The organism is Polaromonas sp. P4_H1, assembly GCF_056400945.1.
Genome location: NZ_JBFUKG010000018.1, coordinates 55,958 through 111,747, shown reverse-complemented (window position 1 = coordinate 111,747; position 55,790 = coordinate 55,958). Strand labels below are relative to the sequence as shown.

Sequence of the window (55,790 nt, the reverse complement as noted above, 5' to 3'; positions counted from 1 at the left end):
GTTCAAACTCATGCCGCAAGAGCTCGAGCTGCTGACGGGCGCGCCGGTGGTCGATGTCGCGGTCGACCTGGACGAAGAAACGATGGCCCGCCAGAACGCCATTGATTTGGTGACCGAGCGTGCGCGCACGGTCAGCGCAGCCGGCGATGTGGTTCCTTCACCCTGCATCTCTGTTTGCCGCATCAATGCGGACACCGGTTGGTGCGAAGGCTGTTTTCGCACGCTCGGCGAGATTTCGGCCTGGGGCCGCTCCGGCCCCGAGGCCCAGCGCGCCCTCTGGCAGACCATAGGGCAGCGCATCACGGGGCTGCAGCGCTGAACGAAGAACGCTTGTCGCCGTCATTTCACCGCAGCAACCGAAGCGCAGCATTGCCCGGCGCAACGCAAACGCAAACGCAAACGCAAGAGACACAAGAGGGACGACCATGAAGCACATCACGTTTTATCTGGACTTTCTCTCGCCCTATGCATACCTGGCGTTTGAACACCTGCCCGAAGCCTTGAAGGGCGTGAGCTACAGCGTCAGCTACACACCCGTGCTTTTTGCCGGCATGCTCAAGCAGCATGGCCAACTGGGCCCGGCGGAGATCGCCCCGAAGCGCGAGTGGACGTACCGGCATGTGCTGTGGATGGCCCACAACCGGGGCATTCCCATGCAGATGCCGGCCAACCATCCGTTCAACCCCTTGCCCCTGTTGCGGCTCGCCCTGGCCTGCGCGCCCGAAGCAGAGCCGGGCGCGCCCAATCGCTATGTGTGTGAAACCGTTTTTCGCCACATCTGGCGTGGTGGCGCTGACGCCGCTGATGCGCAGCGCCTTGCATCCCTCGTGCAGCAACTGGCCCCGCGGCGCGACATGCAGGGCGAAGAGGTCAAGGCGCAACTGAAAACCAATACCGACGACGCGATTGCGCAAGGCGTTTTCGGCGTGCCTGCTTTCAGGGTCGATGACAAACTGTTCTGGGGCCTGGACTCGCTGCCGATGCTGCGGGACTGCCTGCTGGATGAGCCGTGGTTTGCCGGGCCCGACTGGACCGCCGTCAGCCAGCTGCCTTCAGGGGTGACGCGCCGCCGCTAAGCGTTTTCCCTAGGGCTATTCGCATGCTGAAAATTCCTTCAAGGGTTTCCCCTTGACTTGTCAGCCCCGTATAAGTTTGGTGCAAGCTCCTGTTAGTTTCACGTCAGAGCTAGGTCAGGGACACCCAAAATAATGAGCACAGCTTCCACTTCGGAAGCACTACTATTTTGGAGACAACCATCATGTCAACAGCAGTCGACAACCGACCCATGACAGCTGAGCAGAAGAAAGTGATCTTCGCCTCATCGCTGGGCACCGTATTCGAGTGGTATGACTTTTACCTCTACGGTTCACTCGCAGCCATTATTGCCAAGCAGTTCTTCAGCGGACTGGACGCCGGTTCGGCGTTTATTTTCGCACTGCTGGCTTTTGCCGCCGGTTTCATCGTGCGTCCTTTCGGCGCGCTGGTGTTCGGACGCCTGGGTGACATGATTGGCCGCAAGTACACCTTCCTGATCACCATCGTGATCATGGGCTTGTCGACCTTCATCGTGGGCTTGCTGCCCAGCTATGCCTCCATCGGCGTTGCCGCTCCGGTGATCCTGATCGCACTGCGCATGTTGCAGGGCCTGGCACTCGGTGGCGAGTACGGTGGCGCAGCGGTGTATGTGGCCGAGCATGCGCCGGCACACAAGCGCGGTGCTTACACCTCGTGGATTCAGACCACGGCAACGCTGGGTCTCTTCCTGTCGCTGATGGTGATCCTGGGCACGCGCACCGCCATTGGCGAGGCTGCCTTTGCCGACTGGGGCTGGCGTGTTCCCTTCATCGTCTCGATCCTGTTGCTGGCCGTGTCTGTGTACATCCGCCTGTCCATGAACGAGTCGCCTGCTTTCCAGAAAATGAAGGCAGAGGGCAAGACCTCCAAGGCGCCGCTGTCCGAATCTTTCGGCCAGTGGAAAAACCTGAAGATCGTGATCCTGGCGCTGATCGGTCTGACCGCCGGCCAGGCTGTGGTGTGGTATTCCGGCCAGTTCTACGCGCTGTTCTTCCTGACCCAGGCGCTCAAGGTTGACGGTCCTACCGCCAACATTCTGGTGGCTTATTCGCTGATCCTGGGCACGCCATTTTTCGTCGTGTTCGGCGCCCTGTCCGACAAGATTGGCCGCAAGCCCATCATCATGGCAGGCTGCCTGCTCGCCGTGGTGACCTACTTCCCGGTGTTCGGTGCGCTGACGAAAGCCGCCAACCCCGACCTGGCTGCAGCGCAAGCCAAGAACAAGGTGGTGGTGACGGCTGATCCAAAAGAGTGCTCATTCCAGTTCAACCCGACCGGCACGGCCAAGTTCACCAGCTCCTGCGACATTGCCAAGCAGGTGCTGGCCGGTGCATCGGTGAGCTACGACAACGTTGAAGCGCCTGCAGGTACGGTGGCCACCATCAAGATTGGCGAGACCGCCATTTCCAGCTACGCCGCCAAGGGCCTGAGCGCTGACGATGCCAAGAAGAAGGATGCTGAATTCAAGAAGGCGGTTGCGGATGACCTGAAGGCTGCCGGCTACCCCAGCAAGGCAGACCCCGCCAAGGTGGACAAGGTCATGGTCACGGCCATCCTGTTCTATCTGGTGGTGCTGGTGACCATGGTGTACGGACCGATTGCCGCCATGCTGGTGGAGCTGTTCCCCACCCGTATTCGCTACACGTCCATGAGCCTGCCTTATCACATCGGCAATGGCTGGTTTGGCGGCTTGCTGCCGACCACCGCCTTCGCCATCGTGGCCCAGACCGGCAACATGTACAACGGCCTGTGGTACCCGATCATCATTGCCGGCGCTACCTTTGTGATTGGCACCCTGTTCATCAGGGAAACCAAGAACGTTGACATCTACGCCAACGACTGACCGGTCTCGAGGCAGCGCGAGGGCCCCTGGCCGCCCGTGCTGACCGAAACGATCCCTTGAAACTCAAGGGCCCTCGTCATCATCTGCCGAGGGCTTTTTTTTTGGAGAAAGAAGATGTGGAAAATTGTGGTCGGATTTATCGTGTTTGCATTGCTCGCCCTGTTCCTGCTGAACAAGGGCGGCGATATAGACATCAGTGGTGAAAAGCATGGCGCTGCGCCAGCTTTCGCGCCGGTCTTCATGGCGGCTGGCGAAGGCGCCCGGTTTGCCGCCTGAAGCCCGGTGCGCACTCGCGGGCAGGGTGCCAGGAGCGACGGGCATGTGGAGGGGCATGTGGAATATGGTGGGGATGCCTGCATGATGATTTGACCTGCTCATTTGAACTGCTCAATGGCCCGCAAATCGGTTAAATTCCACTCACGAATGGCGAAACAGCCAGGCACAACCAGCGCTTCCAGCAACCGGCACCGCGCGGTGTCGGGCAGGGAGCGCATCCAGTGGAGACAAGCTGATGATTTACACAAAGACCGAGTTGGGTCAGTCTGCCCTGCAGAACCGTTCGCTTACGCTCCTCCCCCGGCAGCGCTCGGCATTCATCATGTTCGATGGCAAGCGCAGTACCGAAGAGGTTCTCAAGGCAACGGCCGGTCTGGGTGTGACGCTCGAGGATGTCAATCAGCTGGTGGCACTGGGGCTGCTGGCGGCCACTGCGGCCGCACCGTCTGCCGTGGTGGAACCACAGGGCGCGGTGTCTCCCGCCGCCTCGCAAAATCCGGACGGAACACCGACGCAGAGCGCGCAGGAGCACTATTCAAGGGCCTATCCGGTGGCCACGCGGCTCACTGCAGGCCTGGGCTTGCGGGGCTTCCGGCTCAACCTGGCAGTAGAGGCTGCTGGCGACCTGGAGAAGCTGAAGGAACTGGCACCCAGGATCCAGGAAGCCGTGGGCGCCGAGAAATTCAGAGAGCTCGAGCGTGCCCTGTATGGCTGAGGCTGTGAGGGCGGGGTGCACGGCCGGCGTTGGCGCGTGATACGGCGCCGTCTCGGCCGCAAATAAAGAGAAAAAAAGAGAGAAAGAAAAGAGAAGAAAAAGAGAAGAAAAAGAGAAAGAGGGAGGTCTTCCCTTCAGCGCTTGAATTTCCCGTCGGTCCCGATGATGGACAGGTCGGCGAAATCAAGCCCGGTGTGGTCTTCCGTGCTGTAGTTCACTTCCAGCCCGCCAATGTCCAGTTTGCGAAGACCTTCCAGGGCCGCCTGGATTTTTTCGCGGGTGGGTTTGGCACCGGCCCGGCGCAGGCCTTCCACCAGCACCTTGGCCGCGGCAAAGCCCTCCAGCATGGCGGGCGTGACTTCGCTCTGCCCCTTGGCCTTGGCCATCTCCTGGGCTTCCCTGACCATGGGGTAGGCAATGGAGCGCTCGTAGGGAAAGACCTGCGTGACGATCACGCCCCGCGCGTTCTCGCCCAGGCTCTTCACAAAACCGCTGGAGGCATTGTTGGACAGCGTCACAATCTGTGCCGCAGAGCCCGCCGCGCGGAAGGCCTTGACGCCATCAACCACCGCCTGGCCGGAGGCCACCATCATGACGGCCTGCGCATTGGACTGAAAAACCTTGGGAGCAATCGGTGCGAAGTCGGGCTTGGCGCGGTTGAATTTTTCCAGCACGACGGGCTGCAGCTTGGCCGTCGTCAGGCCTTTTTGCGCGCCGGCCACGCCGTCGGCGCCGAAGCTGTCGTCCGCGTACACAATGCCGATCCGCGTGATGCCCATGGAATGCAGGTGGGTGATGGCCTTTTCAGCTTCGCGCTGGTAGGTGGCGCGCACATTGAAGACGTGCTTTTTGACGGGCTGGTGCAGCACCATGGCGCCGGTGGACGGGCCGATCAGCGGCACGCCATTTTTTTCAAGGATGGGAATGATGCCTTCCGTGTGGGGTGTACCGCGCGTCAGGAACATCGCCACCACGTTCTGCTCTTCAATCAGCTGGCGTGCATTCTCGGCCGCCAGCTTGGGGTCGAACTTGTCGTCGAGCGAGACCAGCTCAATCTTCTGGCCGTTGACGCCGCCCTTGGCGTTGATGGCGTCAATGTAAAGCTTGGCGCCTTCTGTGGTTTCCTTGACACCCGCGCCCACCGCGCCGGTAAATCCGGCGGTCTGTCCGATCAGGATTTGCGCCTGGCTGGCGTGGCTCAAGGCCATCAGCACAATGGCGCCGCACCACAAATTCAGTTTTTTCATGTTTTGCTCCTGGTGGCGTTCAGTTTACGCATCCCCGCTGAATAAGGAAGTGGGGAAATCACGAACAGGAACCACGAGCAGGAAATCATGGGCAGGCGCACCAGCGCGGCGAGGCCGAAGCGGGGCAGGCGTAATGCTTTAACCCTACGCGCCGCACCCGCGGAAGCTCTGTCTAGAATGTTTGACCTCTTCAGGAAAGACCCAGCAATGTCTCAGGGAACCATCCGCATTCGCGGCGCGCGCCAGCACAACCTCAAAAACCTCGATCTGGATATCCGTACCGGGGAGTTGACGGTGGTCACCGGCCCCAGCGGCTCGGGAAAGTCCTCGCTGGTGTTTGACACCCTGTTCGCCGAAGGCCAGCGCCGCTATGTCGAGACGTTCTCGGCCTACGCCCGGCAGTTTCTGGACCGCATGGACAAGCCCGCCGTCGACAAGGTGGAGGGCGTGCCGCCGGCCATTGCAATCGACCAGAGCAACCCGGTGCGCAGTTCACGCTCCACCGTGGGCACCATGACCGAGCTCAATGACCACCTTAAGCTGTTGTACGCCCGCTCCGCCCAATTGTTTGACAAACAGACGGCGCAGCTGGTGCGCCATGATTCGCCGGAATCGATTTACGCGGAGCTGATGGCGCGCACGGCAGTTCTGGAGCAAGCCCAACTTTCGGCAGCGCCACCCCAACGAGAATTAGCCTCTCTTCATGATGAAAGGGGCAGCGCTGCACCGGCGGTGCGCGAAGCGGCAAGCGTGGGGGTCCAATTCTCCGCAGGGCCGCCCCAAGGAGAATTAGCCCCTCTTCATGATGAAAGGGGCAGCGCAACGCCGGAGGCACGCGAAGCGACAAGCGTGGGGGTCCGTCTCGTGATGACCTTCCCGGTCGAATTGCCCGGCAACACCAGCGCGGAAGAGGTGACGCAATGGCTGTCCGCCAGCGGCTTCACGCGGGTGCATGCCGAGCGGCAGATCAGCACGCCGGCGGGCCCGCACAAGCTGCTCGACGTGGTGGCTGACCGTTTTCGCATCCAGACCACCGAAAAAGTCCGGGCGATTGAAGCCATCGAGATGGCGCTGAAGCGCGGCGGCGGCCGGCTCAATGTGTATGTGATGGGCTCGGGCCCCGCATCGTCCTCTTCCGCCACGCCCGAAGAGATGTGGCGCTTTTCCACGGGCCTGCACTGCCCCGACAGCGACACGCGCTACACCGACCCGACACCGTCGCTGTTTTCCTTCAATTCGGCCATGGGCGCCTGCGAGACCTGCCGCGGCTTTGGCCGGGTCATCGGCGTCGACTACGGGCTGGTGATACCCAACGACAAACTCACGCTGCGCGCCGGCGCCATCAAGGTCATGCAGACGCCGGCGTGGCAGGAAGCGCAGGACGATTTGATGCGCCACGCCGAAACGGCCGGCATTCCGCGTGACACGCCCTGGTACAAGCTCACACCCGAGCAACAGGCCTGGGTGATCAACGGCTCGCCGAGCTGGAACGGCAAATGGAACCAGCACTGGTTCGGCATCAAGCGTTTCTTTGCCTACCTGGAAAGCAAGGCCTACAAAATGCACATCCGTGTGCTGCTGTCCAAGTACCGCAGCTACACCCAGTGCGACACCTGCGGCGGCGCGCGCCTCAAGCTGGAATCCCTGCTCTGGCGGCTTGGCTCCAAAGAGGCTGCCGATGCGGTGCTGCCGCCTGGCCAGCGCTTCATGCCGGTGGGCGTGCAGTGGAGCCGCCAGCAGCTCGAAGCCTTGCCGGGCCTGTGCCTGCATGATTTGATGCGCCTGCCGATTGACAGGTTAAAAACCTTTTTTGAGGGCATCGGACTGACTCCCTCCCCTGCAGGGGAAGGCGCCGGGCACGGCGAAGCTCAAGCGCTCAAACTGCTGTTCGAGGAAATCCAGACCCGCGTGAAATACCTGTGCGATGTTGGCATTGGCTACCTCACGCTGGACCGGCAAAGCCGCACGCTGTCGGGTGGCGAGGTGCAGCGCATCAACCTCACCACCGCGCTGGGCACCTCGCTGGTCAACACGCTCTTTGTGCTCGATGAGCCGTCCATCGGCCTGCATCCGCGCGACATGAACCGCATCACCCAGGCCATGCACCGGCTGCGCGATGCCGGCAACACGCTGGTGGTGGTGGAGCATGATCCCGCCGTGATGCTGGCGGCCGACCGCATGATCGACATGGGACCCGGTCCGGGCGAGAAGGGCGGGCAGATCGTGTTTGACGGCACGCCGGAGGACCTCCGGCACGCGGACACGCTGACCGGCGCCTACCTGGGCTCGCGCAAGCGGGTGGGCCTGGGGCTCAAGCGCGCGGTGAGCGACAACACGCCGCGCCTTATCCTCGAAGGCGCCCGCGACCACAACCTGAAAAACCTGACGGTGGAGTTTCCGCTGCAGCGCCTGGTGTGCGTCACCGGTGTCAGCGGCTCCGGCAAGTCCACGCTGATGCAGGACATCCTCGCGCCCGCCTTGCTGCGCCAGTTCGGCAAGGCCACGGAAACACCGGGCCTGCATGACCGGCTCATGGGTGCCGACCACCTGACCGACGTGGTGTTTGTCGACCAGTCGCCCATCGGCAAGACGGCGCGCTCCAACCCCGCGAGCTATGTGGGCGCGTGGGATGCCGTGCGCGAACTGTTCGCCCAGTCGCCGCTGGCCAGGCAGCGCAGTTACACCGCCACCAAATTCAGTTTCAATAACGGCGACGGGCGCTGCCCGACCTGCGGCGGCTCGGGCTTCGAGCATGTGGAGATGCAGTTTTTGAGTGACGTATACCTGCGTTGCCCCGACTGCGACGGCAAGCGCTACCGGCCGGAAATCCTGGAGGTGACGATTGAGCGCAAGGCCATCGGCCAGCTCAAGCCGGTGCTGATGAATGTGTCCGATGTGCTGGAGCTGACGGTCAGCGAAGCCGTGCAGCTGTTCGCGCAGGACCGCGAAGTGCTGCGCGCGCTGCAGCCCATTGTGGATGTGGGCCTGGAGTATGTGAAGCTGGGCCAGCCCGTGCCCACGCTGTCGGGCGGCGAGGCGCAGCGCCTCAAGCTGGCCGGCTTTCTGGCCGAAGCCTCGAGGACGGCCAGCAAGAGCAGCGCGAGCAAGCAGGCGCTGGCGCTCAAGCACCCGGGCCGCGGCACGCTGTTTCTGTTTGACGAGCCGACCACCGGACTGCACTTTGACGACATTGCCAAACTCATGCGCGCGCTGCGCAAGCTGATGGATGCGGGCCATTCGCTGATCGTCATTGAACACAACCTGGATGTGATCCGCTCGGCCGACTGGCTGATCGACCTGGGACCCGAGGGCGGCGAGGGGGGCGGCCTGCTGGTGGCCCAGGGTACGCCCGAAGAGGTGCGCCAGCACCCGACCTCGCACACCGCCAAGGCGCTGCGCGAGTACGAGTTGGCCATGGGCCAGGTGCATGGCGTGGAAGAGGCCCGGCCCAAGGCCTGGACCACCCGGCCGGCTTTTTTCAATCTGATCCAGATCGTTAACGCCAAGGAAAACAACCTCAAGAGCCTGTCGGTCGACATTCCGCGCGGCAAGTTCAACGTGGTCACCGGCGTGTCCGGCTCGGGCAAGTCCACGCTGGCCTTTGACATCCTGTTCAACGAAGGGCAGCGGCGCTACCTCGAGTCGCTCAATGCCTATGCGCGCAGCATCGTGCAGCCGGCCGGGCGGCCTGAAGTCGATGCGGTGTACGGCATTCCGCCCACCGTGGCCATCGAGCAGCGCCTGTCGCGCGGCGGGCGCAAGTCCACCGTGGGTACCACCACCGAAGTCTGGCATTTCCTGCGCCTGCTGTATGTGAAGCTCGGGGTGCAGCACTGCACCAAGGACGGTGCGGCGGTGATGCCGCAGAGCCCGGAGAGCATCGCCGCCCAGCTGCTCAAGACCTACCGCGGCCAGCACATCGGCCTGCTGGCGCCGCTGGTGATTGCGCGCAAGGGCGTCTACACCGAGTTGGCCGACTGGGCCCGGCCGCGCGGTTATACGCATTTGCGCATCGACGGCGAGTTTTTGCCGACCACCGGCTTTCCGCGCATTGACCGCTTCAAGGAGCACACGGTCGAGCTGCCGGTGGCGGACATCCACGTCACGCCGGAGAACGAAGCCGCGCTGCGGGCTGCGCTGGCCACTGCACTGGAGCATGGCAAGGGCGTGGTGCATGTGCTGGCCCCGCTGGACGGCCTGCGCGGCGCGATGATGGCGGGCGCCTCCACCAAGGGCTTGGGCCGGCTGGAGGCCTTCTCCACCAAGCGCGCCTGCCCGGTCTGCTCGACGTCTTACCCCGAACTCGATCCGCGGCTCTTCAGCTACAACAGCAAGCACGGCTGGTGCCCCGACTGCGTGGGGACGGGCGTCAAGCTCAGCAAGGAGCAGCGCAAGGTGTTTGACGACTCGGTGCGCGATGACGACAACAAGGGCCGCGAGCAGACTTTTGGCGAGCCGGAGGTGGACGACGTGGTCGATGCCGCTTGTCCCACCTGCGAAGGCACGCGCCTGAACAAACAGGCGCGCGCGGTGAAGTTTGCCGGTGTCGGCATTGCGGACATCGCCGGCCTGTCGGTGACGGATGTTCGCCGCTGGGTTGAAAAACTGGCGCTGGCAGGCCGCGAGGCCGGCATTGCCCGCGACCTGGTGCCCGAAATCAAAAGCCGGCTGGAGTTTCTCGAGGACGTGGGCCTGGGCTACCTCACGCTGGATCGCGGCGCGCCCACACTGTCGGGCGGCGAAGCCCAGCGCATCCGGCTGGCGGCGCAGCTGGGGTCCAATCTGCAGGGCGTTTGTTACGTGCTCGACGAGCCCACCATCGGCCTGCATCCGCGCGACAACCAGATTCTGCTCAGCGCGCTGGGCAAGCTCAGCGACCGCGGCAACACGCTGGTGGTGGTGGAGCACGACGAGGACACGATACGCCGCGCCGACAACATCATCGACATCGGGCCCGGCGCCGGCAAGCGCGGCGGCACGCTGGTCGCGCAGGGCACGGCGGCGCAGCTGTCGGCCGTGCCGGAGTCGCTGACCGGCCGCTACCTGGCACACCCGTTGATCCATCCGCTGCATGCGCGCCGCGAAACGGAGAAGCCCCTCACCCCAGCCCTCTCCCCAGAGGGGCGAGGGAGCGAAACGGGCTTGCTCCCTCTCCCGCTGGAGGAGGGTAAAGGCGGGGGTGAGGGCTCCCCTGCCAAGCCCCTGAGCAAACAAAAGCAGGCCGCGCTGAAAGCCGCAGCATTGAAAGCGGCCGCAGCAAGCGCCAGTGCACTGCACAACGCAGCACCCGTTGCTGCGAGCAAGTTCACCTCCTGGCTCACCGTGGTCAATGCCGACCTGCACAACCTCAAGAATGTGTCGGTCACCGTGCCGCTGTACCGGCTGGTGGCGGTCACCGGCGTCTCGGGCTCCGGCAAGTCCACGCTGGCGCGCGACGTGCTGCTGACCAATGTGCACGCGGGCGTGATGCTGCGCTCCACCAAGGCCGGGCGCGATGCCGACGACAAGGGCAAGACGCCTGACTGGGCGGGCTGCGAGCGCATCGAAGGCTATGCGGCGGTGGACCGCGTGCTCGAAGTCGACCAGACGCCGATCGGCAAGACGCCGCGCTCCTGCCCGGCCACCTACATCGGTTTCTGGGACACGATTCGCAAGCTGTTTGCCGACACGCTGGAAGCGCGGGCGCGCGGCTATGGGGCCGGTCGCTTCAGCTTCAACACCGGCGAGGGGCGCTGCCCGACCTGCGAAGGTGCGGGTGTGCGCACCATCGGCATGAGCTTTCTGCCCGACGTGAAGGTGCTCTGCGAAACCTGCCACGGCGCGCGCTTCAACCCCGAGACGCAGGCCGTGACCTGGCGTGGCAAAAGCATAGGCGACGTGCTGAAAATGGAAGTGGACGAGGCGGTGGCGTTTTTTGCCTCCATGCCCAGCATCGCGCACCCGCTGCAGTTGCTCAAGGACGTGGGCCTGGGCTACCTCACGCTGGGCCAGCCTTCGCCGACGCTGTCGGGCGGCGAGGCGCAGCGCATCAAGCTGGTGACGGAGCTGAGCAAGGTGCGCGACGACATCACGCGGCGCGGCCAGAAGGCGCCGCACACGCTGTACGTGCTGGACGAGCCCACGGTGGGTCTGCACATGGCCGACGTCGAAAAGCTGATTCACGTGCTGCACCGCCTGGTGAACGGCGGCCACAGTGTGGTGGTGATCGAGCACGACCTGGATGTGGTGGCCGAAGCCGACTGGGTGATTGACCTGGGTCCCGACGGCGGTGATGCGGGCGGGCAGGTCGTCGCATCGGCGCCGCCAGAGGCTGTTGTGAAGCTGGGCACGCACACCGGAAATGCGTTGCAAAGTGTGCTGGAAAGATAGCTCACCCCGTCGGACGCTCACTTCGTGTAGCACCTTCCCCCTTCCAGGGGCGGCGCCTGCGGCCTGGCAAAGCCAGTTCCGCGGCCCCTGCTGGTGGGGGGCGGATGCTATGCGTGGATGATTGCTATTTAATTGATAGCTGCTTGCGCTCGTCGGCATTGGTGTGTAGCCCTGTTTGACATCTGAAAAGTGCCTTTTCCCGGCGCTTTCGGGCCCTGCAACGCAGGTGACAGTCCTTCAGGTGTTGCCCTGATGTGTTCAAAGTCGGCGTCACGCATGATGGTGGCAACATCACCGCTTCAGGAGACACGCCCAATGCAACGCCGCCCCTTTCTGTACACCGCCGCCTTGACCCTGTTCGCCGCGGTCATGCCGGCACAGGCGCAGACCTTTCCGGTCCGGCCCATCAAGCTGATCGTCGCTTTCCCGGCCGGCGGGCCGACCGACATCACCATGCGCTCGCTGGCCGACAACGCCTCAAAAATCCTGGGTCAGGCGGTGATCGTGGAGAACAAGCCCGGTGCCGGCGGAACCCTGCCGGCCCAGCAGTTGCAAACCTCGGCGCCCGACGGCTACACGCTGGCGCAGATTCCGCTGGGCGTGTTCCGCCTCGGCTACACCACCAAGATCAACTGGGATCCGGTCAAGGACCTCAGCTACGTCATCAATGTGACCGGCTACGCCTTCGGCATCGTGGTGCCGGCAGACAGCCCCTTCAAGACCTGGGCCGACTTTGTCGCCTACGCCAAGGCCAACCCCGGCAAGCTGACCTACGGCTCCACCGGCACGCTGACCAGCCCGCACCTGACGACCGAGTTGATCGCGCAAAAGGCCGGCATCGAGTTGCAGCACGTGCCCTATAAAGGCAGTGCGGATTTGATGCTGGCCCTGGTGAGTGGTCAATTGATGGCCGGCGCCGACAGTACCGGCTTTGCGCCGCAGGTCGAGGCCGGCAAGCTGCGCGTGCTCAACACCTGGGGAGAGAAGCGCCTCGACAAATTCCCCAATGCGCCCACGCTGAAGGAGCTGGGCTACGACATCGTGCAGAACTCGCCCTTCGGCATAGGCGCGCCCAAGGGCACGCCGCCCGAGGTGGTCAAGCGCCTGCACGACGCGTTCAAGAAGGCGATGGAGGAACCCAGCTACGTCGCCGCCCTGGGCCGCTACGACATGCTGCCCAACTACATGAGCTCGGCCGACTACACGAAGTTCGCGCAGGACACGGTCGGCCGGGAGAAGGTCTTGATCGACAAGCTCGGGTTGGCCAAGCCCAACTGAACTGGCGCACACCCCTATCGGGACTCACTGCGTGTCGTCCCTGGGACGGTGCCGGTGGCCCGGTCTGATCCAGTGGAGGCCGCGGAACCGGCTTTGCCGGGCCGCAAGCCTCGTCCCCTGCAAGGGGAAAAGAGGCTACACGAAGTGAGCCTCGATAGGGGTGTGCCTAATCCACAAGCGCAAACAGTTCGTCGGCCAGCTGGTCGGCCAACGCCGGCTCGACGCCGGAGCCAAAGATCAGCCGGTAAATGATGGGGGCCATCATGTGGTCCAGCACCTGCTGCACGCTGGGTGTGGCGTCGCCGCGCGCCTGGGCCCGGTTCACCAGCACGGTGGCTTCGGCGCGGCGGTTTTTCAGGCAGTTGGTCTCTTCCGATCCGGCCAGCGCGGCCGCCGCCTTCAGCATCGAGGTGTTGCCGGGCTTGTTGAGGTGGGTGATCAGCCCCCGGGCCCAGGCCGCGAGTTCGGCTTTCAGGTTGCCCGTCTCGGGCAGCGGGCGGTTCGGGTCCAGCCGCTCGGTCGCGGTTTCGCCCAGCAGGCCGTTCACGTCGCCCCAGCGCCGGTAAATGCTGGAGGCGCTGACGCCGGCGCGCTCGGCCACCGCGGGCACGGTGACTTTGTCGCGGCCTTCCTGGGCAATCAGTTCTTCCAGCGCTTTTCGCACCACGGACTGCACCTGCGCGCTGCGGCCGCCGGGGCGTTTGATCTGGGGCGTCGTGGGGGTGTTCATGCGCTGATTCTAGCTTAAAGCAACGATATTTGCGTTAATTTAAAACTGGGCGTAAAATTCACAAACGCAAATAAATTCGCTTTAAGAAAGTCGAGTGTTCCCCATGACCGCACCTGCCGCCCCCTCTTTGCAACCCGCTTCATCCTCCACCGCCGCTCGCTGGCAACTGCCGCCAGCAGCCGCCTTCCCGCTGCTGGCGATCCTGCTGTTCGCGTTTTTCGTGGCGGGCAGCGCGCCTTCGCCGCTGTTTGTCGTGTTCCAGCAGCAGTGGGGCTTTTCGCCGGCGCTGCTGACGGTGGCATTCGCGATTTATGCGATTGCGCTGCTGGCCTCGCTGCTGGTGGCCGGATCGCTGTCCGACCACATAGGCCGGCGCCCCGTGGTGTTTGCCGCCTTGCTGCTGCAGGCCGGCGCGATGCTGACCTTTTTGCTGGCCGAGGGCATAGGCGGCATCATCGCCGCGCGCGTCGTCCAGGGCATTGCGACCGGCATGGTCAGCGGCGCGCTGACGGCGGCGGTGGTGGAAGCGGCCCCGGCTGCGCAAAAACGCCTGGGCGCGATGATAGGCAGCGTCTCGCCGCTGGCGGGACTGGCCGTGGGCGCCTTGCTGACAGGCATCGCCGTCAAGCTCGCGCTGCATCCGGTGCCGCTGGTGTTCGGCGTGCTGGCCGCCATCTGCGTGACGGGTGCGGTGGCCACGCTGTTCCTCCCTGAAAGCGTCACGCCGCGCCCCGGCGCGCTGGCCTCGCTGGTGCCGCGCATTTCGGTGCCGGTGGCGGCGCGTGCTGAATTTGTGCGCGGGGTGCCGACGATGCTGGCGGTATGGTCGCTCGCGGGCCTGTACCTGTCGCTGGTGCCTTCCGTGCTGCAGCAAATCTTCGGCATCCACAACGGCATCGTCAACGGCCTGGCCATTGCGACATTCTTCGGCCTGGGCGCCGCTTCACCCACGCTGTTGAGGCGCCTGGCTCCCACGCGCATGAGCGCCGTCGGCATGAGCTGGCTCGCTCTGGGCGCCGGCCTGGTGGCCGTCTCGCTGGCCGTCCATTCGGTGGGCCTGTTTTTTGTGGGAACGGCGCTGGCTGGTTTCGGCGGCGGCTCGGCTTTTTCCGCGCAGGTGCAGACGCTGGCGCCGCTGGCGCAGCCGCAGCAGCGGGCAGAATTGTTTGCCGCGCTCTATGCCACCAGCTACCTCGCCTTTAGCGTGCCGGCCATGCTCGCCGGCCGGCTGATCGCGCCGCTGGGCCTGCCGGCCACGGTGGAGGGCTATGCCGCGCTGGTGCTGGCGGTGGCAGCTCTCGGCGCCTGGCTGCGATGGGGCTCAGTGCGCCGCGCGGCCGTCCTGCGTTAATCCAGCAGGGGCCGCGGAACTGGCTTTGCCAGGCCGCAGGCGCCGTCCCCTGGAAGGGGAAAAGGCGCGACACGAAGTGCGCGTCCGATAGGGGTGATGTTTCTTCCGTCCCCTGGAAGGGGAGGGGACGCTACACGAAGTGAGCGTCAGCAGGGGTGAGCAAAATCTTTACCACCTCGGCAAAGCCCGCGCCGCGCTCGCCCCGCGTCACATAGCGCGGCAGGTGCGCCAGCTGCGGCACAAAGCGCGCGATGTTGGCCACGCCCACGCTGTTGGCGAAAGTCTTGAACATCAGCTGGTCGTTGGTCGAATCGCCCACATAGACCCATTGACCCATCTCGGCGTCCAGGTCGCGCTGCCAGAGTTTACGAACAATCCAGCGCGCGCCTTCGAGCTTGTTGTGGCCGCCGTACCAGCCGTTGATGTGGATGCTGCTCACGGTGGCGTGCATGCCTTCGCTCTTCATCAGCGCCACCACGGCGGCGATCTGCGCGTCGCTGAGCTGCGCGAACTCGCTGTGGTCGATGGCAATGTCGGTTTCGCGGCCTGGCGAGTCGGTGGCGCGGTGGATGCCGGGCAGTTCCCGCTCAATGCGCGCCAGCACGGCCTGCATGCGGCTGAAGTTGGCTGCACGCGTGGCCGCATTCTGCTGGTAGATTTTTGAGAGCGGCCGCGGCGCGGCGTTTTGGGAATCCGGCAGCAGCGCCACTGCACCGTTTTCCGCCACGATGGCATCGACCGGCCAGCTTGCCGCGAAAGGCTCGCTCCAGCCCACGGGCCGTCCGGTGATCGCCACCACCTTGAACCCGGCGGCTTTCAATTCAGCCAAGCCCTCCAGCGCATCAAGGGTAATCGCGCCTTCGGTGGTCAGGGTGTCGTCGATGTCGGTGAAAAAGCCGGAGATCCGGCGGCGCTCGTCTGCGGGCCAGTTGTCGAGTTCTTGCATCGTGAAATTTTCGCATGCCGATTCCAGGCGCTGGTGCGGTGCGGCCGGCTTCGGTACAATGGCGGATTCCTGAGGAGCGTTGCAACCCACACCACGTGGACCAGGCTCAGGACTTCATTGCAACCACGCTCACCCGCAAGTGCTCTCTCAAGCCGGGTGAATGACTGAATTCCCCCACTGCTTCGAAAGCGCCTTGCCCGTGGCGATTTTGCCCAGTTGACGTTTGAATTTGGAGAACCGTATGAGCGCTGTCCTGAAACCTTCCACCGACTACACCATTGCCGATATCTCGCTTGCCGCCTGGGGCCGCAAGGAACTGAATATCGCGCAGACCGAAATGCCCGGCCTGATGGCCATCCGCGAAGAATTCGCCAAAGCCCAGCCTTTGAAGGGCGCGCGCATCACCGGTTCGCTGCACATGACCATCCAGACCGGCGTGCTGATCGAAACGCTGCAGGCTCTGGGCGCCGAAGTGCGCTGGGCTTCGTGCAACATCTTCTCGACGCAAGACCACGCCGCCGCCGCGATTGCCGCCGCCGGCACGCCGGTGTTCGCCATCAAGGGCGAAACCCTGGCCGACTACTGGGACTACACCCACAAGATCTTCGAATTCAACGGCGCCAAGGGCACGCCTGAAGAAGGCCCGAACATGATCCTGGACGACGGCGGCGACGCCACGCTCCTGATGCACCTGGGCACCAAGGCCGAAAAAGACGCCAGCCTGATCTCCAAGCCCACGAGCGAAGAAGAAATCTGCCTGTTCAACTCGATCAAGGCCAAGCTCGCGCAAGACCCGACCTGGTACAGCCGCCGCCTGAAAAACATCATCGGCGTGACCGAAGAAACCACCACCGGCGTGCTGCGCCTCAATGAAATGTCTGCCAAGGGCACGCTGGCCCTGCGCGCCATCAATGTCAACGATTCGGTCACCAAGTCCAAGTTCGACAACCTCTACGGTTGCCGCGAGTCGCTGGTCGACGCCATCAAGCGCGCCACCGACGTGATGGTGGCCGGCAAGGTGGCTTGCGTGGCCGGTTACGGCGACGTGGGCAAGGGCTCGGCCCAGGCCCTGCGTGCCCTGAGCGCCCAGGTCTGGGTGACCGAGATCGATCCCATCAACGCCCTGCAGGCCGCGATGGAAGGCTACAAGGTCGTGACCATGGAATACGCCGCCGACAAGGCCGACATTTTTGTGTCCGCCACCGGCAACAAGAACGTCATCACCTACGACCACATGGCCAAGATGAAAGACCAGGCCATCGTTTGCAACATCGGCCATTTCGACAACGAAATCGACGTCGCCTCGCTGGAGAAATGCACCTGGGAAGAGATCAAGCCGCAAGTCGACCACGTGATCTTCCCCGACGGCAAGCGCATCATCCTGCTCGCCAAGGGCCGCCTGGTGAACCTGGGCTGCGGCACCGGCCACCCCAGCTTCGTGATGTCGTCCAGCTTCGCCAACCAGACGATTGCGCAGATCGAGCTGTTCACCAAGCAGGCCGACTACGAAGTGGGCAAGGTCTATGTGCTGCCCAAGCACCTCGATGAAAAGGTCGCGCGCCTGCACCTGAAGAAAGTCGGCGCGATGCTGACCGAGTTGAGCGACGAGCAGGCGGCTTACATCGGCGTGTCGAAGGCCGGCCCGTACAAGGCCAACACCTACCGTTATTAAGCGACAGCATTACTCCCTCTCCCCCTGGGAGAGGGCAGGGGTGAGGGCTGGCGGCGCCAGTCGTCAAGAGAGTCTTTTTAAGGCCGCCGGCCCTCACCCCAACCCTCTCCCAAAGGGAGAGGGGGCAAGACAGGGCCCCTCTGGGCAAGACAAGGCCTCCGCCTGAATGTTTTCGGGCGTGGGGTTCATTCCATGGAGCTACATGCGCGCTGACTTATTCCTCGTCGAACACGGCTTTGCCACCACCCGCTCCCAGGCCCAGCGCCTGATTGCTTCGGGCGTGCAGTGGCGCGCGGAAGAAGATGGCGCGTGGAAAAAGGTTGCCAAAAACGGCGATGAAGTGCCAGACGGCGCCGAGCTGCAGGTGCTCGACAACACCGAGGCCAAATACATCTCGCGCGGCGGCCTGAAGCTTGAAGGGGCGCTGAAAAGCACCGGTGTTGATGTCACCGGCCTGCGCTGCCTGGACATCGGCCAGTCGACCGGCGGCTTTACCGACTGCCTGCTGCAGCACGGTGCGGCGCAGGTGGTGGGCGTGGACGTGGGCCATGGCCAGTTGCATGCCAGCATGCGCGCTGACCCGCGGGTCGTCTGCATCGAAGGCGTCAATGCCCGGTCCATGACGGCGATGGACCTGATCGCTGGTCCTGCCCATGAAGCGGAGGCTGATGAGGGCGAATGGGATGGTGATGAAGCGGGGCTGGACGCCGAGACCCCCGTCGAAGCGGACTTTGACTTCCTGACGGGTGACCTGTCCTTCATTTCGCTCACGCTGGTGCTCCCCGCCGTGGTGCGCCTGCTCAAGCCCGGCGGCGATGTGCTGATGCTGGTCAAGCCGCAGTTCGAGCTGCAGCCGGGCCAGATTGGCAAGGGCGGCATTGTGCGCGAAGCGGCGCTGTTTGAGTTCGTGGAAAAGCGCCTGCGCGATGCGTGCATTGCGCTGGGGCTGGACGTCAAGGCCTGGCTGGCTTCGCCGATTGACGGCGGTGACGGCAACCGCGAGTTTTTCATTCATGCGGTCAAGGGCCACGACAACGCCGGCGAGAGCCAGCCGCTGCCCGCGGCGCCGCAACGCAAGGCGCCCAAGCGCCTTCCGCGCGCTGCCTCGCGCGAACCGCATGAAGACCCGGAAGCCGCGCATGCGGGCCAGCCGGGACCGGCGCGCGGCAAGCGGCGCGACAAGAAAACCGACAACGATTGAGATCTTGCGATGAATCTTCCCATCAGTTTTGAATTCTTTCCTCCCAAGACGCCTGAGGGCGCAGACAAGCTGCGCGTGACCCGCCAGGCCCTGTATGCGCACAAGCCGGAGTTCTGTTCTGTGACCTTTGGCGCGGGCGGCTCCACGCAAGAGGGCACCTTCGGCACCGTCAAGGAAATCCTGGACGAAGGCGTGATCGCGGCCTGTCATTTCTCCTGCATTGGCGCGACCAAGGTCACGGTGCGCCAGCAGCTGGCGACCCTGCGGGCCATGGGCGTGAAGCACCTGGTCGCCCTGCGCGGTGACATGCCCAGCGGCTACGGCATCGGCGGCGAGTTTCATTACGCCAGCGACCTGGTGACTTTCATCCGTGAAGAAACCGGAGACGCTTTTCACCTTGAAGTGGCGGCTTACCCCGAGGTTCACCCGCAGGCCAAGTCGGCCGATGCCGACCTGCAGGCTTTTGCCACCAAGGTCAGGGCCGGCGCCAATTCGTCCATCACCCAGTACTTTTTCAACGCGGACGCCTACTTTCGTTTTGTGGACGATGTGCGCAAACTTGGCCTGGATGTGCCGGTGGTGCCCGGCATCATGCCCATCACCAGCTCCACGCAGCTCATGCGCTTTTCCGATGCCTGCGGCGCGGAAATCCCCCGCTGGATCCGCCTGCGGCTGCAGGGCTTCGGCGACGACACAGCGTCCATCAAGAGCTTTGGCCTCGACGTGGTCACCGAACTGTGCGACCAGCTCTGCACGGCTGGCGTGCCCGGCATTCATTTTTATACGATGAACCAGGCCGCTGCGACGACGGAGATCCTTCGGCGTTTGCAGTACAAGGCCTGATGGCTAGTGCAGTGTTGCATGCTTGATGGGACCAATAAAAGCGATGGATTTTGGGTCAGGGCAAGGCGCAAACCACAGCGATACCCGCAGGTATCGCGCGGATTTGTAACGCTGCCATGGCGCAAAAGACGCGGTTTTATGTTCCAGATAGCGTGCAACACTGCACTAGGTAAGCCTGTGCACCAGGGCGCTATCAGGGTCTGGATTGTTGCAAGCCTGCTGGCCGTGCTGGCGGGCTGTGCGACAGCCCCGCCAGGACGGCCGCCTGCGAGCGCTCCACCCGGCCCGGCCGCCAAGCCTGCCGTCACTGCTCCGACGGCACCGGCAGATCCGATGGGTGGTCCCGCGCCGGCCAACCCGTCCGTGGCGCCCGAGCCGGAGTTGCTGGCCGGCGAGGTACCCCGCGAACTCGAGCGCGGCCAGGCATCGTGGTACGGGCCGCGCTTTCATGGCCGGCGCACGGCCAGCGGTGAACGCTACGACATGCATGCGTTGACGGCAGCCCACAAGACCCTGCCCTTCGGCACGCTGGTGCGTGTGCGCAGCCTGGTGACGGGGCGCGAGGTCGAGGTGCGCATCAACGACCGCGGCCCCTTCGGCGCGGGCCGGGTCATCGACGTGAGCCGTGCCGCGGCCGAGGCCCTGGGCATGATGGGGCTGGGTGTGAAAGACGTGCTGCTGCTGGTGCCGGAATCCACGCCGATAGTCGAGGCGCCAGTGCCGGTGGTGACCAAAAAGCGCCGCGCGCGCAAGGTGCGCCAGGGCCGGTCAGCGGGCAACGCCCTGTAGCGGGGCTTTTGGGCTCCTGGCTGCCGCGTCCCGCAGCGCGCGAGTGCGCTACATTTTGAACATGACGAGCAAAGCAAAAGAAGCCAGACCCCGGCCCACGCGCAACGACGCGCAGCGCCAGTCCATCCTGGACGCGGCGTCCCTGCTGTTTATCGAAAAAGGTTTCGGCGGGACCAACATCAATGACATCGCGGACGCGGTCGGTGTCAGCCGAACGGCGCTTTATTACTACTTCCCCAGCAAGGAGTCGATGCTGGAAGCGCTGACCGAAGAAGTCACCGAAAAAGCCAGCCTGCTCGCCGCGAGTGTTTCGGAGCGCGATCTCCTGCCGCCGCGGGATGCGCTGCGGCAGCTGATCCTGCAGCATGCGGGCCTCATTCTTTCGCATCCGCTGCAGTTCCGGGTGGTGGAGCGCAGCGAGAGCAACCTGCCCGAGCCGCACCGGGCGGCGGCCGAGGCGGCCCGCCGCGCGGTGCTGGAGCACTTTGTGCGGGTGATCCAGCGCGGGATCGACGAAGGCCAGTTTCGCGACACCAACGCCCACATCGCCGCGTTTTCGATCATCGGCATGTGCAACTGGTGCGCCTGGTGGTTCGACGCCAAAGGCAATGTGCCGGCCAGCGGCGTGGCCGAGTCCATCGCCGACTTCAGCCTGCGTGCGCTGTTGCCCGACCACGCGCAACGCGCACGTGCAGGGTCGGTGGAAGAGGCGGTCAGCCAGATGCGCGATGCGCTGACCGCTTTCGACAACCACCTGAAAAAGAAGCCGTTCCGGCATTCGGGTTAACACTAACGTCAAATAATTGACGTTACTGTCAAATATCCCTATCATTGGTTCAAATCAATGACGGGGGCCGCGCTGCGGCTTGACAGATGACAGCAACCGATCCAGGCAAAACCGCGAGCACCGCGAACACCGCGTCACTGCCCGCCTCACAGGCGACCGCGGGATTTCTGAATACCGACTGGAACCCGTGCGATGTGCCGCAAGGCACGCGCACGACCAATGTGGTGTTGCGCACCGCCGATGGCGCCGCCACCAGCGGCTCGCTGTACCAGCCCGCCACGCCGAGCGACACCGTCGTGTGCGTCATGCACCCGCGGGAATTCATGGCCTGCCATTACCTCATCCCGGACATCGTCGGGGCGGGTTACGCCGCCTGGTCGCAGGCGCCGCGCTCGGTCGGTAACGACCTGCGGCTTGAGCACGAATTTGCATTGCACGACGTGGCCACCGGCCTGGCCTATCTCCGGTCGCGCGGCTTCAGGCGCATCGTGCTGCTGGGCAATTCGGGCGGTGCCGGCCTGTATGCCTTCTACGCGCAGCAGGCCGCACTGCCGGGCGAGGCGCGCATTGCCAAAACACCCGGCGGCAAGCCTACCCAGCTGGCAGAGCTGGACATGCCCGTGCCCGATGGCATGGTGTTCATCGGTCCGCACCCGGGGCAGGGCGCGCTGCTGATGAACTGCATTGACCCTTCGGTGGCCGACGAAAATGATGCGCTGTCGGTTGATGCCTCGCTCGACCCGCTCAATCCGGCGAACGGCTATGCCGGCCCGAAAGCCACGCGCTATTCACCGGAGTTTGTGGCGCGCTACCGGGCAGCCCAGCGTGACCGTGTCGCCCGCCTGGACGCCACGGCCCGCGCACTGATCGAGCGGCGCCTGGCGGCGCGCCGGCGCGTCAAGGCCGCGGTTGACGGCTCGGGTAAGGGCGCGGATAACGGCGCCAGTGCCGAAGACCGGCGGCTGGCGGGCCACACGCCCATCATCAACGTGTGGCGCACTGATGGCGATTTGCGCTGCCTTGATTTGTCGCTGGACCCGTCGGACCGCAAGTTTGGATCGTTGTGGGGTGCCGAACCCTTTGCCTCCAACTATGGCGCGGTCGGCTTTGCGCGGCAGTGCACGCCGGAGAGCTGGCTTTCCACCTGGTCGGGCATTTCGTCCAACGCCACGCTGGCCAAGACCGCCGCGGCCATCACGCAACCGGTGCTGGTGGTCGAGTACACCGGCGACCAGGCCTGCTTTCCGGGCGACGTGCGGCAGATTTTCGAATCGCTCGCGAGCACCGACAAGCGCCATCTGCGCGTGCGCGGCGACCACCACGGCCGTGCGCTGTCGCCCGGTGAAGAGCCCGGACGGCTGGAGGCCGGCCGGCGGCTCGGCGCCTGGCTCCAGGAGCGCTTCCCACAGTAATGGCATCCATCCCGCTGCACAACCTTTTTCACCCTCACGACAGAAAGACCACCATGTCAGCCCGTGACCTTCTTCCCCAACCCGCATTGCGTGGCGTTGACCACACCGCCCGGCCCACCTGGAAGCTGCGCGAAACCATCGAGTTCTACCGCGACAAGCTGGGGCTGCCCCTGGTGCATGTCATCTCGGCCCGCGGCTGGGGCCCGGCCACGCATCCGGACTTCCTGCATTTTTTCTTCGACAGCGGCAATGGCAGCACGATTGCCTTCTTCTATTACCTGGGCTCCGACCTGCCGGCCGCGATGCAAGACCGGGCATCGAAGCCGCCGCTGCCCGACGACCACGTGTTCGACGCCACCCACACCGCATGGATTGTCGAGAGCGCCGAAGAACTCCAGGCCTGGAAACAGCGACTGGAATCGCAGGGGCTCAATGTCTCGGTGGAAACCGCCCATGAAGTCATCGAGTCCATCTATGTGCGCGACCCCAACGGTTACTTTGTCGAGTTCACGCGCAAGCTGCGCCCGCTGGACCGGCTCGATGCCGACGACGGCGCGCTGACCCTGCAGGCCGCGCTGGAGGCTGAAGACGCCGCAGTGCAGCGCGGCAGCCGTCTGGCCCATATTGATGACATCTGGTCCGCCAAGGCCAGGCTGCTGGATGAACGCGGCGGCGCTGGCGACCGCGCGGGCGTGGGCATTTACGTGCCCCGGCTCGAGGAGTTTTCGGCACTGGTTCAAGACGCCGCGGCGCGGCCCGAATGCCGCGTGACGGCGGCGGGCGACTACGACCTGATCGAGGCCGTGCAAGCCATTGAATTTCACCGCAAGGCGCTGGGCCTCAAACCCGCCGTCTGGTATGGGCTTTTCACCGGCGGCGTTCGCGGGCACATTGAAGTGTTTGAACGGGACCGGGTAGTCATTGCACCGGCCCGGCCCTGAGCACGCGCTGAAGCCCAAGAGACCCCAAGAAAACCGAAGCGAACGAAAGAGCCCCCGGAGACAAGCATGCGAGACATTCAAAGCCCCATCGAGGGCGTGACCTACCCGTCCGACCAGCGGGCCACCGCCTCGCTGGCGAATGGTTCCTGGGTGGCCTCCACCGTCGGCGGCTGCCTGCGCGCCACGGCGGCGCGCTACCCCGACAGGCTGGCCTTTATCAGTGATGAGCGAAGCCTGACGTTTCGCGCGCTGGACGAGACAACGGATCGCCTGGCCGCGGCGCTGCTGGCGATGGGGCTGGCGACGGGCGACCGCGCCATCTTCCAGCTCGGCACGACGGTGGACACCGCCATCGTGCTGCTGGCCTGCTACAAGGCCGGCATTGTGCCGGTGTGCTCGCTGCCGCAGCACCGCGAGGTTGAAATCGGCCAGCTCGCCGCCCAGTCGGGCGCCCGCGGCTATTTTGTGCAGGCCGATTTCGGCAGCTTTGACCTGGTCGGTTTTGCCCGGACCATGGCGGCCCGGCACCCGTCGCTGGAACACCTTGTCGTGGTGCGCGGCACGGTCGCCGGCCTGCCCGGCATCGACGCATTGATCGCAGACATGTCCCTCGAGCAGGCGCGGCGGCAGCTGGGCAATATTGCGCTCGGCATGGAAGACGTGCTGAGCTTCCAGCTCTCCGGCGGCACCACCGGCGTGCCCAAAATCATTCCGCGCTTTCATGCCGAATACCTCGGGCATTCCGCCGCATGGATGCGGCGCTACCGCATCGACGCCGGCAGCCGCGTGATCTGGTCCTTGCCGCTGCTGCACAACGCCGGCCAGCTGTACACACTGATGCCCGCGGCCCTGATGGGCGTGACCGTGGTGCTGATGCCCAGGGTGGACATTGCCCGCATGCTGGCGCTGATTGAAGAACACCGCATCACGCATGCCCTGTCGATCGGTCCGATTGCGCCGCAGCTGCTGGCGTATACCGACATCGCGAAGCACGACTTGTCATCGCTGCAATTGTTCGCCACGATGAGCCGCGCCGACAATCTGGAGAAGCACATTGGCGTGCCTTGCTCCAACCTGTACGGCATCACTGAAGGGCTGCTGCTCGGCTCGCCTGCCGATGCGCCGGCCTTTGCGCGGCACCACACGCAGGGCGCCTCGGGCTGCGCGTACGACGAGATCCGCCTGCTGGTGCCGGAAACCGAAGAACCGAGCCCGCCCGGGGAGATGGGCGAGATGTGCTTTCGCGGCCCGTCCAGCCTGACTGGCTTCTTCGGCAATCCCGAGGCGAATGCCAAAGCCTTCACCACCGACGGCTTTTACCGCACCGGCGACATGATGACCGCGCATGTGGTGGACGGTGTCACCTGCTATGCCTTTGAAGGCCGGCTGCGCGACAACGTCAACCGCGGCGGCGAAAAAATCGGCTGCGAAGAGGTCGAAGGCTTCGTCAGCCAGCACCCGGCCGTGGCCGACGCCAAACTGGTTGCGATGCCCGACCCGTTCTACGGCGAGAAGGCCTGCGTCTTCATTGTTCCGCGTCCCGGTATGGTTGCTCCCGACGTGAAAGCGCTCGGCGCCTTTCTCATCGGCCTGGGCCTGGCCAAATACAAGTGCCCGGAACGAGTCGAGATCGTGGCCAGCTACCCGCTGACGCGCGTGGGCAAGGTCGACAAGCCCGCATTGAAGCAGCGCATCGCTGATCAGCTGGCCGCCGAAGCGGCAGGGAGCCCGTCATGATCGCCACCGAGCAAGTGTTGAGCGAGCGGCCGCTGATGATTCGCCGCCGCGTCAAGTGGGGCGATTGCGACCCGGCGGGCGTGGTCTACACGCCGACGTTTTCCGAATACGTGATCTCGGCGGCCGAGCTTTTTTACGGCTCGCTGTTCGGCACCACGCCGCAGCGCGCCAAACACGAGCAGGGTTTTGGCACGCCCAGCCGCGCGCTGGCGTTTGATTTCCGGCGTTCACTGCGGCCCGACGACGAATTCGACATGACGGTCACCGTGGCTGGCATCCACAGCCGCACCTATGTGCTCGACGTGACCGGCCGCACGCTCGCAGGGGAGGTGATTTTTGTCGCCACGCTGACGCCGGTGTGCGTGGCGCGCGACGAGCGCCGTTCGATTGAGATCCCGCCGGCGTTCCGCGCCGCGCTGGAGCGCTACCAGGCGGCCTGCGCAACAGCGCCATCCACCATGCCAGAGAGGATCACACCATGAAGATCGCCGTCATCGGCGCCGGGCCGGCCGGGCTGTATTTCTCGCTGCTCGCCAAAAAGCACAACCCGGCGCATGAGATCAATGTGTATGAGCAAAACCCCGAAGGCGCCACCTACGGCTGGGGCGTGGTGTTTTCCGATGTGGGCCTGGCCTTCCTGAAGGAGGCTGACGCGGAATTTTTTGCCGAGTTCACGGCCCACCATGAAAAGTGCGACTACATGGAGGTGGTGCACCGCGGATGCCATGTGCAGATCCACGGCAACCACTTTTCGCGCACCGCCCGCATCGACATGCTGCAGACGCTGCAGCGGGCCTGCGAGCGCGTGGGTGTGCGCATTCACTACGGGCAGCGCATCGGCGACGTGAGCGCGCTGGCTTCGGAGGTGGATTTGCTGATTGCGGCTGACGGCGGCAACAGCGCCGTGCGCACCCAGTTTGCCGGGCACTTTCGGCCCAGCTTTGAAAAACGCCGCAACAAGTTTGCCTGGTACGGCACGCGCCAGCGCTTTCATCCGGTGTCGCTGATCTTCAAGGAAACCGTGCACGGCGTTTTCATTGCCCACAGTTACCAGTACAGCGCCGAGCTCAGCACCTTCCTCGTGGAGGTTGACCCCGACACCTGGAAGCGCGCCGGGCTGGACACGGCCGGCGAAGACGAGAGCCGCCGCTACTGCACGCAGGTGTTTGGCGCCGAGCTGGGCGCCAACGCGCTGCTGACCAACCGCTCGCTCTGGTTTGAAGCCAACATCGTTAAAAACGAGCAGTGGACGCATCGCAACATCGTGCTGCTGGGCGATGCCTTGCGCACGGTTCACTTCTCGCTCGGCTCCGGCACGCGCATGGCCATGCAGGACGCAATTGCGCTGCACAAGGGGCTGGTGGCGCATCCTGGTGACTTGCATGCTGCTTTTGCCGCGTTTGAGGCGACACGCCGCCCGGCCTCGTCGAGCTTTCAGAACGCCGCCGCCAAAAGCCTGGACTGGTATGAAAACGTGGCCGGCAAACTGCATCTGGACCCGGTCAGTTTTGCCTACGACTACATGCGGCGCACCGGCCAGGTGAGCCATGACGACCTGAAGCAGCGCGACCCGCACTTCACCGCGGCCTTTGAAGCCCTCTGAACTCATTTGAAGTTCATTTCCCCGCCACCCGATTACGCCCCCACCACAAGACCCACGGAGACAACACCATGAAATTTCTGCAGATCAAAACATTGACAGGCGCGGCCGCCGTGCTGCTGGCTTGCGCCTTGCTGCCCGCGGCGGCACAGACCTTTCCGGTCAAGCCGGTACGCGCCGTGCTGCCGTATTCGGCCGGCAGCGGCCCGGACTCGGTGATGCGCAGCGTCGGTGAAAAGCTCGCGCGCGACTGGGGCCAGCAGCTGGTGGTCGACAACAAGCCCGGCGCCAACGGCTGGCTGGCGATCGGCGAGACCAAGCGTGCGCAGCCGGACGGCTACACGCTGATGACCGTGGATTCCACGCACATGACGCTGCAGCCGCACCTCTACAAGCAGCTGCCGTTTGACCCGGCCAAGGATTTTGAACCGGTGGCGCCGCTGTACAAGACAAACTTCTTCATCGTCGTCGGCGCCAACGCCCCGTGGAAAAACGTGACGGAACTGATCGCCGCAGCGAAAGCCAAAGACGGGCACCTGACCTACGGAAGCTGGGGCATAGGCAGCGTGGCCCATGTCGGCACCGCCATGTTTGAGCATTCCACCGGCGCGAAGATGACGCACGTGCCCTTCAAGGAACTCCCCCAGCTTTACACCGCCGTGGCGACTGGCGAGGTGGACTGGGCCTTTGGTACCGCCGCGACCGTCGGCCCCCTGTACAAGGCCAGGAAGGTCAGGCTGCTGGCTTATGCGGGGCACAACCGCATGGCGGGTTATACCGATGTGCCGACGGTGGCTGAGTCCGGTGGCCCGGCCGGTTTCGAGCTGCCGACCTGGGTGGCGATGTATGCCCCGAAAGGAACGCCCAAGCCGGTGGTTGACCGGATCCAGTCCGGCGTGGCCAAGGCGCTGGCGGATGCCGACATCAAGGACAGGCTGGCGAATTTCGGTTTTGAACCCTGGATTGCCCCACCTTCGGACGTGACGAAGGCCGCTGAAGCCGACAAGCTCCGCTTCGCTGAAATCGTCAAGCGCGCCAGAATCTCTCTCGACTGAGCCGAGGCCAGGTCCTTCCTTTCATCCGGAGACAAAAATGACCCCCCAAAATCGCAACATCTTGTTTGCAGCGCGCGCATTGATGGCCCTCATCTTCCTGGTGGCCGGCATGAGAAAGCTGCTGGCCTGGGGCGCCACCGTGGGCTACTTCAACAAGCTCGGCATTCCGCTGCCCGAAATCGCGCTGGCATTGACGGTAGCGCTTGAGATCGGTGGCGGTATCGCGCTTGTGCTGGGTTGGCGGCTGCGGCTTGCAGCTGGTGTCATGGGCGCATTCACCCTGGCGTCGGCATTGATAGCGCACGCCTTTTGGGCCGCTGAACCGCCGCAGTTCAACGCGCAGCTTTTGAGCTTCCTCAAGAACACCGCGATGGCGGGCGGCTTTCTATTGCTGGCGTATGTTGCAGGAAATCAAAAAGAAGCCTGACTTGTGAAAGGTGTTCGGAGCTGGTTCGGGTTGATGCCTTGTGCGGTGGCTATCCCGGGCAGAAAATGCAAATTTTTATCGTTGGTTGTATTTCTGAGTGTCGAGAAAGCCGTGCCTGCTTCGTCGTACAGGTAGGCGGCCTGCAAGGGGCCTGCAAAAAAAGTATTGTCGGCCTGTTTGGCCGTGGTAAATGCCAACCAGCCCAGGAGAATCGCATGACCACCACTTCACACAGCACCGCCACAACTTCCGACCGCGAACTGGTACTGACCCGCCATATCGAGGCTCCGCGTGAAAAGCTCTTCAAGGCCTGGACCACGCCCGAACTCCTGACGCAATGGTTTGCGCCAAAACCCTGGAGCACGCCGCGCGCAGAGCTCGACGTGCGTCCCGGCGGCGCCAACCTGGTGGTCATGCGCGGCCCCGACGGCACGGACTTTCCCAATCGCGGCGTCTACCTTGAAGTGGTCCCCAACGAGCGGCTGGTTTTCACCGATGCCTACACCGAGGCCTGGACGCCGTCCGACAAGCCATTCATGACAGTAGTGCTGACCTTTGAAGAGGTGGCCGGTCTCAACGGTCCTGCCACCCGATACACCGCCCGGGTCATGCACTGGACCGTCGCCGACCGCGAGGCACACGAGAAAATGGGTTTTCACAAAGGCTGGGGCCAATGCACGGACCAGCTGGCTGAATTGGTCGGTGCGCCCAAGCCCACCGCCTGAGCGTTCCCGCGCCCGGGCACCGGCGTTCGTGCGGCTGCGACTGGCTCCTGCAGGATTTTGTCGCCGCCCGATTTCATCTGAAAATAACACGGGAGGCTGCGTCGCCGGCCCTGGGGAGATCAGGATGAGGCTGAAGTTAAGGCTGAAGTTAGGGCTGAGAGAATGGCTGGTCATGGGCGGGTTGGCATTATTTTTGATGCCTGCCGTCGCGCAAGACCGGCAAAACTACTTTGATGACCCTTTCCTGCGGGTGAGCTCCGCCATGGCGGCTTGCCCCGTGCCTGAAGGGCCGTCCTTCACGCAAGAGCAACTCCGCGCGGAGGCGCACGTGCGTGCCCAGCATGGCGGCAGCTGCTTTCGATCCGGGCGCTGCCGTTTGCCCAACTCCTATCTTTACGACAAGGAGATCATTCCAAGGGTGGCGGTCTATCTCCAGCAGGACGGCCGTTTTGGCGACACCAGTGTCTGGGTGCTGGGCGAACGGCGGCTGGTGACATTGATGGGGTGCGTGCAGTCACAAGAGCAGGCCCTGGCGATGGAGCGCGCCGTGATGCTGGTGGACGATGTCATGGGCGTGGTCAACCACTTGATGGTCGGCACCACCGGCACCCCGAAGTACGGAACGGCGCCGGCGGGTGCTGCTGCGGCCAACTAGCCCCTGTACAGGCAAAAAATGGCAGGCTGCTGGCCCTTGCCGGGCTCAGGTGCATGGCCGGCGGTCCCGGTCGCCCGTTGAGGGGGCGTCCATATACGTGGTGTTAGGCGGGCGCTCATTGCAACGAATAGACCTCGAGGAGATACGGTTCGGCAATTAACAAGTACTTTTGGCACGGCGAAAATGTTGCGATGAACCAGTCGCCAGACAACGTTCTGAACTGAATGGACTCAGCCTTTTCGGGTGATTCGACAGTGATGTTCTGAAAATTGGAGCGCGAATCAAACTGATAAGACAGCTTGAAAGAACCTGATTCGAGAATTGGTTCTTTGTCCGAGACGCCAAAGTGCTCGGGGTGATTGCTCTCGAATTCATAGGGGTTGTCGCGAAGCGTCTCAACGGAAGGTGGGTCTCCGAGGGTGATACGGAAAACTTCGTCGTAATCGAAAACGAACATGACGCCGTCTTCGGGAGGCGTAAAGCCCCTGATGCGTTCAGAAATACGTGGGAGATTGAGCTTATACATGGGGGAAGCCCTTGTAATGGCACCACACAAAGTTAAGTCATTGTTTTCAAATGTGTTTTCTGCCTTCAAGGCCGATCCCCATCTAGATAAATTGACTGAGAAGCATCGGCAGATGCCCGAGTGTAGATGGGCATCAGCCCACGGCACATCCTCCATTTGGATGACAAATGACGCCAGCGCCGTAGCTGGCAAAGCCTTCGAAGAACAATAAATCGGGCCATAAAGACGCCCCAGAGCAGAAAAATCCCGGACTTACTATAATTTCAGTAATTCCTGAAAATTCAATAAGTCCGCGCATGAACCTTGCCCCCCTGACCCAGCGTTTTGTCCTGCATTTCGGTGAAATGGGCAGCCGCTGGGGCATCAACCGCACCGTGGGGCAGATATATGCGCTCCTTTATGTTTCACCACGAGCCCTGAATGCCGATGAAATTGGCGAGGCGCTGGCGTTTTCGCGCTCCAACGTGAGCATGGGGCTGAAGGAGCTGCAGTCGTGGAACCTGGTGCGGTTGCAGCACTTGCCCAACGACAGGCGCGAGTATTTCAGCGCGCCGGAAGACGTCTGGGCGATCTTCCGCACGCTGGCTGAAGAGCGGCGCAAGCGCGAGATTGACCCGACGCTGTCGATGCTGCGCGATGCGCTGATGGAGCAGCCGGCGAACCAGGACGACATCCATGCCCAGGCGCGCATGAAGCAGATGCACGACCTGATCGAGCTCATGACGGGCTGGCTGGCCGACGTGCAGAAGATGGATTCGGCCACGCTGATAAGCCTGATGAAGATGGGCGCCAAGGTGCAAAAGCTGCTGCAGGTGAAGGACAAGGTGGCCAGCACCGTCAAGGCCGGTTTGACAGGCCGTGCGGCATCAAGCACAGTGGCGGCGAAGTCTGACGGCCCGCCGGGCCCCGCGGTGCAGCCAGCCAACCTTGCCGATAAAAACAGGAGTTGACGATGGATGGACTTGACGCATTTCTTTTGGCCCGGATCCAGTTTGCGGCCAACATCACCTTCCACATCCTGTTCCCTACCATCAGCATTTCGCTGGGCTGGGTGTTGCTGTACTTCAAGCTGCGCTTCGTCAGGACGCAGGACCAGTACTGGATGGATGCCTACCAGTTCTGGGTGAAGATTTTTGCGCTGACGTTTGCGCTGGGCGTGGTGAGCGGCATCACCATGAGCTTCCAGTTCGGCACGAACTGGCCCGGCTACATGCAAAAGGTCGGCAACATCGCCGGGCCGCTGCTGGCCTATGAAGTGCTCACGGCTTTCTTCCTGGAGGCCACCATGCTGGGGGTGATGCTGTTTGCGCGTGAGCGCGTCAGCGAAACCATGCACACCATCGCCACGCTGCTGGTGGCCGGCGGCACCACGCTGTCGGCGTTCTGGATCCTGGCGCTCAACTCGTGGATGCAGACGCCGGCCGGTTTTGAAATGATCAACGGGCAGGCGCATGTGACAAGCTGGCTGCAGGTGATCTTCAACCCGTCTTTTCCGTACCGCCTCACGCACATGCTGCTGGCCTCCGGGCTCACCGTGTCGTTTCTGGTGGCGGGTATTTCTGCCTACCGCTGGCTGTGCAACGAGCGCGGCGCCGAGGTCATGGCCAGCCTGAAGACCGGCGTGTACCTCGCAGCCATCCTGATTCCGCTGCAGATTGTGGCGGGCGACTTCCACGGCCTGAACACGCTGGAACACCAGCCCGCCAAACTCGCCGCGATGGAAGGCATCTGGAAGACGGAGCGGGGCGTGGCCGCGGTGCTGTTTGCCCTGCCTGATGCCCAAGCCCGGGAAAACCGTTATGAAATTGCAATTCCCAAGCTGGCCTCGCTGTACCTGACCCACTCGCTGGACGGCGAAGTCAAGGGGCTCGACCAGTTCGAGGGCAAGCATCCGCCGGTGGCGCCGGTGTTCTGGGCGTTCCGCATCATGGTGTGTGTGGGCATGCTGATGCTGGCCGTGAGCTGGGCGACGGTCTACCAGCTTGCGCCGTGGAAGAAAGACCCGGCGCGCACCCTGACCCCCTGGCATGCACGGGTGCTGGTCGCCATGACCTTCGCCGGCTGGGTGGCGTTGGTGGCCGGCTGGTATGTCACCGAGATCGGCCGGCAGCCCTGGCTGGTCACGGGTGTGCTGACGGCGGCCGATGCCGCGTCCAAGGTGCCGGCGCCCCGGATCGCATTCACCCTGTCGCTTTACCTCGCGCTCTATGCCGCGCTGATCGCGGCCTATATCTCGGTGCTGTTTTACCTGGCGCGCCACAAGACCCACGCCGACCGACCGTCTGGCGCCGGCATGGAAGACACCCTCAATCCCGTGAGCTACCCGCAAAAAGAAGGAGCCGCAAATGCTTGATCTTGCCCCTGACCTGACGCAGGCCGCCGGCTGGATGCCGATTGTTTTTCTGGTGGTGATGGGCCTGGCCATGCTGGCCTATGTGGTCCTGGACGGCTACGACCTGGGCGTGGGCGTGCTGATGCACCGCGCCAGCGACGACGACAAGGACACCATGATCGCCAGCATCGGCCCCTTCTGGGATGCCAATGAAACCTGGCTGGTGCTGGGCGTGGGCATTTTGCTCACGGTGTTCCCGGTGGCGCACGGCGTGATTCTGGGCGCCCTGTATCTGCCGGTGGCGATGATGCTGATCGGCCTGACGCTGCGGGGCGTGGCCTTTGACTTTCGCGTGAAGGCGCACGCGTCCCACAAGCCGCTGTGGAACCGCATGTTTTATACCGGCTCGCTGCTGGCCAGCTGGTCGCAGGGCTACATGCTGGGCTCGCTGATCACCGGCTTTGCCGCCACCGGCTGGGCCATCGCCTTCAATGCGGTGATCGGACTGGCCCTTGTGGCAGCCTATTGCCTGCTGGGCGCGGGCTGGCTCATCATCAAGTCAGAGGGTGACCTGCAGCTGCAGGCGGTGCGCTGGGCGCGCCGCAGCCTGCTGTTCACCGTGGCCGGCATTGCCGCCATCTCGATTGCAACACCGCTGGTCAGCCCGAGCATTTTTGCCAAGTGGTTTTCCTTTCCGAACATCGTGCTGCTGTTGCCCATTCCTGCCGCAACCGCCGTGCTGTTTGGGGTGATTTTTCGCAGCCTGCAGCGGCTGCCGGTGCGGCTCGCCCAGCGCAACGAATACGGCGCCTGGGTGCCGTTTGGCGCGACGGTGGGTGTGTTTCTGCTGGCGTTTTACGGGCTGGCCTACAGCCTGTTTCCGTGGCTGGTGATTGACCAGCTGCATATCTGGCAGGCGGCTGCGGCGCCAGAGGCCATGGGCGTGATCCTGCTGGGCGCCGGCGTGGTGTTGCCGCTGATCATCGGCTACACGGTGTTTGCCTACCGTGTGTTCTGGGGCAAGAGCACCGCGCTGAAGTATTGAGCGCAGGAGGGAGCCGACATGGCTGAGAACGCGAAGGAAACATGGGGTGCCGGCAATGCCTATGAGCAATGGGTCGGACGCTGGAGCCGCCCGGTGGCGAGGGAGTTTCTCGGATGGCTGAATGTTGAACCCGGCCTGACGTGGGGCGACGTGGGCTGTGGGACGGGCGCTCTTTCGGAATGCATCCTCGAAGGTCATGACCCGGCCGCGGTCCTGGCCGTGGACCGCGCCGAGGGCTTTATTCGCGCCGCACGCGAGCGGGTCAAAGACCCGAGGGTGCAGTTTGACCTTGGCGATGCCCTGGCGCTCGCCTGGCCGGCCCAGTCGTGCGACGCCACTGTTTCGGGCCTCGTGCTGAACTTCGTGGCAGACCCCCAAGCCATGGCAGCCGAGATGGTGCGGGTGACGCGCCCTGGAGGCACGGTAGCTGCCTATGTCTGGGACTATCGCGGTGGCATGCAGATGATGCGGCACTTTTGGGATGTGGCGGTGCAGATCAATCCGCAGGACTCCGGCGTTGATCAGGGTCAGCGCTTTCCACTCTGCCAGCCTGAACCCCTGGAGATGCTGTTTCGCGAGGTCGGCCTGAATTCGGTATCAGTGCGCGCCATTGATGTCGCCACAGTTTTTCGGGACTTCGATGACTACTGGACCCCGTTTTTGGGGAAGCAGGGCGCAGCGCCCACCTACCTTGCAGGCCTGGACGCAGGCACCCGTGATCGCATACGCGACACATTAAAGGCGCGGCTTGTTGCGGCCGCCGATGGTTCAATCACTCTGACTGCGCGGGCTTGGGCCGTGAAGGGAACAGTTCCGCCCAACACGCTGTCGCAATAGTCGGCGCTGCGCTGCCTCTGCTCAATTGCGTATTGCGGTCAGCTCAGCCGCCGTGGTCCAGCGTGAAGCCGGCGTTGCGGTCCTGCCCGAGCAGCGCCACCATCTGGGGCAGGGCGGCTTGCAGTTCCGCCTTGAGCGTATGCGGCGGGTTGATCACAAACATGCCGCTGGCGGGCAAGCCCGGTCGTATGACTTCTCCCTCGGTACCGGTGGTTAATTTGCTCGATTTCACCGTCAACGTGGCGTTCAGCCAGCTTCGCCCGGCCTTGACTGCCAGCGTCTTGAGCTTTCGCGGCAAGTCGTGCGCTTCGGGGCGCGGGATGATGGGGTACCAGACCACATAGGTACCCGTGGCGAAGCGCTTGACCGCATCGGCCATGCAGGCGCTCACGCGCGCGTAATCGCTTTTCATCTCATAGCTGGGGTCGCACAGCACCATGGCGCGCCGGGCCGGCGGCGGCAAAAAGGTCTTCAGGGCTTCGAAACCGTCTTCGCGGGCCACGGCCACCTGGCGGCCGACGCCCAGCTGCTCGATGTTGCCTGCCAGCGACTTGTAATCGGTGGGATGCAGCTCAAACAGCTTGAGCTTGTCGCGCCCGCTCAGGAATTGCTGTTCGATAAACGGGGAGCCGGGGTAAATTTTCAGGTGGGCCGGATCGCCGGTCTGGGCAAACTGGGGATTCAGGCCGCGCAGCAGCTCCAGGTAGTCGTGCAGGGCGGGCGCCCAGGCGCCCGTGGCGGTGGTTTTGGCTGCAGCGGCGGGTTGCGGGTGTTCGGCCGACGGCTTGGCTGGTGCTGCTTTTTTTGTGGCTGGCGAGCCAGGTTGCGCTTTGGTGGAAGGCGGGTTTTCACCCGAAAGAAGCTTGAAAATGCCTTCCTGGGCCTCCCCGCTGGTCTCGGTGTAGTCGCCGTCGAGCCGGTACAGACCGGCGCCGGCATGGGTGTCAATCACGGTCAGCGCCGTGTCTTTCTGGGTCAAGTACTTCATCAACGCGATCAGCGTGGTGTGCTTGAGCACGTCGGCGTGGTTGCCTGCGTGAAAGGCGTGGCGATAGGAAAACATGGGTCTATCCTACCTTCTCGCGGGCCAAATGCGAGGGTGGATTGACGTAAGCCCTTGATTTTTCATATAATCCAAGGCTCTGCAGCGCACACGTGGTTCCGCGGCAGAGTTGCGTGATGCTTCATGGGAGGCCTGCCTCCTTCAGAATTTCGCGCAAATGACCACCTAAGAGGTTCTCATCAGAAGAACACCGACCGTGGAAAAGAACCCGCCAAACCAACTCGAAAAGAGAAAACTCATGAAAACGTTCAGCGCCAAACCCGCTGACGTGACGCACGAGTGGTTTGTGATTGACGCGACCGACAAGGTCCTCGGACGAGTAGCCAGCGAAGTTGCTCTCCGTTTGCGCGGCAAACACAAGGCCATTTATACGCCTCACGTCGATACCGGTGACTTCATCGTCATCATCAACGCAGCCCAGCTGCGCGTCACCGGCGCCAAGTCGACTGACAAGATTTACTATCGCCATTCCGGTTATCCAGGCGGCATCACTGCCACCAATTTCCGCGACATGCAAGCCAAGCACCCCGGCCGCGCTTTGGAAAAAGCCGTCAAGGGCATGCTGCCCAAGGGCCCGCTCGGCTACGCCATGATCAAGAAACTCAAGGTGTACGGTGGTGCAGAGCACCCGCATACCGCCCAACAGCCTAAAGTGCTGGACATCTAAGGAGCCATTGATGATTGGTGAATGGAACAATGGCACCGGCCGTCGCAAATCCAGCGTCGCCCGCGTGTTTATCAAAAAAGGCACCGGCAAGATCACGATCAATGACCGTGACATCCAGGTGTTCTTCGGTCGTGAAACCTCGATCATGATCTGCCGCCAGCCCCTGTTTCTGACGAACCACGTCGAGACGTTTGACATCATGGTCAACGTCCACGGCGGTGGTGAGTCCGGCCAGGCCGGCGCAGTCCGCCACGGCATTACCCGTGCGCTGATTGACTATGACGCAACACTCAAGCCGGCCCTGAGCCAGGCTGGGTTTGTCACGCGTGATGCACGTGAAGTCGAGCGTAAAAAGGTCGGTTTCCGTTCGGCTCGCCGCCGCAAGCAGTTCAGCAAGCGTTAATCCGCTTTCCCTGCCCGAAAAAAGCCGCCATGGTTCGCCTGGCGGCTTTTTTCATGGGCTTTTTCATGGGTCTTCTCATGGGTTTCCGGGGCTGTGGGGCCCCTTTGGCAAACCCCTTGCAACTCCTTGCAACCCTTTGATGCAATCCCTTACGTTGCCTTCCGCACAGAGGCCGGACCGGGCCCTGTCTGCGTGCACAATGCAGCCTCCCGAACCCAAAACGCTGGACCTGCCCTTTGAAATTCCGCCTGTTTCGCCGTCGCCTGACCATCAGTTCGCCGCGCATGGCCATCCGCAGCTCGCTTCCATGGCCCCTGCGCTGGATCGCCGGCGCCCTGATGCTGGGATTTTCCGCCGCCATCGCCTTGTGGGCCTTTGAGTTTGGCAAGAGTATTGCGGGGCTGGACACCAACGCCAAGCAGGAGCTGAGCCTGCTGCGGCAGGAAGTCGCCAGCCTGCGCTCGGACCGCGACAAGGCGCAGTCGGTTGCCAACACTTCCGGCAGCCTGTTGACGGCCGAGAAGGCGCTGCAGGAGAAAATGATGAGCCAGATCCGCCAGCTGGAATCGGACAACCGGGCGCTGCGCGATGACCTCGGGTTTTTCGAGAAGCTGTTGCCTTCGGGCGGCGCCGAAGTGGCCTCGCTGCGCAGCCTGCAGGCCGAGGTGTTGTCGGAGACCCAGCTCAAATGGCAGGTGCTGGTCATTCAGCCGATCAAGAATGCCCCGGTTTTCAATGGCAGGCTCGACCTGACAGTGAACGGCACACAGGCCGGAAAGCCCTGGGCCATGGCCTTGCCTGGTGGCCCGCAGGCTTTACAGTTCAAACAGTACCGCCGCGTGGAGGGCGTCCTCGACTTGCCCCCCCAGGCCGTGGTAAAAACAGTGACCGCCAAAGTGCTTGAAGGCACGACAGTCCGCTCGGTTCAGACCTTCAAGCTCTAACCTCCCGCTCTGTCCACACCCCGCCCACCATCCCGCCCCCGCCTCCAGGAAGCTATATGTTCGGTAAAAAGAAACAGCCCCCCATCAGAAGCCTGATTGCCCAGGGCAGCTGCATTGAAGGCAGCCTCAAGTTCACCGACGGCCTGCGGATCGATGGCGAAGTGATTGGCGACATTCGTGCCAATGAAGGCAGCCCCAGTATTCTGGTGATCAGCGAGTCGGCCGTGGTGACCGGGCTGGTCCAGGCCGACCACGTGATCATCAATGGCCGCGTGGTGGGGCCCGTTCATGCCTGCGAATTGCTGGAACTCCAGCCCAAGGCCAAAATTGAAGGAAGTGTGTCCTACAAGGCACTTGAAATGCACCAGGGCGCCGTCATTTTTGGACAATTGCGGCCCACAACGCTCCAGCAGCTGGAAGAAAAATCACCCTTGAAGCTGGCCGCCAGTAACTCCCCCTCAATCCCGGCGGTGAGCGCTAACTAATTGATGCCTGGGTGGTGCGCTGTCCCGAGGCTCCTGCTTAGACGTATGAGTCCTATGGTTGATCGATTTGCTGTACTATTTGTTTGTTGAGACCAGAATTACGGAGTTTCCATGAGCGCAGTTGCTGAAAATATCCAGACCGAGATGCCCGCCCCCTTTGTCTTTACCGACAGCGCGGCCGCCAAGGTCGCCGAGCTGATCGCCGAAGAGGGCAATCCAGACCTGAAATTGCGCGTATTTGTGCAGGGTGGGGGCTGTTCCGGTTTTCAGTACGGTTTCACCTTTGATGAGATCACCAACGAAGACGACACCACCATGACCAAAAATGGCGTGTCACTGCTGATCGACGCCATGAGCTACCAGTACCTGGTCGGCGCCGAAATCGACTACAAGGACGACCTTGAAGGCGCGCAGTTCGTGATCAAGAACCCGAACGCGACCAGCACCTGTGGTTGCGGTTCCAGTTTTTCCGCCTGAGCCGTCCGCTCTCCTCAAATATTGAGATTAAAAAAAGCCGCCTTCGGGCGGCTTTTTGCTTTTGTGCAATCTTCGGCGATGGCCTCGCCCTGACCCATTGCGTGTGCCGTGTGGAGTTCAGGCCGGGTAGACGGCGCCCAGCACCCGCGGGCCTGCGGCGCCTGTCGCGCTGGCGAGGTTGCCGGGCTGCCTTTCGACGGCCTGGCGGGCCAGCCAGGCAAAAGCGGCTGCCTCAACCTGCAGGGGCGGCAGGCCATGGGCCGCCGAGGAGCTCACGTTCAGGGACGGCAAGCCGGCCTGCAGGCGCTGCATGAGGTGACGGTTGAAAGCGCCGCCGCCGCACACAATCAGCTCCTTGCTGTCTTTTCCGTAGTGGGTCACACCGGCGATACAGGCGCTGGCCGTGAATTCGGTCAAGGTGTTCTGGATGTCTTCGGGGCGTTCTGCGGCGAATGGCCGCAGTTTTTCCGCCAGCCACGCCAGGCTGAAAAGGTCTCTGCCCGTGCTTTTGGGAGGAGCCTGCCCAAAATAGGGTTCGTCCAGCAGGCTGGCCAGCAGCCCGAAGAGCAGTTTGCCGCTGGCAGCCCAGGCGCCACCGTCGTCAAACGGCTGACCGGTGTGCTGCAGGCACCACGCATCGATCAGCGCATTGCCCGGCCCGCAGTCAAAGCCCAACACGGGCGCCTCGCAGTCGCGGGGCAGCACGCTGAGGTTGGAGATACCGCCGATGTTCAGCACGGTAACGGTGCTGTCCACCCTGCCAAAAATCCGCTGGTGAAAGGCGGGAACCAGCGGCGCTCCCTGGCCACCGGCGGCCACGTCGCGGCTGCGAAAGTCCGCCACCACGTCCAGCCCGGTGAGTTCGGCCAGCAGGGCCGGGTTGTTGAGCTGGAGCGTGTAGCCCGCCCCCTCGGCATCCAGCGACGTTCTCTGCGGCTGGTGCCTGACGGTCTGTCCATGCGCACCAATGGCGCCAATGTGCACGGGCGCGATGCCTTGTGCGCGAGCCTCGATCAACAGGGTCTTGACCACCCTGGCGTAGACCGCGGCCAGCTGGTTTGCCGCGAGCGCAGCACGGTGCAGTTCATTGTGGGTGGGCGTGTTCAGCGCCAGCAATTCCGCCCGGAAGCTGTCGGCAAAGGGCTCGGTGACCGCCGCCACGACGCGAGGTTTGTCGCCGGAGAAGTCCACCAGCACCCCGTCCGCGCCGTCGAGTGAGGTGCCCGACATCAGGCCAATGTAGTAATCCAGCATGCGGCTATTTTGCCGCAGGGAGTGGGCTGGGTAGCGATACTTGCAGGTCATTTGAGCCCCGGCCCCAAATTTTCGCAAACCGGCCCGAGAAAAATTAGCCACTTCGGGGATGGAGAGCTACACGAAGTGAGCAAGCGTGGGGGTCTTAGAAGTGGTAGCTTTCCAGCCCAGCAGGGGCCGCGGAACCGACTTAGCCGGGCCGCAGGCGCAGCGGCCCCCTCGGGGGGGCAGCGCAGTACACGCAGTGACAAGCGTGGGGCCCTAGTAGCCCAGAAGTGGTAGCCCTCCAGCCCAGCAGGGGCCGCGGAACCGGCTTAGCCGGGCCGCAGGCGCAGCGGCCTCCTCGGGGGGCAGCGCATTACACGCAGTGACAAGCGTGGGGCCCTAGTAGCCCAGAAGTGGTAGCCCTCCAGCCCAGCAGGGGCCGCGGAACCGGCTCAGCCGGGCCGCAGGCGCAGCGGCCCCCTCGGGGGGCAGCGCATTACACGCAGTGAAAAGCGTGGGGGCCCTATTTATTCCGCGCGAGTCTGCGAAATGGTGGCAGCAGCAAGAAGCTGGTTTCTGACGCCGTCTGCCAGCTGCCTGAACGCCGGCAGGGCCGCGGTGGAGACGGGGATGGTTTCGCTCTGCTTGGCAATCGTCATCGGGTCCTGCTGGGCGCCGTTGACGCGGAACTCGAAGTGCAGGTGCGGGCCGGTGGCCCAGCCGGTTGAGCCGACCAGGCCAATGGTCTGGCCCTGGCTGACGCTCTGGCCGCGCTGTACCGAGATCTTGCTCAGGTGCGCGTACACGGTTTCGTGGTTGTTGCGGTGCCGGATGAAAACCACGTTGCCGTAGCCGTTCTGTACGCCGGCAAACTCCACCACCCCGTCGCCCACGGTGCGTGCGGGCGTGCCCGTGGTGGCGGCAAAGTCGGTTCCCAGGTGCGCGCGCCATTTCTGCAGGATGGGGTGAAAGCGCATGGAAAAACCACTGCTGATGCGGGAAAATTCCACCGGGGAGCTCAGGTAGGCGCGGCGCAGGCTCTGGCCGTCCAGCGTGTAATAGCCGCCCTTGTTTGGTGCGCCCGCGGCATTTTGACCCGGGGGCTGGAACCACATGGCCTGGTAGGCCTTGCCGGCGTTGACAAACTCGGCCGATAGCACACGACCGGTGCGAAGCGCCTCGCCGTCGGCTTCCAGGGTTTCGTAGACCACGTTGAAGCGGTCGCCCTTGCGCAGCGCGCGGCGGAAATCGATGTCGCCCGAGAAAATCTCGGCCATCTGCACGGCCACGCCGTCGGGAATGTGGGCTTCGTCGGTGGCGGCAAACAGCGAGGTGTGGATGCTGCCGCTGGCCAGCCGTGCCGAGCTGGTGTAGGGCGCGGTTTCTATGCGGGAGCTGAAGCCGGTGGGGGTGCGTTCGATCACGATCCGCTTGAACATCGTCTCGTCGTCGGTGGGCCAGCGCATGCTGAGCTTCTGCAGTTGCTGGCTGTCGCTGGCTTCGGCCGTTACATTTTTGCCGGTGCGGCCTGCCAGGATCACCTGGGCGTTGGCGTCGCTGCGCAAAAAGGCTGCCGCGGCTGGGTCATTGATGCCCAGGCGCTTGAGCAGGGTGTCGGCGGTGTCGCTGCTGCGCGTGCCTTCGGTGCGAAAAAGGTTGAAGCGGAAGTCGCCTAGTGCGTCGGTCTGGGCTTGCGTAGGCAGGGGTTGCACCGCCTCCAGCACCTGGTAAACCGGCAAATCGGCGGCATCGGGTGCCAGTGGCGCTACACCGAACGCGGTCACCCCGGTGCCGAGCAGCAAGGCGGCAAGGCTGCCGGTGACTCGTTTGGGGTGGCGGCGAAGGCTGTTCGCGAGGGATGTCAGGATGTGGGAGGGGGCGGGCAGGCGCAAAACGAAAATTCCCAACTAAAGTGCACCCAAGGCGCCATAACCCGAGGTTGGTGCGCCTGACTGCGATATAAGGTGATCGGTGACTGGCCCGCACTGCTGATGTGAGGGTCCGGCGTCACCGGACTTAAAACGTTTCTGATCCTGATCAGCAAATTGCGGGCCAACTAAAATGGCGGCCTGATGCAGGAGAGCACGAATTATATCTGTCGGATAAAGCCCCCGCATGTGAAAACCCCTTATGAATCAAGAACTTGTTACAAATCTCCCCCTGTCTGACGGTGTCAGGACGGCGCTGGCCGTTTCCCTGCGCGGATGCGAAGAACTGATTCCACAGGACGAATGGGTCAAAAAACTGGTCCGCAGCGAGGCTACCGGCGTGCCGCTGCGCATCAAACTGGGGCTGGACCCGACCGCACCTGACATTCATGTCGGACATACGGTGGTTTTGAACAAAATGCGGCAGCTCCAGGATTTGGGCCACTCGGTGATTTTCCTGATTGGCGACTTCACCACCATGATTGGCGACCCCTCAGGCCGCAACAGCACCCGGCCGCCGCTGACCCGCGAGCAGATCGAGGTCAACGCCCAGACTTACTACCGGCAGGCCAGCCTGGTGCTGGACCCGGCCAGGACCGAAATTCGCTACAACAGCGAATGGAGCGACCCACTGGGTGCCCGCGGCATGATCCAGCTGGCCTCGCGCTACACCGTGGCCCGCATGATGGAGCGCAACGATTTCCACGACCGCTTCAAGGGCGGCCAGTCGATCAGCGTTCACGAGTTTTTATACCCGCTGATGCAGGGCTATGACTCGGTGGCGCTCAAGTCCGACCTGGAGCTCGGCGGCACCGACCAGAAGTTCAACCTGCTGATGGGCCGACACCTGCAGGTCGAGTATGGCCAGGAGCCCCAGTGCGTTCTGACCATGCCGCTGCTCGAGGGGCTCGATGGCATCGAGAAGATGTCCAAGAGCAAGAACAACTACATCGGTATTTCTGAAGATCCCAACACCATGTTTGCCAAGGTGTTGAGCATTTCGGATGTGCTGATGTGGCGCTGGTACACCCTGCTGTCGTTCAGGAGCGAAGCCGAAATTGCCGCGCTCAGGGCCGAGGTCGAAGCCGGCCGCAACCCCAAGGACGCCAAGGTGGCGCTGGCCAAGGAAATCACCGCCCGCTTCCACAACGCGGCGGCTGCCGATGCGGCCGAGCAGGACTTCATCAACCGCAGCAAGGGCGGCATCCCCGACGAGATCCCCGAGGTGTCGCTGTCAGGTGCGCCCCTGGGCATTGGCGCCCTGCTCAAGGCCGCCGGCCTGGCGCCTTCCGGCAGCGAGGCCAACCGCCTGATTGACGGCGGCGGCGTGCGTGTGGACTCCAGCGTGGTCAGTGACAAGGCCCTGAAGCTGGGCGCCGGCACCTATGTGCTGCAAGTGGGCAAGCGCAAATTTGCGCGGGTGACGCTGGCCTGAATAACCAGGGTATAGATTGCGATTGCGGGATTGCTGCGAAGGGGTATAAATTGTACAAAGACTGTACAATTTATACCCATGATCACCAACATCGACATTGATGAAGTCGTCGTGGCCGAGGCCATGCGCTTGTCCGGCGCGCGTACCAAGCGCGAGGTGGTTGACCGAGCCCTGCGCGAGATGGTGGCGCGGGCCCGTCGGCCCTCGATTCGTGAGTTGTTCGGCATCGGAGGGGTTGACCCCGACTACGATCCCAAGGCGCCTTGGGCACGAGGTCATGAAGTGGGGCAATTTCGGGTAGAGCAGCCCCGGGCGATCTACACTGCGGCCGCGGCGCCCTCGGAGGCCATCCAGGCCGCGGCGCAAGCGCCCCTGTCCGAACCTGTTGGAAGACCACTCAAAAAGTCCGTCAAGAAAACTGTCAGGCCAGCGGGGCAAAAGAAAGCCTGATGCTGCTGATCGATTCCTCCGTCTGGATCGACTGGTTGCGCGGTTCGGACACCGATGCGGTGCGTTTCGTGCAGGCCAGAGAGGGGCAGGAAGAACTGGCCTTGACCCAGATGATTTACCTCGAAGTGCTGCAGGGCGTCTCGTCAGAGCGGCAGTTTGCGGTCACGCAAAAGATATTGGGCGCTCAGACCATGTTGTTGCCGCTGGACGAGCTGGAAACTTTCGCGGCCGCCGCGCAGCTGTACCGGCAAGCCCGCCAGCAGGGTTTGACGATTCGCAAATCGACCGACTGTCTGATTGCCGCGATTGCGCTCGAACAGGGGGCCTTGCTGGTGCATAACGACCGTGATTTTTTGGCCCTGGCGCAGTCAACGCCGCACCTGCATGTATACCCGAACCGGCCTGTAGCGCCCGCGCAGTAAGCCTGCGCATTCCGGCCCGTCTCTCGACTACTTCGCGCCAGCCTTTTCCAGCATCTTCACCATCTCGCCGTAGTCGCGTGACCGGGCCAGCTGCAAGGGTGTGTTGCCCTGCCGGTCGGTCAGCTGCAGGTTGGCCCCGGCGTCTATCAAGGCCTTTAGCGTGGCCTGGTGGCGGGCGCCGCCATTGCCCAGCACGATGGATTCGATCACGGCCGTCCAGTGCAGGTTGTTCACATGGTCCAGCGGCGCGCCGGCGGCAATCAGCTGCCGGACCACCCCGTCATGCCCCAGATGGGCGGCGGCGATCAGTGCGGTGCCGTCATAACGGCTGGTCACCTGCTTCGCGCTGGCGCCCAGGGCCAGCAGCACGCGCAGCGTTTCCTCGTCATCGGCGACCGAGGCAATCGTCACGCCATCGTAGACGTCGTGGTCCAGCAGGTTAATGTGGGCGCCTGCCTTGACGAGCGCGCGAATCGCGCCCTGCTGCCTCGCAAAGGTGGCGACGTGCAGCGGTGTGCGGCCATTGCCATCCCGGGCATCGAGATCGGCTTTGGCCGAGGCAAGCTTGTCAATGCGGGCCACATCGCCCTGGTGGGCGGCGGCGTGCAGGCCCCTGTAGTGCGCGACTTCGGTGGCGCTCGGGGCCACCTGAGCCGCCGCAGGCGCGCTCGCCAGGGCGCCGAGCCCGCAGGCAGCGGCCAGCGCCAGGGCGTTCAGGAGCAGTCCGGCAGGGCGTCGGTTCATGCTGGCGCTCCGGTGCTTATTTCAGCAGGTCCTTGACCTTGTCCAGCGCGGCCACGGCGCACTGTTCGTCGAGGTTGCCGGCGGGCGCACCACCGATGCCGACGGCGCCTATGACTTCATTGCCGACCTTGACCGGCACGCCGCCGCCCAGCATCAGGAAGCCGGGGATGTCACCGAGATTGGCCGCGCCGGGGTTCTTTTGCGAAACCTCCATCATGGCCTGGGTGTTGTTTTTGGCCGAGGCCGAGGTGAACGCCTTTTGCAGGCTGGCGCCCAGCGTGTGCGGGCCGGCATTGTCGGCACGCTGGACGGCGCGCACGGTGCCCGCGCGATCCACCACCGTGGCGGCAACCGCGTAACCGTTGGCAGCGCAGGCGGCCACGCTGGCGGCGGCAATCTGGTTGGCCAGCTCTAGGGACATGTTTTTTTCGGTCCGTACGGCCTGGGCGCTGGCCGCGGTGGCTGCGAGGGACAGGGCCAGAGCGGAAGCTTTGATGATGTTGCGCATGGTGTTCTCCGGAAAGTAGTTGTTGGAAACGGTTCAAAAACCGTTCAAGGCGGTTCGATCAACCGTGGGAGAACTTTAAGAAATGGCCGCTGTTTTGCCCATTCGTAGGGTTACGCGCCAGGCTCCGTAGAAATACTGCCCCCACGGTCCTTCGCTTCGCGTAACTCCCTGCCCCCCGAGGGGGCCGCCCGCCTGCGGCCCGGCGAAGCCGGTTCCGCGGCTTGGACTGGCTTTCGGTGAATACCTATCGACCGTCGGCTTCGTCTGCCAGCGTCGCATACTGCCGGATCAGCTGCGCCAGTGACTCGGCTTCCAGCTTGGCAAACAGGTTGGCGCGGTGGGTTTCCACGGTGCGCGGCGACACATCCAGCGCCCGGCCGATTTCCTTGTTGGTCAGGCCGGCGACGATCAGGCCTAGCACCTCGCGTTCGCGCTCCGATAACTGCGCAAAGCGTTCCTGCGCCTGCCGGTCGGTCTGGCGCCGCTCACGCGACTTCACATGCTGGCGTACCGCGTTTTGCAGCGCTTCCAGCAGTTGCTCGTCATTGACCGGTTTTTCCAGGAATTCAGCCGCGCCGGACTTGAAGGCGCGGCGGCACATGTCCACCGTGCCGTGCCCGGTCAGCATGATCACTGGTTGGTCCACGCCCTGTGCCATGAGCGTGTCCAGCACGGCCAGGCCGCTGATGCCGGGCATGCGCACGTCGAGCACGATGGCGCCAATGCCCTGGCGGTCAAAGCCGCTGATGAAGGCCTGCGGGTCGCTCCAGCTTTGCACCCGCAGGCCGACCGTGCTGATCAGCAGCGCGAGGCTGCTGCGTACCGCCTCGTCGTCATCGATCAGGTGAATCAGGGGCGACAGCAGGGCCCCCACCGTTTTCCCGTCGTGCGGTCCGTTGCTTCTTTCCCTTTCCCGGGGAAGGGCCGGCTTCCCGCCGGGCGGCGTTCCGGGAGGGGCTGAACGTTCTTTCATGGTGTGACCGCCAGGGGCAAAGACAGACTGAACACGGCCCCGCGCGGTGCGTTGTGCGCCGCCGCCAGGCTGCCGCCCATGCTGGTAGCCAGCGTTTCGCACAGGCTCAGCCCCAGCCCGAGGCCGGTGTCGCGTGTGGTGAAGAAGGGCTCGAAAATGCGCGGCAGCACGTCGCCTGCCATTCCCGGTCCGCAGTCGGTGATGGTCACCACCCCTTGCCTGTCGGCCGAGCGCAGCGTCACATTGAGCTGGCGTTCACCGGCAGGCACCTGCTCCAGCGCCTGCAGGGCATTCATCAGCAGGTTGTGGATGATCTGTTCCAGCGCCACCGGCTCGGCCAGTACCGTGACGGGGGCGGACGGCATCTCCAGTTGTGGCGTCACCTCGCGGCGCTTGAATTCGGGCTCCAGCAGGTACAGCGCATTGCGCACCGCGCCCTGCAGCACCACCCGCTGCGCCGGCGCAGCCAGACCGGGGCGTTCTACCGCGCGCCGCAGCCGGCCCACCACGTCCGCCGCACGGCGGGCCTGCTCCACGGCCTGGGCCATGGCGGCGCGGGCGCTGTCCAGCTCGGGCGGGTTGTCGTTGAGCAGCCGGCCGGCGGCCTGGGTGTTGGCGAGCAGGGCGGTCAGCGGCTGGTTCAGCTCGTGGGCCATGCCGGCTGCGAGTTCTCCCAGCGTGTTCAGCCGCCCCACCTGGCCCAGCCGCAGCAGCTCCTCGGCGCGCCGGCGTGCGGTTCGCTGGCGCAGCAGGGCAAGCCAGGCCACCAGCACGGCGGCCACCAGCAGGGCCCAGGCCAGCATCCAGCCCCACGGCAGCTCGCCCCAGCCGACCTGGCGCAGGGCCACCACATCAAATGGCTGGCTCTCGGCGGCCAGGTGTTTGTGAAATTCAAAGCGCCAGCCGCCCGCCTGGTCATGGCCCGGCTGCAGCACAAAAATCTGCCCCTGATGCTCCAGCGTGACGCGCACCGGGCTGGTGTCGGGAGCCATGGGCCATTCGCTCCAGGGCACCACGGCACGCAAGTCCAGTTGCAATGCGTAGCTTGTGGGCTCGGCCGCCAGCACCAGCTGGTAGCGGCCGCGGGCAAGGTCCGCCTCCGCCAGCACCGGCCTGCGCAGGGCCCGCGACAGGGTCGCCGCATTGCGCAGGCGTTCATCCGGCCAGATGGCCTCGCGGTCCTGACGATGCACGCCGATGATCTGCGGGTAGACCGAAGGCAGGCGCTGCTCGGGCCGGGATGCGTCGGCCGCGGGCTGCAGCAGCGCCAGCGTGGCCATGACGGCGTCGTGCTGCACCACGCGCTGGCTCAGCAGGCGGTGCGCGATGCGTGCGTCGGTTTCAAAGTTGTCGCGCAGCTGGGCCAGCTCCAGGCGCGCCAGCGCCACGCAGCCCAGCGCCGTGATGGCGCACCAGAGCAGGGCCCAGACCAGCCAACGTTGTCGCACTTGGAGCATCGCCGCATTCTTGCATAGCTTGTTGGCGGGGTCCGGCATCGTTGACAATGAACGCATGAGCCGACTGGACCTGAAATTTCTGACGCCGCAACGCCTGCTCAGGGCCTCCGTGGCGGTGGCGGCGATCACCATCGTGCTGAAAACCGGCGCCTGGTACATCACCGACTCGGTGGGCCTGCTGTCGGATGCGCTGGAATCCTTTGTCAATCTGGCCAGTGCCCTGTTTGGCCTGGCCATGGTCACCATCGCGCAGCGGCCGGCCGACGAGGACCATCCCTACGGCCACCACAAGGCCGAATATTTCTCGTCCGGCTTTGAAGGCGCGCTGATCATTGGCGCTGCCGTGGCCATCATCTGGGCTGCGGGGCACCGCATTTTTGACCCGCAGCCCCTGCAGCAGCTCGGCTGGGGCCTGGCGCTGTCGGTTGTCAGCTCCGGCCTCAACGGCCTGCTGGCATGGGTGATGTTTCGCTCGGCCCGGGCCCATCGCTCAATAGCCCTGGAAGCCGATGCCCGGCACCTGGTGACGGATGTCTGGACCTCCGTCGGCGTCGTGGTTGGTATCGGCGCCGTGCTGGTCACCGGCTGGCTGTGGCTCGATGCGGTGGTGGCCTTCGGCGTGGCCCTGAACATTCTGTGGGAAGGCGCCCGGCTGATGTGGCGTTCGTCCCAGGGGTTGATGGATGAGGCGGTCGAACCCGAGGTGCTGGCCGACATCCACAAGACACTGGAAGAGTTCAAGCACCACACCATCCGCTTTGACCACCTGACTACGCGCCGCTCCGGCCAGCGCCGTTTTGTGGACCTGCACATGCACATGCCGGCCAGCTGGTCGCTGGGCCGCGCGGCCGCCGTGCGCACCAGCGTCGAGCAGGCGCTGATGAGCGCCGTGCCCGGGCTGCGCGCGACCATCCAGCTGCTGCCCAGCGACGTGGAAGCTCACTTTGATGACGAGGTTGATCTCATCTGATCGGTCTTGTGCAGATAAACTTCGGCCCATGCTGCGCTGGGCGCCTGCAGTCCCTTCCTTTCAGGAGCTCCCATGAACCGTGTCCGTGCCGTATTGACAACCCTGGCCTTCACCCTGTTCGCGGTGGCTGGCCTTGCGGGCACCGCTGGTGCCGCGGAGATTGCCGTGCTCAGCGCCGGAGCCATCGAGCCCGGCCTCAAGGCGGCCGCGGCGGCCTTCCAGAAGCAGACGGGCCATGTGGCGCGCATCACGTTCAATACCGCGCCCGAGTTGCGCAAGCGCATGGATGGCAACCCGGCCTTTGATGTGGTGATTGCACCACCGGCTGTGATCGGCGAGTTTGCCGCTGCCAGCAAGCTGGCGGAAACGCGTGCCAATGTCGGCCGGGTGGGCATGGGCGTGGCGGTGCGTGACGGGGCGCCGCTGCCGGACATTGCAAATGCCGATGCGCTCAGGCGTTCCGTGCTCGAGGCCGACTCGCTGGTCTTCAACCGCGCGTCCACCGGCCTTTACCTGGAAGGCCTGCTCAAGAAGATGGACGTTTACACGCAGGTGGAGGGCAAGACCACCCGTTACACCGACGGTGCAGCCGTCATGGAACATGTCATCAAGGGCAAGGGCCGCGAGGTTGGTTTTGGCGCGATGACTGAAATCCTGCTGTACCAGGACAAGGGCCTGCGCTTCGTCGGCCCGGTGCCGGCCGAGGGGCAGAACTACACCTCCTACACCGCCGCGCCGCTGGTTTCCGGCCAACAGCAGGAACTGGCGCAGCAGTTCGTCACTTTTCTGTCGGGGCCGGTGGGCAAGCCGCTGTTTGTGGCTGCAGGCGTGACCGATTGATGCCAATGCGCCCTGATGCATTCGACATGAAGGCCATGGCATGAAGGCCATGGCATGAAGGTTATTGCGTGAAGGCCGTGTTGCAGCGCGTGGCCGAGGCCCGCGTCGTGATTGCCGGCGACACCGTGGGCCGGATCGGCCAGGGGCTTCTGGTGCTGGTGTGTGCCGAACGTGGGGATGCCGAGCCGCAGGCCGACAAACTGCTCGCCAAAATCCTGAAGCTGCGGATTTTTTCAGACGAGGCCGGCAAGATGAACCGCAGCGTGCAGGACGTGAACGGACAGGGAAGTTCTGGAGGCCTGCTCATCGTGAGCCAGTTCACGCTGGCTGCCGATGTGTCGGCGGGCAACCGGCCCGGCTTCACCGGCGCCGCCGCCCCCGAGGAGGGTCGCCGGCTTTACGATTATTTTGTGGCGCAGGCGAGGGCGGCGCATCCTGACGTGCAAACCGGGCAGTTTGCCGCTGACATGCAGGTGCACCTGGTCAATGACGGGCCGGTGACCATTCCCTTGCAGATCAATCCGACAGCCTGAGCCTGAGCCTGAGCCTGGACCTGGACCAGTTCCAGGGCCCACCCGCCACGTCAATAAGGGTTGGCAAACCCCAGCGCGGCCAGCAGCAGGATCTCCAGTGTTTCCATTTCCAGTGCGTCGCGCTCGTTGGTCTCGTGGTCATAGCCTTGCGCATGCAACGTCGCGTGGACCAGCAGGTGGGCGTAGTGCGCCTCTAGCGTTTTGCCCTGTTCGCGGGCTTCCTGCTCCACCACCGGAGCACAGAGCACCAGGTCGGCGGTCACCACGGGTTCCCGGGTGTAGTCAAAGGTCAGCACGTTGGTGGCGTAGTCCTTGCGCCGGTAGTCGCGGTTGAGCGACTGGCCCTCTTCGGCATCGACGATGCGCACCGTGATCTCGGCATCGGTTTTCAGCGCATGGCTGATCCAGCGCTGCACCTGGCGGCGCGGCAGGGCGGCGCGGTGGCGGGCGATGCCGGGAAACTGGCCGAACTGCAGGGAAAGGTCGAGCTGCCTGAGCGGAAAATCAGGAGCCATTGCGGCTCCTCGCCCTGGAGGGGCGGGTGATGGGTGCTATTGAGTCAATGGCATCCACCGAGGCCACGGTGGGGCTGCCCTGTTTGTCGTAGGCGTCCACAATGCGCGCCACCAGCGGATGCCGCACCACGTCGGCGCTGGTCAGGCGCGTGATCGCAATCCCCTTGACACGCCGCAGCACGCGTTCGGCGTCGATCAGCCCGCTGAGCTGCGTGCGCGGCAAATCGACCTGGCTGACATCGCCGGTCACCACGGCCTTGGCGCCAAAGCCGATGCGGGTCAGAAACATCTTCATCTGCTCGGGCGTGGTGTTCTGCGCCTCGTCCAGGATCACAAAGGCGTGGTTCAGCGTGCGGCCGCGCATGAAAGCCAGCGGGGCAATTTCGATCTGCTGGCGTTCAAAGGCTTTTTGCACGCGTTCAAAGCCCATCAGTTCATACAGCGCGTCATAGAGCGGGCGCAGGTAGGGGTCGACCTTCTGGCTCAGGTCGCCCGGCAAAAAGCCCAGGCGCTCGCCCGCCTCCACGGCCGGGCGCGTCAGCACGATGCGCTGCACGGTGCTGCGCTCCAGTGCATCGACCGCGCAGGCGACCGCCAGGTAGGTCTTGCCGGTGCCGGCCGGGCCAATGCCAAAGGTGATGTCGTGGTTGGCAATGTTCTCGAGGTATTGGCCCTGGTTGGTGGTGCGGGCGCGCAGGTCGGCACGCCGCGTCGACAGCGCCATGGCGCCGTCGGGCGCCGCGCTCATCGGGGTGTCGCTGGCCAGCATGAGCTGCACGGTTTCCTCGGCGATGGGCCGCTGGGCCATCTCGTACAGCGCCTGCAGCACCTCGAGCGCCTGCTGGGCCCTGACCTTGGCGCCGTCGATCTTGAACTGCTCAAAGCGGTGCGCAATCGTCACCTGCAGCGCGGCTTCGATGGTGCGGATATGGGAGTCCATGGGCCCGCACAGATGCCCCATGCGGGTGTTGTTGGGCGGCGTGAAGGTGTAGCGAAGGATCAAGGCGCGGCTTTTTCTGAAAGGGGTGGGTTCTCGCGAGATTGTCCCCCCAAATTTCCGCGCCTGCCTGACTGATAAGATTTGGCCATGATCGGAAGAATCTCAGGCCAGCTGGCCGAAAAAAATCCACCGGAAGTCCTGGTGGACTGCAACGGCGTCGGCTATGAGGTACTGGTGCCTATGAGCACTTTCTACAACCTGCCGGGGCTGGGTGAAAAAGTCAGCCTGCTGACCCATTTTGTGGTGCGCGAGGACGCGCAAATCCTCTACGGTTTTGGCAGCGCCACCGAGCGCGCCGCGTTTCGCCAGCTCATCAAGATTTCGGGCGTCGGCCCGCGCACCGCGCTCAGCGTGCTCAGCGGCATGAGCGTCGAGGAGCTCGCCCAGGCCGTGACCCACCAGGAGGCCGGCCGCATCATCAAGGTGCCCGGCATCGGCAAGAAAACCGCCGAACGGCTGCTGCTTGAACTCAAGGGCAAGCTGGGCGCCGACATCGGCGTGCAGGTCAGTGTCAGCAGCGACAGCCAGTCCGACATCCTGCAGGCGCTGGTGGCGCTGGGCTACAGTGACCGTGACGCCGCGCTCGCGCTCAAGGCCCTGCCCAAGGATATCGGCGTCAGCGATGGCATCAAGCTGGCGTTGAAGGCGCTGGCGAAATGAAAATGAGCGACCGTGGGGGCTCTCTTCTACCCAAGCAGGGGCCGCGGAACCGGCTTTGCCGGGCCGCAGGCGCAGCGGTCCCCTCGGGGGGCAGCGCAGTACACGCAGTGACAAGCGTGGGGGCCTTATGACCATTCAGACCGACGACTTTTCCGCAGCCGACCTGCCGCCCGCCAAACGCGTGATGTCGGCCGCGCCCGCTTCGCCCCATGAGGAAGCGATCGAGCGCGCGCTGCGGCCCAAGCTGTTTGACGAGTACGTCGGCCAGGCCAAGGTGCGCGAACAACTCGAGATTTTCATTGGCGCGGCCAAGAAACGCAGCGAGGCGCTGGACCATGTGCTGCTGTTCGGCCCGCCGGGCCTGGGCAAGACCACGCTGTCCCACATCATTGCGCATGAGCTGGGCGTCAATCTGCGCCAGACCTCGGGCCCGGTGCTCGAAAAACCCAAGGACCTGGCGGCGCTGCTGACCAACCTGGAAAAGAACGACGTTCTCTTCATCGACGAAATTCATCGCCTGAGCCCGGTGGTCGAGGAAATCCTCTACCCGGCGCTGGAGGACTACCAGATTGACATCATGATCGGTGAAGGTCCGGCGGCGCGCAGCATCAAGCTCGATCTGCAGCCCTTCACGCTGGTGGGCGCCACCACGCGCGCCGGCATGCTGACCAATCCGTTGCGCGACCGTTTTGGCATCGTCGCGCGGCTGGAGTTTTATACCCCCGAAGAGCTGGCGCGCATTGTCAAGCGCAGCGCCAAGTTGCTCAATGCCCCCCTGGACGAGGAGGGCGGTTTTGAGATTGCACGCCGCTCACGTGGCACGCCGCGCATTGCCAACCGCCTGCTGCGCCGCGTGCGCGACTATGCTGACGTCAAGGGCACGGGCCAGATCACGCTGGACATTGCCAACAAGGCCCTGGCTATGCTCGATGTGGACCCGCAGGGTTTTGATGTGATGGACCGCAAGCTGCTCGAAGCCGTGATCCACCGCTTTGACGGTGGCCCGGTGGGGCTGGACAATATTGCCGCCAGCATTGGCGAAGAGCGCGATACGATTGAAGATGTGATCGAGCCCTACCTGATTCAGCAGGGCTACCTGCAGCGCACGCCGCGCGGCCGCATTGCCACGCTGGCCGCCTACCGCCACCTCGGCGTGGCGCCCCCGGTGAGCGGCAACGACATGTTTACCTGACGGCGCTGCACGGGCGGCTGGCGCGCGTTTCGGCGCGCGGGTTCCCGTTCGCTGATGGCCTGTAGCGGTTTGTTGCGGGCTGCAAATCCCGCTGCATCAAGCGCGGGACGGTCAGGTATCAGGTCAGCGCGCCCCGCGCATCCACCCGGAATATGCGCTGCACAATGCCCCGGCGCAGGCCACCGCCCACCGCAATCATCACATCGTGCAGGTTGACGGTCGGGTCGCAGTGGCCGGGAATCAGCCACAGGATGTGGCCCAGCCCCGGCAGGCGCGAGCCGCCCGCGGCGGGCCGCAAGATGCCATGCTCATCACCGCCGTTGAAATATTCCAGCGCATCCTCGCCATCCAGGGTATGCACCAGCGGCAGGCCGGAATCGATGGCGTGACTCTTGTGGCCGGCGTCGCACACGGCATGGCCGCTGCGGGTGCTGATGACCTGGGTCTTGACAAACAGGGCGTGCTCGAACTGCGGCTGCGCCGGGTCGCGCTCGTTTTTCGCATAGTCGACATCCATGAACAGGAAGGAGCTCGCCTGCAATTCGCCATAAACGCCGCTGGCTGCCTCCAGCACAAAGCTGCCGGTGCCGCCGCCGGTGACCAAGCCGACGGCGATGCCCTGGGCTTCGATCAGTTCGCGCGTGCGCTGCACGGCGGCTGCGGCTTGGGCAATCGCGTCGCGCCGCTCCTGCGCGCTGCGAATATGCTGGGCCTTGCCATGGTAGGCCTGCAGGCCGGCAAAGCGCAGGGCCGGGTGTTTGCGGATCTCCAGCGCCAGCGTCACCGCGGCGGCTCCGGGCTCCACACCACAGCGGCCCTGGCCGACGTCGATTTCGACGAACACGTCAATGATGGTGCTCACGCCGCTGCCGGCCCTGGTCTCGTTCATGGCCTGCGCCAGCCGGTTCACGCCCTGGGTGCTGTCCACCGCAATGGCCAGCTTGCCGCCATGCGGCGCGACCTTCTGCGTCAGTGCCGCCACCCGCGCCAGCTTGGCAGGCGCAATGACTTCGTTGCTGATGTAGACGTCGTACACCCCGCCGGCCACCATGGCCTCGGCCTCGGCGGTCTTCTGCACACATACGCCCACCGCGCCGGCCTTGATCTGCAGTTTGGCGAGCGCCGCGCTCTTGTGCATCTTGGCATGGGGGCGCCAGCGGATGCTGTGCTTTCTCGCAAATTCGGCCATGCGGCCCAGGTTGCGCTTCATCGCATCCAGGTCAATGACGAGGGCGGGTGTATCAACCTCGGTGACGGGCTTGCCTATCAGGTCGGACAAACGGGAAGACGATGTGCTCATGGTGTGCGGGGATTCACTCATTGGGTGTTGGCGGCGCCGGGAGCGGGGGCGGCGTCGTCGGTAAATCGGTTGTCATGGGATGCGTCACCGTTCAGGTGCCGGGTATCGGCCCAGCCCACCAGCGTGAAGCCCTCGGGCGTCCAGAGCAGGCGGTTGATGGCGGTGTTGTCCAGCGCCCAGGTGCGGGGGGCCTGGATGTCCTGCCGGGTGGCTGCGCGGTAGAGGATGTCCATCACGCCGCCGTGACCGACCAGCGCGATCAGCTCGCCCGGGTGTTCCGCGGCGAGCCGCTCTGCGGTGCCCACCACGCGGCGGCGCAAGTCCAGCAGCGATTCGCCGCCAGGCGGGGCGAATTCAGGGTCTCGTTTGCGCCAGCGCAGGGACTGCTCGGGCAGCAGCACCTCGATTTCGGCAAAGGTTTTGCCCTCGAACTCGCCAAAGCAGCGTTCGCGCAGCCCGCGCTCCCTGATCACCTCCACACCCACGGCATGCCCCAGGTAGCCGGCGGTTTCCCGGGCCCGGCTGAGGTCGCTGGCATAGATCGCGGTGATCGGTTCGTCCACCAGCGCCTGGGCCATTCGCCTGGCCTGGCCGTGCCCGGTGTCATTGAGCGGAATGTCAAGGTGGCCCTGAATGCGCGCGTCCACATTCCAGGTGGTTTCACCATGGCGAATGGCAATGATGCGGGTAGCTTCAGTCATTGGGCGGGATTCCTTGGCGGGTGCCCTTCGACAGGCTCAGGGCGAACGGAATGCCACAAGCGTGGGGCTTCAATCCAGACCAAGCCGGGGCCGCGGGACTGGCTTTGCCAGACCGCAGGCGCAGCGGCCCCCTCGGGGGGCAGAGAGCTACACGCAGTGAGTGAACGTGGGGGCCTCATTTATTTGGGGATTTCAACATTAATGCGGCGTCTGCCCGGCGCCGGTTCGGGAAAGCCGCGCAGTGCGGCGTCCAGCATGGCGGGCAGTACGCTGAGGGAGTCACTCCAGACGCCATCGTGCAGTGCCCGGGTTTCAAAGACCGCCTGCTGGGTCGTCAGGTCGCGCATCAACACGACCAGTTCGCGCTTGAAATAAGGGGGCTCCGGAAAACGCATCGGAAATGACAGGCCCACCGATGCGCCACGGTTGCCGCCAGCCATAAAGACCCCCGGGGTCGCAAAGCCGAAACCG

At 63.9% G+C, this 55,790-nt stretch carries 55 protein-coding genes and 1 riboswitch (2 of these 56 running past the window's edge); of the genes, 39 read left to right on the top strand and 16 right to left on the bottom strand.

Annotation, left to right across the window (positions count from 1 at the left end; genetic code table 11):
• From AC1DS5_RS20780 to AC1DS5_RS20760, 5 genes are all read left to right on the top strand, one after another.
• On the top strand, positions 1-319 hold the 3' portion of the coding sequence (locus tag AC1DS5_RS20780; protein WP_477720152.1) for a YbaK/EbsC family protein. 437 nt of this gene lie to the left of the window's left edge; only the last 319 of its 756 coding nucleotides appear in the window; the start codon falls outside the window, past its left edge; its stop codon occupies positions 317-319.
• A 106-nt stretch (positions 320-425) separates the two neighbouring features.
• Entirely contained in the window at positions 426-1,076 is a 651-nt protein-coding gene (locus AC1DS5_RS20775; RefSeq protein ID WP_477720151.1) for a 2-hydroxychromene-2-carboxylate isomerase, read from the top strand.
• Positions 1,077-1,258: 182 nt separating this feature from the next.
• Complete coding sequence (locus AC1DS5_RS20770) at positions 1,259-2,917, top strand: MFS transporter (RefSeq protein WP_477720150.1); 1,659 nt, start codon at positions 1,259-1,261, stop codon at positions 2,915-2,917.
• A gap of 114 nt (positions 2,918-3,031) precedes the next feature.
• Positions 3,032-3,193, top strand: coding sequence for a hypothetical protein (locus AC1DS5_RS20765; RefSeq protein ID WP_477720149.1), 162 nt, complete (start codon positions 3,032-3,034; stop codon positions 3,191-3,193).
• A gap of 235 nt (positions 3,194-3,428) precedes the next feature.
• The gene (locus AC1DS5_RS20760) at positions 3,429-3,908 is read left to right on the top strand and encodes a hypothetical protein (RefSeq protein ID WP_477720148.1); all 480 of its coding nucleotides are present in this window, start codon (positions 3,429-3,431) and stop codon (positions 3,906-3,908) included.
• Between the two features lie 134 nt (positions 3,909-4,042).
• Here AC1DS5_RS20760 and AC1DS5_RS20755 read toward each other — a convergent pair whose 3' ends face one another.
• On the bottom strand, positions 4,043-5,155 hold the full coding sequence (locus AC1DS5_RS20755) for an ABC transporter substrate-binding protein (RefSeq protein ID WP_477720147.1): 1,113 nt from the start codon (positions 5,153-5,155) through the stop codon (positions 4,043-4,045).
• Positions 5,156-5,362: 207 nt separating this feature from the next.
• On the opposite strand from AC1DS5_RS20755, the gene AC1DS5_RS20750 reads away from it, so the two are divergent.
• Positions 5,363-11,524, top strand: coding sequence for an excinuclease ABC subunit UvrA (locus AC1DS5_RS20750; protein ID WP_477720146.1), 6,162 nt, complete (start codon positions 5,363-5,365; stop codon positions 11,522-11,524).
• Positions 11,525-11,839: 315 nt separating this feature from the next.
• A complete protein-coding gene (locus AC1DS5_RS20745; RefSeq protein ID WP_477720145.1) occupies positions 11,840-12,802 on the top strand; it encodes a Bug family tripartite tricarboxylate transporter substrate binding protein in 963 nt (320 codons plus the stop codon).
• Positions 12,803-12,968: 166 nt separating this feature from the next.
• On the opposite strand, the gene AC1DS5_RS20740 is transcribed toward AC1DS5_RS20745, so the two are convergent.
• Positions 12,969-13,532: a TetR/AcrR family transcriptional regulator gene (locus tag AC1DS5_RS20740; RefSeq protein ID WP_477720144.1), complete on the bottom strand. Its 564-nt coding sequence runs from the start codon at positions 13,530-13,532 to the stop codon at positions 12,969-12,971.
• Between the two features lie 103 nt (positions 13,533-13,635).
• Here AC1DS5_RS20740 and AC1DS5_RS20735 point away from each other — a divergent pair, with 103 nt between their 5' ends.
• A complete protein-coding gene (locus AC1DS5_RS20735) occupies positions 13,636-14,883 on the top strand; it encodes an MFS transporter (RefSeq protein WP_477720143.1) in 1,248 nt (415 codons plus the stop codon).
• Positions 14,884-15,013: 130 nt separating this feature from the next.
• Here AC1DS5_RS20735 and AC1DS5_RS20730 read toward each other — a convergent pair whose 3' ends face one another.
• On the bottom strand, positions 15,014-15,829 hold the full coding sequence (locus AC1DS5_RS20730; protein WP_477720142.1) for an HAD-IIB family hydrolase: 816 nt from the start codon (positions 15,827-15,829) through the stop codon (positions 15,014-15,016).
• Between the two features lie 65 nt (positions 15,830-15,894).
• Positions 15,895-15,967, top strand: a riboswitch (S-adenosyl-L-homocysteine riboswitch).
• A gap of 103 nt (positions 15,968-16,070) precedes the next feature.
• Between AC1DS5_RS20730 and ahcY the strand changes: the two genes are divergently transcribed.
• The 14 genes from ahcY to AC1DS5_RS20660 all read left to right on the top strand — a co-directional run bounded on the left by ahcY (position 16,071) and on the right by AC1DS5_RS20660 (position 29,673).
• Positions 16,071-17,501: an adenosylhomocysteinase gene (ahcY, locus tag AC1DS5_RS20725; RefSeq protein ID WP_477720141.1), complete on the top strand. Its 1,431-nt coding sequence runs from the start codon at positions 16,071-16,073 to the stop codon at positions 17,499-17,501.
• A gap of 202 nt (positions 17,502-17,703) precedes the next feature.
• On the top strand, positions 17,704-18,702 hold the full coding sequence (locus AC1DS5_RS20720; protein WP_477720140.1) for a TlyA family RNA methyltransferase: 999 nt from the start codon (positions 17,704-17,706) through the stop codon (positions 18,700-18,702).
• 9 nt (positions 18,703-18,711) lie between these two features.
• The gene (gene metF, locus AC1DS5_RS20715; RefSeq protein WP_477720139.1) at positions 18,712-19,545 is read left to right on the top strand and encodes a methylenetetrahydrofolate reductase [NAD(P)H]; all 834 of its coding nucleotides are present in this window, start codon (positions 18,712-18,714) and stop codon (positions 19,543-19,545) included.
• A 177-nt stretch (positions 19,546-19,722) separates the two neighbouring features.
• Positions 19,723-20,334 (top strand): septal ring lytic transglycosylase RlpA family protein, encoded by a 612-nt coding sequence (locus AC1DS5_RS20710; RefSeq protein WP_477720138.1) that lies wholly within the window; start codon positions 19,723-19,725, stop codon positions 20,332-20,334.
• A 61-nt stretch (positions 20,335-20,395) separates the two neighbouring features.
• A complete protein-coding gene (locus AC1DS5_RS20705) occupies positions 20,396-21,121 on the top strand; it encodes a TetR/AcrR family transcriptional regulator (RefSeq protein WP_477720137.1) in 726 nt (241 codons plus the stop codon).
• Positions 21,122-21,207: 86 nt separating this feature from the next.
• On the top strand, positions 21,208-22,533 hold the full coding sequence (locus tag AC1DS5_RS20700; RefSeq protein ID WP_477720136.1) for an alpha/beta fold hydrolase: 1,326 nt from the start codon (positions 21,208-21,210) through the stop codon (positions 22,531-22,533).
• A 53-nt stretch (positions 22,534-22,586) separates the two neighbouring features.
• Complete coding sequence (locus AC1DS5_RS20695; protein ID WP_477720135.1) at positions 22,587-23,474, top strand: VOC family protein; 888 nt, start codon at positions 22,587-22,589, stop codon at positions 23,472-23,474.
• A 66-nt stretch (positions 23,475-23,540) separates the two neighbouring features.
• A complete protein-coding gene (locus tag AC1DS5_RS20690) occupies positions 23,541-25,211 on the top strand; it encodes an AMP-binding protein (protein WP_477720134.1) in 1,671 nt (556 codons plus the stop codon).
• The gene (locus AC1DS5_RS20685; protein WP_477720133.1) at positions 25,208-25,693 is read left to right on the top strand and encodes an acyl-CoA thioesterase; all 486 of its coding nucleotides are present in this window, start codon (positions 25,208-25,210) and stop codon (positions 25,691-25,693) included. The genes AC1DS5_RS20690 and AC1DS5_RS20685 overlap by 4 nt, the downstream gene beginning before the upstream one ends.
• The gene (locus AC1DS5_RS20680; protein ID WP_477720132.1) at positions 25,690-26,814 is read left to right on the top strand and encodes an FAD-dependent monooxygenase; all 1,125 of its coding nucleotides are present in this window, start codon (positions 25,690-25,692) and stop codon (positions 26,812-26,814) included. The genes AC1DS5_RS20685 and AC1DS5_RS20680 overlap by 4 nt, the downstream gene beginning before the upstream one ends.
• A 68-nt stretch (positions 26,815-26,882) precedes the next feature.
• Complete coding sequence (locus AC1DS5_RS20675; protein ID WP_477720131.1) at positions 26,883-27,866, top strand: Bug family tripartite tricarboxylate transporter substrate binding protein; 984 nt, start codon at positions 26,883-26,885, stop codon at positions 27,864-27,866.
• 37 nt (positions 27,867-27,903) lie between these two features.
• On the top strand, positions 27,904-28,293 hold the full coding sequence (locus AC1DS5_RS20670; RefSeq protein ID WP_477720130.1) for a DoxX family protein: 390 nt from the start codon (positions 27,904-27,906) through the stop codon (positions 28,291-28,293).
• Between the two features lie 215 nt (positions 28,294-28,508).
• The gene (locus tag AC1DS5_RS20665) at positions 28,509-29,018 is read left to right on the top strand and encodes an SRPBCC family protein (protein WP_477720129.1); all 510 of its coding nucleotides are present in this window, start codon (positions 28,509-28,511) and stop codon (positions 29,016-29,018) included.
• Positions 29,019-29,214: 196 nt separating this feature from the next.
• Positions 29,215-29,673, top strand: a complete 459-nt coding sequence (locus tag AC1DS5_RS20660) for a BON domain-containing protein (RefSeq protein ID WP_477720128.1) — start codon at positions 29,215-29,217, stop codon at positions 29,671-29,673.
• A gap of 115 nt (positions 29,674-29,788) precedes the next feature.
• On the opposite strand, the gene AC1DS5_RS20655 is transcribed toward AC1DS5_RS20660, so the two are convergent.
• The gene (locus AC1DS5_RS20655) at positions 29,789-30,268 is read right to left on the bottom strand and encodes a hypothetical protein (RefSeq protein ID WP_477720127.1); all 480 of its coding nucleotides are present in this window, start codon (positions 30,266-30,268) and stop codon (positions 29,789-29,791) included.
• A 227-nt stretch (positions 30,269-30,495) separates the two neighbouring features.
• On the opposite strand from AC1DS5_RS20655, the gene AC1DS5_RS20650 reads away from it, so the two are divergent.
• Genes AC1DS5_RS20650 through AC1DS5_RS20635 form a run of 4 tightly spaced genes read left to right on the top strand, consistent with a single transcriptional unit; the run spans position 30,496 to position 34,413 of the window.
• The gene (locus tag AC1DS5_RS20650; RefSeq protein ID WP_477720126.1) at positions 30,496-31,149 is read left to right on the top strand and encodes a GbsR/MarR family transcriptional regulator; all 654 of its coding nucleotides are present in this window, start codon (positions 30,496-30,498) and stop codon (positions 31,147-31,149) included.
• 2 nt (positions 31,150-31,151) lie between these two features.
• Positions 31,152-32,552: a cytochrome ubiquinol oxidase subunit I gene (locus AC1DS5_RS20645; protein WP_477720125.1), complete on the top strand. Its 1,401-nt coding sequence runs from the start codon at positions 31,152-31,154 to the stop codon at positions 32,550-32,552.
• Entirely contained in the window at positions 32,545-33,576 is a 1,032-nt protein-coding gene (locus AC1DS5_RS20640; RefSeq protein WP_477720124.1) for a cytochrome d ubiquinol oxidase subunit II, read from the top strand. Before AC1DS5_RS20645 ends, AC1DS5_RS20640 begins: the two co-directional genes overlap by 8 nt.
• 18 nt (positions 33,577-33,594) lie before the next feature.
• A complete protein-coding gene (locus AC1DS5_RS20635; RefSeq protein WP_477720123.1) occupies positions 33,595-34,413 on the top strand; it encodes a class I SAM-dependent methyltransferase in 819 nt (272 codons plus the stop codon).
• A gap of 43 nt (positions 34,414-34,456) precedes the next feature.
• Here the strand turns inward: AC1DS5_RS20635 and AC1DS5_RS20630 are convergent, their stop codons facing one another.
• The gene (locus AC1DS5_RS20630) at positions 34,457-35,476 is read right to left on the bottom strand and encodes a 23S rRNA (adenine(2030)-N(6))-methyltransferase RlmJ (RefSeq protein WP_477720122.1); all 1,020 of its coding nucleotides are present in this window, start codon (positions 35,474-35,476) and stop codon (positions 34,457-34,459) included.
• A 238-nt stretch (positions 35,477-35,714) separates the two neighbouring features.
• Between AC1DS5_RS20630 and rplM the strand changes: the two genes are divergently transcribed.
• From rplM to erpA, 5 genes are all read left to right on the top strand, one after another.
• On the top strand, positions 35,715-36,143 hold the full coding sequence (gene rplM, locus AC1DS5_RS20625) for a 50S ribosomal protein L13 (RefSeq protein WP_007867557.1): 429 nt from the start codon (positions 35,715-35,717) through the stop codon (positions 36,141-36,143).
• Positions 36,144-36,153: 10 nt separating this feature from the next.
• Positions 36,154-36,546 (top strand): 30S ribosomal protein S9, encoded by a 393-nt coding sequence (gene rpsI, locus AC1DS5_RS20620; protein WP_007867568.1) that lies wholly within the window; start codon positions 36,154-36,156, stop codon positions 36,544-36,546.
• Between the two features lie 236 nt (positions 36,547-36,782).
• Positions 36,783-37,490, top strand: coding sequence for a DUF6776 family protein (locus AC1DS5_RS20615; RefSeq protein ID WP_477720121.1), 708 nt, complete (start codon positions 36,783-36,785; stop codon positions 37,488-37,490).
• Positions 37,491-37,546: 56 nt separating this feature from the next.
• Complete coding sequence (locus tag AC1DS5_RS20610; RefSeq protein ID WP_477720120.1) at positions 37,547-37,975, top strand: bactofilin family protein; 429 nt, start codon at positions 37,547-37,549, stop codon at positions 37,973-37,975.
• A gap of 111 nt (positions 37,976-38,086) precedes the next feature.
• Positions 38,087-38,452 carry an iron-sulfur cluster insertion protein ErpA gene (gene erpA, locus AC1DS5_RS20605; protein WP_068836098.1) on the top strand — a complete coding sequence of 122 codons (366 nt, stop codon included), beginning with the start codon at positions 38,087-38,089 and terminating at the stop codon, positions 38,450-38,452.
• Positions 38,453-38,569: 117 nt separating this feature from the next.
• Here the strand turns inward: erpA and AC1DS5_RS20600 are convergent, their stop codons facing one another.
• Complete coding sequence (locus tag AC1DS5_RS20600; protein ID WP_477720119.1) at positions 38,570-39,706, bottom strand: anhydro-N-acetylmuramic acid kinase; 1,137 nt, start codon at positions 39,704-39,706, stop codon at positions 38,570-38,572.
• Between the two features lie 512 nt (positions 39,707-40,218).
• Entirely contained in the window at positions 40,219-41,598 is a 1,380-nt protein-coding gene (locus tag AC1DS5_RS20595) for a peptidoglycan DD-metalloendopeptidase family protein (RefSeq protein ID WP_477720118.1), read from the bottom strand.
• Between the two features lie 223 nt (positions 41,599-41,821).
• Between AC1DS5_RS20595 and tyrS the strand changes: the two genes are divergently transcribed.
• The 3 genes from tyrS (at position 41,822) to vapC (ending at position 43,926) form a co-directional block, all read left to right on the top strand.
• On the top strand, positions 41,822-43,054 hold the full coding sequence (tyrS, locus tag AC1DS5_RS20590; RefSeq protein WP_477720117.1) for a tyrosine--tRNA ligase: 1,233 nt from the start codon (positions 41,822-41,824) through the stop codon (positions 43,052-43,054).
• 78 nt (positions 43,055-43,132) lie between these two features.
• A complete protein-coding gene (locus AC1DS5_RS20585; RefSeq protein ID WP_477720116.1) occupies positions 43,133-43,504 on the top strand; it encodes a type II toxin-antitoxin system VapB family antitoxin in 372 nt (123 codons plus the stop codon).
• Positions 43,504-43,926 carry a type II toxin-antitoxin system VapC family toxin gene (gene vapC / locus AC1DS5_RS20580; protein WP_477720115.1) on the top strand — a complete coding sequence of 141 codons (423 nt, stop codon included), beginning with the start codon at positions 43,504-43,506 and terminating at the stop codon, positions 43,924-43,926. Before AC1DS5_RS20585 ends, vapC begins: the two co-directional genes overlap by 1 nt.
• Before the next feature lie 27 nt (positions 43,927-43,953).
• Here the strand turns inward: vapC and AC1DS5_RS20575 are convergent, their stop codons facing one another.
• The 4 genes from AC1DS5_RS20575 to AC1DS5_RS20560 form a co-directional block, all read right to left on the bottom strand.
• A complete protein-coding gene (locus AC1DS5_RS20575) occupies positions 43,954-44,670 on the bottom strand; it encodes an ankyrin repeat domain-containing protein (RefSeq protein WP_477720114.1) in 717 nt (238 codons plus the stop codon).
• A gap of 16 nt (positions 44,671-44,686) precedes the next feature.
• A complete protein-coding gene (locus AC1DS5_RS20570) occupies positions 44,687-45,178 on the bottom strand; it encodes a GlcG/HbpS family heme-binding protein (protein ID WP_477720113.1) in 492 nt (163 codons plus the stop codon).
• Between the two features lie 244 nt (positions 45,179-45,422).
• Complete coding sequence (locus tag AC1DS5_RS20565) at positions 45,423-46,151, bottom strand: response regulator transcription factor (RefSeq protein ID WP_477720112.1); 729 nt, start codon at positions 46,149-46,151, stop codon at positions 45,423-45,425.
• Positions 46,148-47,608 (bottom strand): sensor histidine kinase, encoded by a 1,461-nt coding sequence (locus AC1DS5_RS20560; RefSeq protein ID WP_477720111.1) that lies wholly within the window; start codon positions 47,606-47,608, stop codon positions 46,148-46,150. Before AC1DS5_RS20560 ends, AC1DS5_RS20565 begins: the two co-directional genes overlap by 4 nt.
• 55 nt (positions 47,609-47,663) lie before the next feature.
• Between AC1DS5_RS20560 and AC1DS5_RS20555 the strand changes: the two genes are divergently transcribed.
• The 3 genes from AC1DS5_RS20555 (at position 47,664) to dtd (ending at position 49,951) form a co-directional block, all read left to right on the top strand.
• Entirely contained in the window at positions 47,664-48,578 is a 915-nt protein-coding gene (locus AC1DS5_RS20555) for a cation diffusion facilitator family transporter (RefSeq protein ID WP_477720110.1), read from the top strand.
• Between the two features lie 72 nt (positions 48,579-48,650).
• Positions 48,651-49,418, top strand: a complete 768-nt coding sequence (locus tag AC1DS5_RS20550; protein WP_477720109.1) for a substrate-binding domain-containing protein — start codon at positions 48,651-48,653, stop codon at positions 49,416-49,418.
• Positions 49,419-49,486: 68 nt separating this feature from the next.
• Entirely contained in the window at positions 49,487-49,951 is a 465-nt protein-coding gene (dtd, locus tag AC1DS5_RS20545) for a D-aminoacyl-tRNA deacylase (RefSeq protein WP_477720108.1), read from the top strand.
• A gap of 50 nt (positions 49,952-50,001) precedes the next feature.
• Here dtd and ybeY read toward each other — a convergent pair whose 3' ends face one another.
• Together ybeY and AC1DS5_RS20535 are read right to left on the bottom strand one after the other, a co-directional pair.
• A complete protein-coding gene (gene ybeY, locus AC1DS5_RS20540) occupies positions 50,002-50,466 on the bottom strand; it encodes an rRNA maturation RNase YbeY (RefSeq protein WP_477720107.1) in 465 nt (154 codons plus the stop codon).
• A complete protein-coding gene (locus AC1DS5_RS20535) occupies positions 50,456-51,469 on the bottom strand; it encodes a PhoH family protein (RefSeq protein ID WP_477720106.1) in 1,014 nt (337 codons plus the stop codon). The genes ybeY and AC1DS5_RS20535 overlap by 11 nt, the downstream gene beginning before the upstream one ends.
• A gap of 84 nt (positions 51,470-51,553) precedes the next feature.
• Between AC1DS5_RS20535 and ruvA the strand changes: the two genes are divergently transcribed.
• Together ruvA and ruvB are read left to right on the top strand one after the other, a co-directional pair.
• Positions 51,554-52,126, top strand: coding sequence for a Holliday junction branch migration protein RuvA (gene ruvA, locus AC1DS5_RS20530; protein ID WP_011484977.1), 573 nt, complete (start codon positions 51,554-51,556; stop codon positions 52,124-52,126).
• 127 nt (positions 52,127-52,253) lie between these two features.
• Positions 52,254-53,318 (top strand): Holliday junction branch migration DNA helicase RuvB, encoded by a 1,065-nt coding sequence (ruvB, locus tag AC1DS5_RS20525; RefSeq protein WP_477720105.1) that lies wholly within the window; start codon positions 52,254-52,256, stop codon positions 53,316-53,318.
• Positions 53,319-53,436: 118 nt separating this feature from the next.
• Here ruvB and AC1DS5_RS20520 read toward each other — a convergent pair whose 3' ends face one another.
• The 3 genes from AC1DS5_RS20520 to AC1DS5_RS20510 all read right to left on the bottom strand — a co-directional run.
• Complete coding sequence (locus AC1DS5_RS20520) at positions 53,437-54,618, bottom strand: DSD1 family PLP-dependent enzyme (protein ID WP_477720104.1); 1,182 nt, start codon at positions 54,616-54,618, stop codon at positions 53,437-53,439.
• A 17-nt stretch (positions 54,619-54,635) separates the two neighbouring features.
• Positions 54,636-55,319, bottom strand: coding sequence for a histidine phosphatase family protein (locus tag AC1DS5_RS20515; RefSeq protein ID WP_477720103.1), 684 nt, complete (start codon positions 55,317-55,319; stop codon positions 54,636-54,638).
• Positions 55,320-55,498: 179 nt separating this feature from the next.
• Positions 55,499-55,790 carry the end of a DUF4136 domain-containing protein gene (locus AC1DS5_RS20510; protein ID WP_477720102.1) on the bottom strand. 329 nt of this gene lie beyond the right edge of the window, so 292 of the gene's 621 nt are visible here — the last part of the coding sequence; the start codon falls outside the window, past its right edge; its stop codon occupies positions 55,499-55,501.

Coding starts and splice junctions, on each gene's coding strand:
- metF (WP_477720139.1), top strand. CDS start 18,712: ATGAATCTTCCCATCAGTTTTGAATTCTTTCCTCCCAAGACGCCTGAG.
- AC1DS5_RS20760 (WP_477720148.1), top strand. CDS start 3,429: ATGATTTACACAAAGACCGAGTTGGGTCAGTCTGCCCTGCAGAACCGT.
- AC1DS5_RS20705 (WP_477720137.1), top strand. CDS start 20,396: ATGACGAGCAAAGCAAAAGAAGCCAGACCCCGGCCCACGCGCAACGAC.
- AC1DS5_RS20520 (WP_477720104.1), bottom strand. CDS start 54,618: ATGAGCACATCGTCTTCCCGTTTGTCCGACCTGATAGGCAAGCCCGTC.
- AC1DS5_RS20755 (WP_477720147.1), bottom strand. CDS start 5,155: ATGAAAAAACTGAATTTGTGGTGCGGCGCCATTGTGCTGATGGCCTTG.
- AC1DS5_RS20745 (WP_477720145.1), top strand. CDS start 11,840: ATGCAACGCCGCCCCTTTCTGTACACCGCCGCCTTGACCCTGTTCGCC.
- AC1DS5_RS20735 (WP_477720143.1), top strand. CDS start 13,636: ATGACCGCACCTGCCGCCCCCTCTTTGCAACCCGCTTCATCCTCCACC.
- ybeY (WP_477720107.1), bottom strand. CDS start 50,466: ATGGCTCCTGATTTTCCGCTCAGGCAGCTCGACCTTTCCCTGCAGTTC.
- ruvA (WP_011484977.1), top strand. CDS start 51,554: ATGATCGGAAGAATCTCAGGCCAGCTGGCCGAAAAAAATCCACCGGAA.
- AC1DS5_RS20690 (WP_477720134.1), top strand. CDS start 23,541: ATGCGAGACATTCAAAGCCCCATCGAGGGCGTGACCTACCCGTCCGAC.
- rpsI (WP_007867568.1), top strand. CDS start 36,154: ATGATTGGTGAATGGAACAATGGCACCGGCCGTCGCAAATCCAGCGTC.
- AC1DS5_RS20720 (WP_477720140.1), top strand. CDS start 17,704: ATGCGCGCTGACTTATTCCTCGTCGAACACGGCTTTGCCACCACCCGC.
- AC1DS5_RS20585 (WP_477720116.1), top strand. CDS start 43,133: ATGATCACCAACATCGACATTGATGAAGTCGTCGTGGCCGAGGCCATG.
- AC1DS5_RS20645 (WP_477720125.1), top strand. CDS start 31,152: ATGGATGGACTTGACGCATTTCTTTTGGCCCGGATCCAGTTTGCGGCC.
- AC1DS5_RS20750 (WP_477720146.1), top strand. CDS start 5,363: ATGTCTCAGGGAACCATCCGCATTCGCGGCGCGCGCCAGCACAACCTC.
- AC1DS5_RS20675 (WP_477720131.1), top strand. CDS start 26,883: ATGAAATTTCTGCAGATCAAAACATTGACAGGCGCGGCCGCCGTGCTG.
- ahcY (WP_477720141.1), top strand. CDS start 16,071: ATGAGCGCTGTCCTGAAACCTTCCACCGACTACACCATTGCCGATATC.
- AC1DS5_RS20610 (WP_477720120.1), top strand. CDS start 37,547: ATGTTCGGTAAAAAGAAACAGCCCCCCATCAGAAGCCTGATTGCCCAG.
- AC1DS5_RS20565 (WP_477720112.1), bottom strand. CDS start 46,151: ATGAAAGAACGTTCAGCCCCTCCCGGAACGCCGCCCGGCGGGAAGCCG.
- rplM (WP_007867557.1), top strand. CDS start 35,715: ATGAAAACGTTCAGCGCCAAACCCGCTGACGTGACGCACGAGTGGTTT.
- AC1DS5_RS20635 (WP_477720123.1), top strand. CDS start 33,595: ATGGCTGAGAACGCGAAGGAAACATGGGGTGCCGGCAATGCCTATGAG.
- AC1DS5_RS20630 (WP_477720122.1), bottom strand. CDS start 35,476: ATGTTTTCCTATCGCCACGCCTTTCACGCAGGCAACCACGCCGACGTG.
- vapC (WP_477720115.1), top strand. CDS start 43,504: ATGCTGCTGATCGATTCCTCCGTCTGGATCGACTGGTTGCGCGGTTCG.
- tyrS (WP_477720117.1), top strand. CDS start 41,822: ATGAATCAAGAACTTGTTACAAATCTCCCCCTGTCTGACGGTGTCAGG.
- AC1DS5_RS20730 (WP_477720142.1), bottom strand. CDS start 15,829: ATGCAAGAACTCGACAACTGGCCCGCAGACGAGCGCCGCCGGATCTCC.
- AC1DS5_RS20640 (WP_477720124.1), top strand. CDS start 32,545: ATGCTTGATCTTGCCCCTGACCTGACGCAGGCCGCCGGCTGGATGCCG.
- AC1DS5_RS20680 (WP_477720132.1), top strand. CDS start 25,690: ATGAAGATCGCCGTCATCGGCGCCGGGCCGGCCGGGCTGTATTTCTCG.
- AC1DS5_RS20665 (WP_477720129.1), top strand. CDS start 28,509: ATGACCACCACTTCACACAGCACCGCCACAACTTCCGACCGCGAACTG.
- AC1DS5_RS20670 (WP_477720130.1), top strand. CDS start 27,904: ATGACCCCCCAAAATCGCAACATCTTGTTTGCAGCGCGCGCATTGATG.
- AC1DS5_RS20770 (WP_477720150.1), top strand. CDS start 1,259: ATGTCAACAGCAGTCGACAACCGACCCATGACAGCTGAGCAGAAGAAA.
- AC1DS5_RS20700 (WP_477720136.1), top strand. CDS start 21,208: ATGACAGCAACCGATCCAGGCAAAACCGCGAGCACCGCGAACACCGCG.
- AC1DS5_RS20695 (WP_477720135.1), top strand. CDS start 22,587: ATGTCAGCCCGTGACCTTCTTCCCCAACCCGCATTGCGTGGCGTTGAC.
- AC1DS5_RS20570 (WP_477720113.1), bottom strand. CDS start 45,178: ATGCGCAACATCATCAAAGCTTCCGCTCTGGCCCTGTCCCTCGCAGCC.
- ruvB (WP_477720105.1), top strand. CDS start 52,254: ATGACCATTCAGACCGACGACTTTTCCGCAGCCGACCTGCCGCCCGCC.
- AC1DS5_RS20740 (WP_477720144.1), bottom strand. CDS start 13,532: ATGAACACCCCCACGACGCCCCAGATCAAACGCCCCGGCGGCCGCAGC.
- AC1DS5_RS20550 (WP_477720109.1), top strand. CDS start 48,651: ATGAACCGTGTCCGTGCCGTATTGACAACCCTGGCCTTCACCCTGTTC.
- AC1DS5_RS20765 (WP_477720149.1), top strand. CDS start 3,032: ATGTGGAAAATTGTGGTCGGATTTATCGTGTTTGCATTGCTCGCCCTG.
- AC1DS5_RS20685 (WP_477720133.1), top strand. CDS start 25,208: ATGATCGCCACCGAGCAAGTGTTGAGCGAGCGGCCGCTGATGATTCGC.
- AC1DS5_RS20560 (WP_477720111.1), bottom strand. CDS start 47,608: ATGCTCCAAGTGCGACAACGTTGGCTGGTCTGGGCCCTGCTCTGGTGC.
- erpA (WP_068836098.1), top strand. CDS start 38,087: ATGAGCGCAGTTGCTGAAAATATCCAGACCGAGATGCCCGCCCCCTTT.
- AC1DS5_RS20555 (WP_477720110.1), top strand. CDS start 47,664: ATGAGCCGACTGGACCTGAAATTTCTGACGCCGCAACGCCTGCTCAGG.
- AC1DS5_RS20575 (WP_477720114.1), bottom strand. CDS start 44,670: ATGAACCGACGCCCTGCCGGACTGCTCCTGAACGCCCTGGCGCTGGCC.
- AC1DS5_RS20650 (WP_477720126.1), top strand. CDS start 30,496: ATGAACCTTGCCCCCCTGACCCAGCGTTTTGTCCTGCATTTCGGTGAA.
- AC1DS5_RS20775 (WP_477720151.1), top strand. CDS start 426: ATGAAGCACATCACGTTTTATCTGGACTTTCTCTCGCCCTATGCATAC.
- AC1DS5_RS20660 (WP_477720128.1), top strand. CDS start 29,215: ATGCCTGCCGTCGCGCAAGACCGGCAAAACTACTTTGATGACCCTTTC.
- AC1DS5_RS20515 (WP_477720103.1), bottom strand. CDS start 55,319: ATGACTGAAGCTACCCGCATCATTGCCATTCGCCATGGTGAAACCACC.
- AC1DS5_RS20600 (WP_477720119.1), bottom strand. CDS start 39,706: ATGCTGGATTACTACATTGGCCTGATGTCGGGCACCTCACTCGACGGC.